At 47.6% G+C, this 57,671-nt stretch carries 55 protein-coding genes and 1 pseudogene (1 of these 56 running past the window's edge); 50 read left to right on the forward strand and 6 right to left on the reverse strand.

The window, feature by feature from the left end; translation table 11 throughout:
- Positions 1 to 406 precede the first annotated feature (406 nt).
- The 29 genes and pseudogenes from AB1L17_RS08290 to AB1L17_RS08430 all read left to right on the forward strand — a co-directional run bounded on the left by AB1L17_RS08290 (position 407) and on the right by AB1L17_RS08430 (position 34,015).
- Positions 407 to 1,105 (forward strand): response regulator transcription factor, encoded by a 699-nt coding sequence (locus AB1L17_RS08290; protein WP_412844129.1) that lies wholly within the window; start codon positions 407 to 409, stop codon positions 1,103 to 1,105.
- The gene (locus AB1L17_RS08295; RefSeq protein WP_412844130.1) at positions 1,102 to 2,118 is read left to right on the forward strand and encodes a sensor histidine kinase; all 1,017 of its coding nucleotides are present in this window, start codon (positions 1,102 to 1,104) and stop codon (positions 2,116 to 2,118) included. Before AB1L17_RS08290 ends, AB1L17_RS08295 begins: the two co-directional genes overlap by 4 nt.
- A gap of 68 nt (positions 2,119 to 2,186) precedes the next feature.
- On the forward strand, positions 2,187 to 2,957 hold the full coding sequence (locus AB1L17_RS08300; RefSeq protein WP_412844131.1) for an ABC transporter ATP-binding protein: 771 nt from the start codon (positions 2,187 to 2,189) through the stop codon (positions 2,955 to 2,957).
- Positions 2,932 to 4,818, forward strand: a complete 1,887-nt coding sequence (locus AB1L17_RS08305) for an FtsX-like permease family protein (protein ID WP_412844132.1) — start codon at positions 2,932 to 2,934, stop codon at positions 4,816 to 4,818. Before AB1L17_RS08300 ends, AB1L17_RS08305 begins: the two co-directional genes overlap by 26 nt.
- Before the next feature lie 70 nt (positions 4,819 to 4,888).
- On the forward strand, positions 4,889 to 5,359 hold the full coding sequence (locus AB1L17_RS08310) for a nucleoside deaminase (RefSeq protein WP_412844133.1): 471 nt from the start codon (positions 4,889 to 4,891) through the stop codon (positions 5,357 to 5,359).
- 243 nt (positions 5,360 to 5,602) lie between these two features.
- Positions 5,603 to 6,079, forward strand: a complete 477-nt coding sequence (locus tag AB1L17_RS08315; RefSeq protein ID WP_412844134.1) for an Lrp/AsnC family transcriptional regulator — start codon at positions 5,603 to 5,605, stop codon at positions 6,077 to 6,079.
- Positions 6,080 to 6,196: 117 nt separating this feature from the next.
- Complete coding sequence (locus AB1L17_RS08320; protein ID WP_412844135.1) at positions 6,197 to 7,759, forward strand: ABC transporter substrate-binding protein; 1,563 nt, start codon at positions 6,197 to 6,199, stop codon at positions 7,757 to 7,759.
- A 41-nt stretch (positions 7,760 to 7,800) separates the two neighbouring features.
- Positions 7,801 to 8,757 carry an ABC transporter permease gene (locus AB1L17_RS08325; protein ID WP_412844136.1) on the forward strand — a complete coding sequence of 319 codons (957 nt, stop codon included), beginning with the start codon at positions 7,801 to 7,803 and terminating at the stop codon, positions 8,755 to 8,757.
- Entirely contained in the window at positions 8,757 to 9,587 is an 831-nt protein-coding gene (locus AB1L17_RS08330) for an ABC transporter permease (RefSeq protein ID WP_106652428.1), read from the forward strand. The genes AB1L17_RS08325 and AB1L17_RS08330 overlap by 1 nt, the downstream gene beginning before the upstream one ends.
- A gap of 35 nt (positions 9,588 to 9,622) precedes the next feature.
- Positions 9,623 to 10,597: an ABC transporter ATP-binding protein gene (locus AB1L17_RS08335; RefSeq protein ID WP_412844137.1), complete on the forward strand. Its 975-nt coding sequence runs from the start codon at positions 9,623 to 9,625 to the stop codon at positions 10,595 to 10,597.
- Positions 10,594 to 11,580, forward strand: a complete 987-nt coding sequence (locus AB1L17_RS08340) for an ABC transporter ATP-binding protein (RefSeq protein WP_412844138.1) — start codon at positions 10,594 to 10,596, stop codon at positions 11,578 to 11,580. Before AB1L17_RS08335 ends, AB1L17_RS08340 begins: the two co-directional genes overlap by 4 nt.
- Before the next feature lie 20 nt (positions 11,581 to 11,600).
- Positions 11,601 to 12,182: a chromate transporter gene (locus AB1L17_RS08345; protein ID WP_412844139.1), complete on the forward strand. Its 582-nt coding sequence runs from the start codon at positions 11,601 to 11,603 to the stop codon at positions 12,180 to 12,182.
- Complete coding sequence (locus AB1L17_RS08350; protein WP_412844140.1) at positions 12,179 to 12,709, forward strand: chromate transporter; 531 nt, start codon at positions 12,179 to 12,181, stop codon at positions 12,707 to 12,709. The genes AB1L17_RS08345 and AB1L17_RS08350 overlap by 4 nt, the downstream gene beginning before the upstream one ends.
- 232 nt (positions 12,710 to 12,941) lie before the next feature.
- Complete coding sequence (gene ggt, locus AB1L17_RS08355; protein WP_412844141.1) at positions 12,942 to 14,552, forward strand: gamma-glutamyltransferase; 1,611 nt, start codon at positions 12,942 to 12,944, stop codon at positions 14,550 to 14,552.
- A gap of 81 nt (positions 14,553 to 14,633) precedes the next feature.
- Positions 14,634 to 14,763: pseudogene (locus AB1L17_RS08360) on the forward strand (response regulator); the annotation flags it as partial.
- Positions 14,764 to 14,925: 162 nt separating this feature from the next.
- Positions 14,926 to 16,065 (forward strand): glycosyl hydrolase family 8, encoded by a 1,140-nt coding sequence (locus AB1L17_RS08365; protein ID WP_412844142.1) that lies wholly within the window; start codon positions 14,926 to 14,928, stop codon positions 16,063 to 16,065.
- Complete coding sequence (locus AB1L17_RS08370; RefSeq protein ID WP_412844143.1) at positions 16,046 to 16,915, forward strand: GGDEF domain-containing protein; 870 nt, start codon at positions 16,046 to 16,048, stop codon at positions 16,913 to 16,915. The genes AB1L17_RS08365 and AB1L17_RS08370 overlap by 20 nt, the downstream gene beginning before the upstream one ends.
- The gene (locus AB1L17_RS08375) at positions 16,881 to 18,668 is read left to right on the forward strand and encodes a DUF2334 domain-containing protein (protein WP_412844144.1); all 1,788 of its coding nucleotides are present in this window, start codon (positions 16,881 to 16,883) and stop codon (positions 18,666 to 18,668) included. The genes AB1L17_RS08370 and AB1L17_RS08375 overlap by 35 nt, the downstream gene beginning before the upstream one ends.
- Positions 18,661 to 19,947: a glycosyltransferase family 2 protein gene (locus AB1L17_RS08380; RefSeq protein WP_412844145.1), complete on the forward strand. Its 1,287-nt coding sequence runs from the start codon at positions 18,661 to 18,663 to the stop codon at positions 19,945 to 19,947. Before AB1L17_RS08375 ends, AB1L17_RS08380 begins: the two co-directional genes overlap by 8 nt.
- Positions 19,948 to 19,950: 3 nt before the next feature.
- A complete protein-coding gene (locus AB1L17_RS08385; protein ID WP_412844146.1) occupies positions 19,951 to 22,203 on the forward strand; it encodes a cellulose biosynthesis cyclic di-GMP-binding regulatory protein BcsB in 2,253 nt (750 codons plus the stop codon).
- A gap of 269 nt (positions 22,204 to 22,472) precedes the next feature.
- Positions 22,473 to 22,892 (forward strand): response regulator, encoded by a 420-nt coding sequence (locus AB1L17_RS08390; protein ID WP_412844147.1) that lies wholly within the window; start codon positions 22,473 to 22,475, stop codon positions 22,890 to 22,892.
- The gene (locus AB1L17_RS08395; protein ID WP_412844148.1) at positions 22,889 to 25,093 is read left to right on the forward strand and encodes an NAD-dependent epimerase/dehydratase family protein; all 2,205 of its coding nucleotides are present in this window, start codon (positions 22,889 to 22,891) and stop codon (positions 25,091 to 25,093) included. The genes AB1L17_RS08390 and AB1L17_RS08395 overlap by 4 nt, the downstream gene beginning before the upstream one ends.
- A complete protein-coding gene (locus AB1L17_RS08400; protein WP_412844149.1) occupies positions 25,086 to 26,096 on the forward strand; it encodes a hypothetical protein in 1,011 nt (336 codons plus the stop codon). The genes AB1L17_RS08395 and AB1L17_RS08400 overlap by 8 nt, the downstream gene beginning before the upstream one ends.
- Positions 26,097 to 26,176: 80 nt before the next feature.
- Positions 26,177 to 28,000 carry a DUF2194 domain-containing protein gene (locus tag AB1L17_RS08405; protein ID WP_412844150.1) on the forward strand — a complete coding sequence of 608 codons (1,824 nt, stop codon included), beginning with the start codon at positions 26,177 to 26,179 and terminating at the stop codon, positions 27,998 to 28,000.
- 3 nt (positions 28,001 to 28,003) lie between these two features.
- Positions 28,004 to 29,413, forward strand: coding sequence for a GT4 family glycosyltransferase PelF (gene pelF, locus AB1L17_RS08410; protein ID WP_412844151.1), 1,410 nt, complete (start codon positions 28,004 to 28,006; stop codon positions 29,411 to 29,413).
- 6 nt (positions 29,414 to 29,419) lie between these two features.
- A complete protein-coding gene (gene pelG, locus AB1L17_RS08415) occupies positions 29,420 to 30,820 on the forward strand; it encodes an exopolysaccharide Pel transporter PelG (RefSeq protein WP_412844152.1) in 1,401 nt (466 codons plus the stop codon).
- Between the two features lie 30 nt (positions 30,821 to 30,850).
- A complete protein-coding gene (locus AB1L17_RS08420; RefSeq protein WP_412844153.1) occupies positions 30,851 to 32,575 on the forward strand; it encodes a CotH kinase family protein in 1,725 nt (574 codons plus the stop codon).
- Positions 32,572 to 33,306 (forward strand): polyphosphate polymerase domain-containing protein, encoded by a 735-nt coding sequence (locus tag AB1L17_RS08425; protein ID WP_412844154.1) that lies wholly within the window; start codon positions 32,572 to 32,574, stop codon positions 33,304 to 33,306. The genes AB1L17_RS08420 and AB1L17_RS08425 overlap by 4 nt, the downstream gene beginning before the upstream one ends.
- A 22-nt stretch (positions 33,307 to 33,328) precedes the next feature.
- On the forward strand, positions 33,329 to 34,015 hold the full coding sequence (locus AB1L17_RS08430; protein WP_412844155.1) for a DUF4956 domain-containing protein: 687 nt from the start codon (positions 33,329 to 33,331) through the stop codon (positions 34,013 to 34,015).
- Positions 34,016 to 34,083: 68 nt separating this feature from the next.
- On the opposite strand, the gene AB1L17_RS08435 is transcribed toward AB1L17_RS08430, so the two are convergent.
- From AB1L17_RS08435 to AB1L17_RS08445, 3 genes are all read right to left on the reverse strand, one after another.
- Positions 34,084 to 35,481 carry a DUF4832 domain-containing protein gene (locus tag AB1L17_RS08435; RefSeq protein ID WP_412844156.1) on the reverse strand — a complete coding sequence of 466 codons (1,398 nt, stop codon included), beginning with the start codon at positions 35,479 to 35,481 and terminating at the stop codon, positions 34,084 to 34,086.
- Between the two features lie 27 nt (positions 35,482 to 35,508).
- The gene (locus AB1L17_RS08440; protein ID WP_412844157.1) at positions 35,509 to 36,666 is read right to left on the reverse strand and encodes a response regulator; all 1,158 of its coding nucleotides are present in this window, start codon (positions 36,664 to 36,666) and stop codon (positions 35,509 to 35,511) included.
- A 520-nt stretch (positions 36,667 to 37,186) separates the two neighbouring features.
- Positions 37,187 to 37,354, reverse strand: a complete 168-nt coding sequence (locus AB1L17_RS08445) for a YbbN family protein (protein ID WP_412844158.1) — start codon at positions 37,352 to 37,354, stop codon at positions 37,187 to 37,189.
- A 262-nt stretch (positions 37,355 to 37,616) separates the two neighbouring features.
- On the opposite strand from AB1L17_RS08445, the gene AB1L17_RS08450 reads away from it, so the two are divergent.
- From AB1L17_RS08450 to AB1L17_RS08520, 15 genes are all read left to right on the forward strand, one after another.
- A complete protein-coding gene (locus AB1L17_RS08450; RefSeq protein WP_412844159.1) occupies positions 37,617 to 38,072 on the forward strand; it encodes a prepilin peptidase in 456 nt (151 codons plus the stop codon).
- A gap of 99 nt (positions 38,073 to 38,171) precedes the next feature.
- Positions 38,172 to 38,972, forward strand: coding sequence for a CpaB family protein (locus tag AB1L17_RS08455; RefSeq protein WP_412844160.1), 801 nt, complete (start codon positions 38,172 to 38,174; stop codon positions 38,970 to 38,972).
- Between the two features lie 3 nt (positions 38,973 to 38,975).
- The gene (locus tag AB1L17_RS08460; protein WP_412844161.1) at positions 38,976 to 40,133 is read left to right on the forward strand and encodes a CpaE/TadZ family protein; all 1,158 of its coding nucleotides are present in this window, start codon (positions 38,976 to 38,978) and stop codon (positions 40,131 to 40,133) included.
- Between the two features lie 13 nt (positions 40,134 to 40,146).
- Positions 40,147 to 41,535, forward strand: a complete 1,389-nt coding sequence (locus AB1L17_RS08465) for a TadA family conjugal transfer-associated ATPase (protein WP_412844162.1) — start codon at positions 40,147 to 40,149, stop codon at positions 41,533 to 41,535.
- Positions 41,519 to 42,439, forward strand: a complete 921-nt coding sequence (locus AB1L17_RS08470) for a type II secretion system F family protein (protein ID WP_412844307.1) — start codon at positions 41,519 to 41,521, stop codon at positions 42,437 to 42,439. The genes AB1L17_RS08465 and AB1L17_RS08470 overlap by 17 nt, the downstream gene beginning before the upstream one ends.
- Positions 42,440 to 42,443: 4 nt before the next feature.
- Positions 42,444 to 43,379: a type II secretion system F family protein gene (locus AB1L17_RS08475; RefSeq protein WP_412844163.1), complete on the forward strand. Its 936-nt coding sequence runs from the start codon at positions 42,444 to 42,446 to the stop codon at positions 43,377 to 43,379.
- A 103-nt stretch (positions 43,380 to 43,482) separates the two neighbouring features.
- On the forward strand, positions 43,483 to 43,710 hold the full coding sequence (locus AB1L17_RS08480) for a hypothetical protein (RefSeq protein ID WP_412844164.1): 228 nt from the start codon (positions 43,483 to 43,485) through the stop codon (positions 43,708 to 43,710).
- A gap of 115 nt (positions 43,711 to 43,825) precedes the next feature.
- Positions 43,826 to 45,241, forward strand: a complete 1,416-nt coding sequence (locus AB1L17_RS08485; RefSeq protein WP_412844165.1) for a vWA domain-containing protein — start codon at positions 43,826 to 43,828, stop codon at positions 45,239 to 45,241.
- 41 nt (positions 45,242 to 45,282) lie between these two features.
- Positions 45,283 to 46,371, forward strand: coding sequence for a hypothetical protein (locus AB1L17_RS08490; protein ID WP_412844166.1), 1,089 nt, complete (start codon positions 45,283 to 45,285; stop codon positions 46,369 to 46,371).
- A 38-nt stretch (positions 46,372 to 46,409) separates the two neighbouring features.
- A complete protein-coding gene (locus tag AB1L17_RS08495; RefSeq protein ID WP_412844167.1) occupies positions 46,410 to 47,174 on the forward strand; it encodes a YciC family protein in 765 nt (254 codons plus the stop codon).
- A 32-nt stretch (positions 47,175 to 47,206) separates the two neighbouring features.
- Positions 47,207 to 47,407, forward strand: coding sequence for a hypothetical protein (locus tag AB1L17_RS08500; protein ID WP_412844168.1), 201 nt, complete (start codon positions 47,207 to 47,209; stop codon positions 47,405 to 47,407).
- Positions 47,408 to 47,439: 32 nt separating this feature from the next.
- Positions 47,440 to 47,640, forward strand: coding sequence for a hypothetical protein (locus tag AB1L17_RS08505; RefSeq protein ID WP_412844169.1), 201 nt, complete (start codon positions 47,440 to 47,442; stop codon positions 47,638 to 47,640).
- Positions 47,641 to 47,687: 47 nt separating this feature from the next.
- On the forward strand, positions 47,688 to 48,110 hold the full coding sequence (locus AB1L17_RS08510) for a TadE/TadG family type IV pilus assembly protein (protein WP_412844170.1): 423 nt from the start codon (positions 47,688 to 47,690) through the stop codon (positions 48,108 to 48,110).
- Positions 48,111 to 48,785, forward strand: coding sequence for a Tad domain-containing protein (locus AB1L17_RS08515; protein ID WP_412844171.1), 675 nt, complete (start codon positions 48,111 to 48,113; stop codon positions 48,783 to 48,785).
- A gap of 38 nt (positions 48,786 to 48,823) precedes the next feature.
- The gene (locus AB1L17_RS08520) at positions 48,824 to 50,137 is read left to right on the forward strand and encodes a vWA domain-containing protein (protein WP_412844172.1); all 1,314 of its coding nucleotides are present in this window, start codon (positions 48,824 to 48,826) and stop codon (positions 50,135 to 50,137) included.
- Positions 50,138 to 50,229: 92 nt separating this feature from the next.
- Here the strand turns inward: AB1L17_RS08520 and AB1L17_RS08525 are convergent, their stop codons facing one another.
- Positions 50,230 to 50,814, reverse strand: coding sequence for a hypothetical protein (locus AB1L17_RS08525; RefSeq protein WP_412844173.1), 585 nt, complete (start codon positions 50,812 to 50,814; stop codon positions 50,230 to 50,232).
- A gap of 153 nt (positions 50,815 to 50,967) precedes the next feature.
- Between AB1L17_RS08525 and AB1L17_RS08530 the strand changes: the two genes are divergently transcribed.
- A complete protein-coding gene (locus AB1L17_RS08530; protein WP_412844174.1) occupies positions 50,968 to 51,822 on the forward strand; it encodes a hypothetical protein in 855 nt (284 codons plus the stop codon).
- 99 nt (positions 51,823 to 51,921) lie between these two features.
- On the forward strand, positions 51,922 to 52,698 hold the full coding sequence (locus AB1L17_RS08535; RefSeq protein ID WP_412844175.1) for a DUF169 domain-containing protein: 777 nt from the start codon (positions 51,922 to 51,924) through the stop codon (positions 52,696 to 52,698).
- On the opposite strand, the gene AB1L17_RS08540 is transcribed toward AB1L17_RS08535, so the two are convergent.
- Both AB1L17_RS08540 and AB1L17_RS08545 read right to left on the reverse strand, forming a co-directional pair.
- A complete protein-coding gene (locus AB1L17_RS08540) occupies positions 52,695 to 53,216 on the reverse strand; it encodes a DinB family protein (protein WP_412844176.1) in 522 nt (173 codons plus the stop codon). The two genes, AB1L17_RS08535 and AB1L17_RS08540, sit on opposite strands and share 4 nt — an antisense overlap.
- A gap of 65 nt (positions 53,217 to 53,281) precedes the next feature.
- Complete coding sequence (locus AB1L17_RS08545) at positions 53,282 to 54,229, reverse strand: helix-turn-helix transcriptional regulator (RefSeq protein WP_412844177.1); 948 nt, start codon at positions 54,227 to 54,229, stop codon at positions 53,282 to 53,284.
- Between the two features lie 135 nt (positions 54,230 to 54,364).
- Between AB1L17_RS08545 and AB1L17_RS08550 the strand changes: the two genes are divergently transcribed.
- The 4 genes in view from AB1L17_RS08550 to vanT are tightly spaced (at most 5 nt apart) and all read left to right on the forward strand, a layout consistent with a single transcriptional unit that may run on beyond the window.
- A complete protein-coding gene (locus tag AB1L17_RS08550) occupies positions 54,365 to 55,225 on the forward strand; it encodes a M15 family metallopeptidase (protein WP_412844178.1) in 861 nt (286 codons plus the stop codon).
- Positions 55,226 to 55,230: 5 nt separating this feature from the next.
- Positions 55,231 to 56,283 (forward strand): D-alanine--D-serine ligase VanG, encoded by a 1,053-nt coding sequence (gene vanG, locus AB1L17_RS08555; protein ID WP_412844179.1) that lies wholly within the window; start codon positions 55,231 to 55,233, stop codon positions 56,281 to 56,283.
- A 3-nt stretch (positions 56,284 to 56,286) separates the two neighbouring features.
- A complete protein-coding gene (locus tag AB1L17_RS08560) occupies positions 56,287 to 57,087 on the forward strand; it encodes a M15 family metallopeptidase (RefSeq protein WP_412844180.1) in 801 nt (266 codons plus the stop codon).
- Positions 57,080 to 57,671: the 5' end (the start) of a serine racemase VanT catalytic subunit gene (gene vanT, locus AB1L17_RS08565; protein ID WP_412844181.1), read on the forward strand. It continues 1,562 nt past the right edge of the window; the window shows 592 of its 2,154 coding nt (coding positions 1-592); its start codon is at positions 57,080 to 57,082; the stop codon falls past the right edge of the window. Before AB1L17_RS08560 ends, vanT begins: the two co-directional genes overlap by 8 nt.

The raw sequence follows: 57,671 nt of genomic DNA on the forward strand, positions 1-57,671 counted from the left end.
CGGCTACTAATAGAGTAAAGCCATTTCCATGAAAAATGGCCAGCCAGTTTTATTCTGGCTGACCTCATAATACGAAAAAGCGAAGATCTTTGGTACACCGACCGAGACGGAATGAAAAAAAGAGAAACAAGCCTTTAGCGTCCACCTCTGAGACACCTCCTGAATGGACCACTTTGGACGCGGGTTTCGCTTTTTTTCATGGAGTCGGGCAGTCAATCCTCCAGCGGGTGGGACAAGAAGCTGAGCGTTTTCTCCTGTTTCCTCCCCACCACAACAGCAACGTACAAGCCGTTTTTTCACTCGACATATAAAGTACGAGAAACGCCAAACCTTGGCGTAGTCTAGTTTTCTAATGGTATAGTAAATAATGTAATGGAGGAGACTCAAGATGAGAGGAGTATGAGTGATGTCCACAATCATGATTGTAGAAGACGACCCGAAAATCAACCAGCTGCTGCAAGAGCAACTGGAAAAATACGGATTCCAAACAGTCAATGTTGAACACTTTGATAGAGTCATGGAGGTATTTACCCAATCGCGCCCTGATCTGGTTCTGTTGGATGTGAATCTACCGAAATTTGACGGGTTTTACTGGTGCCGACAAATGCGACAGGAGTCCAACTGCCCGATCCTGTTCATCTCTGCACGAGAAAGTAAAATGGACCAGGTGATGGCCTTGGAAAATGGGGCCGACGACTATATCACGAAGCCGTTCGACTACGATGTTGTTTTGGCCAAAATCCGCAGTCAGCTACGCCGGGCTTACGGACAATATGCTCCGCAAGATGGAGAGCGAACAGTTGAAGTGGCTGGGCTCAAGCTGTTTTTGGAGCGAATGGAGCTCTCCATGTACGATACCAAGATCGAGCTAAGCAAAAAGGAAGCGTTGCTGCTTGAAGCCTTGATGAATCAACATCCGCGTGTCGTCAGCCGTGAGCGTTTGCTAGAAAAGCTGTGGGATGAGCAGTTTGTCGATGAAAACACCCTGAATGTCTACATCACACGCGTGCGCGGGAAGCTAAAGGATATGGGGTTAGAAGGAGCCGTAGAGACTGTACGCGGTTCTGGTTATCGTCTACGTGCAACATGGGAGGAAGGGCAATGAAGCTGTTCCTTCGAGATCAATGGCCATTCGCAGCACTTTTTCTCATCCAATTGATTCTATTGATTATGATTTTTGCAATGGATGGGTATTGGAATGAATCATTGATGATTTACGTCATGTTTTTATCGGTCTTTTTTGCGGGTGCTTTTCTCGCTTTCCGCTATTTGTCTCATCGTACCATCTATCAGCGTCTGAGCAAGCCTGTAGAGTCATTGGAGGAGCTGACCCAGACGTATGGGAATGCTCCGATTTGTCGTGCGATGGATGAGATCAGCCAGGAGCAATACCGCCTCTACAAAGAACAGCTTCATGCCTATGAAAACAAACAACGTGATCATACGACCTTTATTCAGCAGTGGGTTCATCAGATGAAGACACCGATTTCCGTTATTCATCTGTTGCTGCAAAACGAAGACGATCCAACGGCAGAGAGCGTCCGTGAAGAAGTGGATCGGATCAAGCGTGGGCTGGAAACGGTTTTGTACATAGCTAGACTCGATCGTTTTGAACAGGATTTCCTGATTGAGCCCGTAACCCTGCGTTCCTTGGTGCAGAATGTGTTGGCTGAAAACAAGAGGCTGTTTATTCGCAATCAAGTGTATCCCGAAGTAAAAATCGATGAGAATTGGCGAGTGGAGTCCGACGAAAAGTGGCTCGCTTTTGTACTCAACCAATTGTTAACGAATGCTGTTCGTTATTCAAAAGGAAAAAGCAACAAGGTTAGCATTCGTGTCTATGAACGAGGAGCGCATGCCGTACTGGAAGTGCAGGATTATGGGATCGGAATTCCTGCTGAGGATATCCGCCGCGTATTTAAGCCGTATTTTACGGGAGAAAACGGGCGTAAATACCCTGAGTCGACCGGGATGGGGCTTTACTTGGTGAAGGAGATATGCGGAAGGCTTCATCATGGGGTGGAAATGGAATCCGAAGTGGGAGAGGGGACAACTGTGCGTATCGTTTTGTCTGCCATCGTTCCAACCTTACAAGAAAGTAAGATAGCTGAAAGTTAATTCGATAGTTGGACTATGCGCACTTTTCGTATAGTTGAATTTGGAAGTGCAAGAAAGGGGAATGGCGCATGGAAATGCTTGCTGTAAATAGCTTGAGTAAAATATACGGGGGCAAGGTAACTTACCGCGCGTTGACGGATATTGATTTCTCGATTCGCAAAGGCGAATTTGTCGGGATCATGGGTCCATCTGGCAGTGGTAAGACTACGCTATTAAACATGATCGCCACCATCGATTCACCAACCTCTGGTGCGGTTCTATTGAACGGAACGAATCCGCATCATTTAAAAAAAGATAAACTCGCGCTGTTTCGTCGCCGTGAGCTCGGATTTGTGTTTCAAGATTTTAACCTCTTGGACACGTTGACGATCGGGGAGAACATCGTATTGCCGCTCACTTTGGACAATGAAAATGTATCCGTCATGGAAGAAAAGCTGCAAAGTGTTGCGGAGAAGCTAGGAATCCAGGATATTTTGGAAAAGCGGACTTTCGAGGTATCTGGTGGGCAACGCCAACGGACGGCAATCGCCAGGGCGATCATCCATTCCCCGTCACTGCTTCTGGCAGACGAGCCAACAGGAAATCTCGATTCCAAGTCTTCGCGCAATGTGATGGAGACACTGGAAGCGATCAATAAAAGGGACAATACAACCATGATGATGGTGACGCATGATGCATTGGCAGCTAGTTATTGCCATCGGGTGATCTTTATTAAAGACGGGCAGCTCCATAACGAGATGTATCGTGGTGAGAGTCGACAGGTATTCTTCCAGAAAATTATTGACTCACTGTCGTTTTTGGGAGGGAACACCTATGACCTTTCGACAATTCGCGTGTAATAACGTAGTACGAAATAAACGAATGTACGCTGCGTTTTTCATGAGTAGCGTTTTTTCTGTCTTAATCTTTTTCGTCTATGCGATGTTCATTTTCCATCCGGAAATTATCGGGCAGGAGATTCACGAATCGGTAGCCACAGGAATGATGGCTGCTGAGTACGTCATTTTTTTATTCTCCTTCTTTTTTCTCTTTTATTGTGTCGGTGCTTTTCTGAAAAAGAGGGAAAAGGAGTTCGGTATCCTTTTTATCCAAGGCATGACACCCCGACAGCGGAACACGCTGATTTTTATGGAAAACATGCTGATTGGAATTGTCTCGATAGCCATCGGGATTGGGCTCGGGCTGGTACTCGCCAAGCTGTTTTTTCAATTCGCCGGATTTTTGCTGGATGTGAAAGCACTCGGGTTCTACTTTCCGTGGAAAGCCATCGTTTTGACCGTGGTGGCGTTCCTCATCTTGTATGCGGCGATTTCGCTGTTTACCGTCCTTGTGCTGCGAAGTCGCAGTCTCTTGGATTTGCTGCAAGGAAGTGGTCGTCCCAAGCGTGAGCCGAGGGCATCGTTAGTGCTGTCTCTGGTGGCAGTAGCGCTGTTGGGTATGAGCTATGTCCTTGCCCTCACTGCTGATGGCGTGAATGTGCTCGTGCTGATGCTCCCGGTCATTGCGCTTACGACTGTAGGAACGTATCTCTTGTTTACACAGCTGAGCGTCATCTTCATCGACTTTTTGAAGAAGCGTCGAGCTTTTTATTGGAAAGGTACGAATCTCCTGACGCTCTCTGATCTGGCCTATCGAATGAAGGATAATGCCCGGATGTTCTTTTTGGTAAGCATCGTCTCTACTGTTGCTTTTTGTGCGATTGGTACGCTGGCGGCGTTGGCGGGGTCCATTCAGACTACGGTGATGAAAATCAATCCGTTTGCTTTTGAATACCAGTCCAAACAAAGTGATGTGGAGAGGGCAAAGAATCTGTCATTAATCGAAACGAGCCTGCAGCAAGGCGGCTTTTCCTTCGAAAAGTATCAAGTGGCCATGCGTATTTTGCCAGAGCCAGTCAATGAGGAAAGAATTGGTGTAGTCAAGCTGTCCGACTATAACCGACTGGCCGTCGCATCCCAGTCGCCTGAGCTCCAAATGACGAATAACGAAGCATTCGTCCTGCTCAATTGGATTGGCGATTCGGTAGCGAGTAAGTCCCTGCTGGTGGGAAATGTCCAGCTCGCAGTCAAAACAGACACGAATATGACTCCGTTGATCAGAGGGATCGATTTTGAACGTTTGGTTGTCCTGCCAAATCAGGTGTATGACCAGCTTCCACAAATGAAGGAAGAACAGCGCTTTGTTTACGAGGTGCCGAGGTGGAAGGAAACGCAGGAGCTTAGTCTCAAGCTTCAGGAAGATATTAGCCATGTGCAAGAAGATTACTCTTTTGCAGCTCGTGCCCCTTACTTTCACACCATGAAGCAAATGGCGAACATGGGACTCTTCATCGGGTTGTTCGTGGGAGTTCTGTTCTTTGTAGCAGCAGCAAGCTTCCTCTACTTCCGTCTGTACACGGATCTGGAATACGATAAACGGCATTACGGATCGCTCTCCAAGATCGGACTCACGGATGCGGAGCTCACGCGGATTGTGACGACGCAGGTTGCCTTACTGTTCTTCGTGCCGATTGTGGTGGCAATCATCCACAGTATGGTAGCGTTCGTATCTCTGCAAAGCTTGTTGAAGCTCATCCTGGTCGCTTCTGTCGTCAAGCCGACGGCGATTGTATTATGCAGCTTTGTCATTGTTCAAGGTGTGTACTTCTGGATTATTCGAAACCGTTACTTGTTCCATTTGAAGCAATCGATGAATCGCTAGTGACTTTTCCATCATGTCCAGATGAGCGGGGACATAGGATAAAAGGAGAAGGATGCGAGGGGGCAAGCGGATGGAACGAGAGACATGGATGGGGCAAGCCGTACAGATTGCGTATGATAATGTACGTGAAAAAACAGGCGGTCCGTTTGGCGCGATTGTAGTGAAGGACGGGCAAGTAGTCGGGCGAGGACGCAATGAAGTGACGACGAGCCATGACCCTACTGCCCATGCGGAAATACAAGCGATTCGGGAAGCATGCCGTAATCTCCAAACCTTTCAATTAAACGATTGCGACCTGTATACGAGCTGCGAGCCGTGTCCGATGTGTCTGGGAGCCATCTACTGGGCGAGACCCCGTCATGTTTATTACGCTTGCACGAAAGAAGATGCGGCTCATGTCGGTTTTGATGATCAGTTTATTTATGAGCAGATAGTTCTCCCGCATGAAGTCAGAAGCATTCCCTTTCGGAAAATAGATCTTGAGAATAGACTGACTCCTTTTGAAGCGTGGTCACAATCGGAAGACCGCATCGAATATTGATAAGTAGCCTCTCCTATAATGGAGCAGGCTCTTTTTTTTCGTTTTATTTATAGTGAGAATAGGTGGAAAGAAAAAAATAAAATGAAAATGCTTTCGAAATGAAATTTTCAGATAAAGTATTGCGCTGTGTCGAAAATCGTATTATAGTAACAACAATCATTATGAAATTCGACCAATTTTCCTAAAATTCGACTGTCATAAGGTTAAATTACATTAAAATAAGACGAATAAGGTTGTGGTTATATGGAGGAAACTTTCCGAAGATCACTCTATCCTGATTTAGATGATATCGACTATGGGATCATTCGGGCCTTGCAAGGAAATGCGCGCTTGCCGTTTACCCAGATCGCGAAGGACCTAGGGGTCACGGAAAAGACGATCAGAATGCGTGTCCAACAATTGCAGGATGAAGGTGCCTTGAGTCTGGTCGGTATCGTCAATCCAGTCAAGGCAGGGTTTCACGTACAGGCGATGATTCAAGTGGCTGTAGATGCGGAAAAGCTGGACGATGTGGTTGCCGCGCTAACGGACATCGTGGAAATCAGATTAATCGTACTCACTTCTGGAGAATATCAGCTCTTCACACAGGTACTCGTAACAAGCTACGAAGAATTGTCGCAATTTTTACTTAAAAGACTACACAAGATTCCTGGAATTTCCAAGACAAATGTAATTAATGAATTAAAAATACTGAAGTCCAAGTACAACTTTATCCGTTAGTGCATGAGAGAACTTGGAAGGGGGAATGCCATCGGGCGAAAATCCGCTGGGATTATGAATGTCGAACAATTCTGAGAGTAGAGGCTGAAGAAAAAACTAGAGAGAAGGGGTCATCCTATGTTTTCGACCAAAATGAGCAAAACAATGCTCAGTGCCGTTCTGGGGACGGTTTTATTAGTAACAGGCTGTGGAGGAGGAAATAGCGCGAGTACGGACAACGGAAAAGCCGCAACAACAGTGCCAGCCTCCGGAAAAAAAGTACTGAACATCGGTTTAAAGGCTGATCCGCCGTCGATGGACCCAAACAGCTCGACATCGCTGTACGACCGCCAAGTGTACGCGAGCTTGTATGACAAGCTGTTTGATATCGATTCAGAAGGAAAAATTGTGCCAATGCTGGCGGAATCGTATGAAGTAACGCCAGACGGCAAGACCTATACATTGAAGCTGAAGCAGGGCGTGAAATTTCACGATGGTACCGAGTTTGATGCTGAGGCTGTCAAATTCAACTTCGAGCGCAACATGAACGGTGAGAAGTCCCGGCGGAAAGGCGAATTGAAATTCGTTGATTCCGTTGCCGTGGTGGACAAGCATACGGTGAAAATCCAGATGAAGGAACCTTTCGCTCCATTCCTGTCCGTCTTGACTGACCGTTCTGGCATTATGGTATCGCCAAAAGCGGTGAAGGAGCATGGCGATCAATACCTCAATCATCCAGTAGGAACGGGCCCATATGTTTTTGTTGAGCAAGTAAAAGGCGACCACGTGACGCTGAAGAAAAATGAAAACTACTGGAATGGCCAAGTGAAGATCGATGAAGTGAACTACAAAGTATTCACGAACGGAACCGCGAAGGTACAAAACCTGCGCTCCGGTATGCTGGATATCATCGATGATACGCCTGTAAAGGAAATCCCTGCAATCAAGGGGGATGCGAACCTGCAGCTGGTTGCGGAATCCGGCCTGGGTTACCAAGGTCTTTACTTGAACAATTCCCGCCCACCGTTTGACAACAAGTACCTTCGTCAGGCTGTGGATCGTGCAATTGACCGCGATGCAGTGGTAAAAGTATTGTTTAACGGCTATGCGGCACCAGCTCGTACAGCATTTACAAAAGGCAGCTTGGCATACAACGAAGCATTGAATACACCGAAGCCGCCAGATGCAGCGGAAATCAAGGATTTACTCGCAAAGGGTGGCCAACCGAACGGATTTAACTTCAAGCTGTACATCTCTACTTCTCCAGAAAATGAACAGCTGGGTGCCGTCCTGCAAAACATGCTGAAACAACACAACATCAACGTGACACTGGAAAAATTGGAATACGGACAATTGATTGAAACAGGAGATAAAGGTGAATTCGAAGCGATGCAGCTCGGTTGGTCTGGACGTCAGGACCCTGATCAAAACTTCCATGACTTCGTCGTAACGGATACATCGAACAACGATGGCCGCATTTCCATTCCAAAGCTGGATGAACTGGTCATCAAAGCGCGTGGTGAACTGGACGAAGCAAAGCGCAAGGCGCTGTATGATGAAGCAGCTGCATTGCTGCAAGAAGAAGCGGGTTATGCGTACATGTACCACCAATACGTGTTGCTCGGTATGAACAAGAAAGTAACCGGCTTTACTTATGTTCCAGACGGTTTGATCCGTACAGCGAATTTGGACAAGCAATAGTTCATGCAACACTATAACAGCAAGAGCAAGGAGGAATTGTCATGATGTTCATAGTCAGACGTCTGTTGCTGACAATCCCGATTCTCCTGCTGGTGTCGATCATGACATTCTCTTTGATTCATATGATCCCGGGCGATCCTGCCCGGGTCATTTTAGGAGAGGAAGCGACACCGGAAGCCTATGCGGCACTGCGAACCGAGCTGGGATTGGATCAGCCGATCGTAGTGCAATATTTTTCCTGGCTGGGAAAAGTGGTAACGGGTGATTTGGGGATTTCGATTACGGACCGTGTGCCGGTCGCAGACTTAATCATGCAAAGACTTCCAGCCACCGTGGAATTGACGATCGGAACGTTCCTGGTAGCGATTCTGATTGCGTTTCCTGCGGGAATTCTCGCGGCAGTTCGTCGCGGAACCTGGATTGATTATACAAGTACGTTTACAGCTCTCGGAGGTATGAGCATCCCGAGCTTCTGGCTGGCGATGATGATGATTATTTTCTTTGCTGTTGAAAACCAATGGCTGCCTTCTTCCGGTTATGTACCGTTTTCTGAGAATCCAACACAGAACTTGATGGCCATGATACTGCCCTGTTTGGCAACGGGCTTGCGGGAATCTGCCGTCCTGATGCGTATGCTACGTTCTTCGTTGCTCGATGTCGTAAGCATGGACTTTATTCGGACAGCGAAAGCGAAGGGATTGAATGAGGCTCGCACGATTTTGGGACATGCGCTGCGAAATGCGATGGTCCCGGTGGTAACGACCTCGGGTTTGATGATCGCAGGCTTGTTAGGCGGTCTGGTGATTACCGAGTCGATCTTTTCGATTCCTGGCTTTGGCCGTCTGATTGTGGAATCTGTATTCAAACGTGACTATGTAACGGTTCAAGGAGCGATTCTTGTTTCCGCTGTTCTCGTTGTATTGGTTAACTTGGTTGTCGACATTTTGTACGCTGTCATTGATCCGCGCATCAAGGCTGGGAAAGGAGCAGGTGAGTGATGAAAACCGTGGGCAAATTTCTCCGTAATGGTTTGGGCGTCATCGGAGCGGTGATTATCCTCGGATTGATTTTGGTGGCGATTTTCGCGCCACTGATCGCACCCTTCGACCCCAATGCACAAGACTATAACAAAATTTTGATGCCGCCAGATGGTGAGCATTTGTTTGGAACCGATGATCTCGGTCGGGATATTTTCTCTCGTGTTGTTTACGGGGCGCGCATCTCGATTCAGGCAGCGCTGATCTCTGTCGGCATTGCGATGCTGATCGGTGTGCCGATTGGACTGTTGTCCGGTTACTACCGCGGCTTTTGGGATGAGTGGATTGTCATGCGAAGCGTCGATGCGATGCAGGCCTTTCCGTTTCTCATTTTGGCATTGGCGATTTCAGCGGTGCTTGGTTCAGGCTTCGGGAATGCCATGCTGGCGATTGGGATCGGTTTTGCCCCTGCCTTTATTCGAATTACGCGTGGTCAAGTTCTTTCGCTGCGGAATATGGAGTATATTCAAGCAGCACGTTCGGTTGGGGTAAAGGATGCACGCATTATTTTTCGCCACATTTTGCCGAACGCCATGAACCCGATTGTCATTCAAGCGACTTTGGCAATGGCATCCGGGATTATCGCAGAAGCATCCTTGTCCTATCTGGGATTGGGTGTACAGCCGCCGACTCCATCATGGGGAAGCATGCTAAACCAAGCGCAAACACTTATGTCCGTCGCGCCCTATGCGACATTTTATCCGGGGATTGCCATCTTTTTAGTCGTGCTGGGCTTCAACTTGTTGGGAGATGGTCTGCAGCAGGTTCTGGACCCACGCGCACGTAAATAATGAATGCCCTACACGGGAAAAAAGGAGTGGAGCAGATGACGACCATCTTGGAGGTAGAACAGCTGAGAACCCGTTTTCGCACGGACAGCGGTGTCGTCAGTGTCGTGGACGGCGTCGACTTCTTTATCCGTGCTGGTGAAACGCTTGGCGTCGTGGGCGAATCGGGCTGTGGGAAGAGTGTAACCAGCCTGTCGATCATGCGCTTGCTGCCGCCCAACGGAAGCACGGAAGGATCGATTCGCTTCAATGGGAAGAACGTGCTTGCGCTGTCGGAAAAAGACATGCAAGGTGTACGCGGTAATGAAATCGCGATGATTTTTCAAGAACCGATGACATCCCTCAATCCGCTGCATACCGTAGGCAAACAGATTGAGGAAGCAGTCATGCTGCATCGCAAGGTAACGAAGGCAGAGGCAAAGGAACGGGCGATTGCGATGCTAAAAGCAGTCGGAATGCCTCGTGCAGAAGAGATTTACGGAGAGTTTCCGCATCAGCTGTCAGGAGGGATGCGCCAGCGTGTAATGATTGCGATGGCGATGTCCTGCGATCCGAAGCTGATTATCGCAGACGAACCGACAACGGCACTGGATGTGACGATTCAGGCGCAAATTCTCGATTTGATGCGAGATCTAAAAGAAAAGACCGGAACCTCCATCATGCTGATTACGCATGATTTGGGTGTAGTAGCCGAGATGTGTGACCGCGTAATCGTCATGTATGCCGGGCAAGTCGTTGAGGAGACAGATGTCGATACACTGTTTGACAGTCCGAAGCATCCGTATACGATCGGACTGATGAACTCGATTCCTGAGCTGGACGAAGAGCGCGAGTATCTGGAAACCATTCCGGGAGCGGTACCATTGCCGCATCAAATGCCAGTGGGCTGCCGTTTTGCCCCGCGTTGCTCGCAAGTCAAGCCGATTTGTCACGAGAAGCCACCAGAGCTCTTGCTGCTGGAAAATCAAAAATGTCGCTGCTGGCTGTATGCGAAGGAGGGAGAACAGGCATGACGACACCTCTCTTAGAAGTAAAAGGGCTGCAACAGCATTTTCCCATCAAGGGTGGCTTTTTGAAGCGGACAACAGGGCATGTCAAAGCAGTCGATGGTATTGATCTGACCGTCTATCCTGGTGAAACGCTTGGCATTGTGGGGGAATCGGGCTGCGGTAAGTCTACGACGGGTCGAACGATTTTGCGCCTCTTGGAGCCGACAGCAGGAGAAGTCTGGTTTGATGGCAAAGATTTAGCGAAGCTTCCCAAAGAAGAAATGCGCGTTATGCGCCGTAACCTGCAAATGATTTTTCAGGACCCATACGCTTCACTGAATCCGCGGATGACGATCAAGCAGATTTTGATGGAGTCGCTGATGGTGCACAACATCGGGACAAAAGCAGAGCGGGAAAAAGTCATCGAAGAGATTATTCAGGTCGTTGGCTTGCGAAAAGAACATCTGAACCGCCATCCGCACGATTTTTCCGGCGGACAGAGGCAGCGGATCGGGATTGCTCGCGCACTGGTCGTAAAGCCAAAGCTGATCATTGCCGATGAGCCTGTGTCTGCATTGGACGTATCGATTCAATCACAGGTACTCAATTTGTTAAAGGATTTGAAAAAGGAATTCAATCTGACCTTGATGTTCATTTCGCATGATTTGTCGGTCGTGAAGCACTTGTGCGATCGGATCGCGGTGATGTATTTGGGGCGGATCGTAGAAATTGCTGACAAGCGGACGTTGTTTGAGAACCCGAGCCATCCGTATACACGGGCGCTGCTCTCAGCTGTTCCAGTAGCGAAACCAAGGCAAAAGCGCGAACGGATCTTGTTGACAGGCGATTTGCCGAGTCCAGCAAATCCACCGAGCGGCTGCACGTTTCATCCGCGTTGTCCGTATGCGACTGAGCTTTGCAAGACGCAGGTGCCCAGTCTGTCAGACATTGGCGACGGTCAACTGGTATCCTGTCATTTGGTTCAATCGGGCGAACTTTTCCGCTAGGCAAGGACGGAGGTACAGCTATGATTTACTGGCAATTATTTCTCGCCTTTTTCCGCATCGGAATCTTCGGGTTTGGGGGAGGACCTACGATGGTTCCTCTCTTTTACACCGAATGCGTGAAAAAGTACAAATGGGTGACGGATGAGGACTTTTCCGACAATCTGGCGCTCGGCAATGCTCTTCCAGGTCCAATTGCGACCAAGCTGGCTGCCTTTATTGGCTATCGGGTAAAAGGCTGGAAGGGTGCACTGGTGGCAAACATCGCAGTAGTGATGCCAATCGTGCTTGTGATGATCGGTTTGCTGCAAGTTATTTATCAATGGAAGGATGCGCCGGGTGTATACGGCATGATCCAGGCAATCGGTCCGGTAATCGCAGTCATGACAGGCGTCCTTACATGGGAATTCCTTTCGAAAGGCTGGAAGGGAGCGTCCAGCAAGGCAGGTGTGAGCCTTTCACTCGCCCTCTCACTCGTAGCGTTGCTCTTCCTTGATTGGCATCCTGGCATCGTAGTAGGGATTGCGCTGGCCATTTCATTTGCCTACTCTACTTGGTCTGTCCGCAAGCGCAAGAACAAGGACGGCAAGGAGGGAGTTGCATGATTTACCTGGAATTATTTTGGGCCTTTTTTATCTCCAATATTTTGGGATACGGGGGAGGACCACCGAGTATTCCCTTGATCCAAAACGAAGTGGTCGACCATTACAAGTGGATGACCATTCAGGAATTCGGCGAAGTGCTGGCAGTAGGAAATGCGTTGCCTAGCCCAATCGCGACCAAGCTCGCTGGATACATTGGCTATCAAGTAGCGGGTGTACCGGGAGCAGCAGTCGCGTTATTTGCAACCGTTGCCCCGACAGCGATTGCGATGGTATTGCTAATGGGTTTTATTAATTTATTCCGCAGTGCCCCACAGGTAAAAGCGATGACCCAATCAGTACGCCCGGTAGTTACTGTCTTGCTCGGAACGATGACGTATCAATTCCTGATGGGTGCAGTCGAGGGAATTGGCTGGATGCAAACAGGGATTTTGACAGTAGTATCCTACCTTCTGCTCGAAACATGGAAGGTCCATCCTGCATTTGTCATCCTCGGAGCGATGGCGTACGGGTTTGTTTTCATCGGCTAGGAAAGTTAACGTAAGCTGGTAAGAAGAAAAAGCACAGGGCTCGTAGACCTTGACAACGCCTCCCCTTTTGGAAGTGGAGACGGACAGTCAATCCCCCTGCTGGCGTGTCAGAGTCGAAGAGAACTGTGCTTTTTCTTCTTCTCCACTATGTTGACTCAAACCAAAAGGCCTTTCAGTGCTTCTCTCATGGTCTTTCTTATCGGCTAAACGAACTACTTAGGAGGCATAAATCATGGTAAACTATGACGCAATGGAGTACCCATACGCATCGAAGCGTGTGACGACTTTTGCCAAGAACGGCATGGTAGCGACCTCGCAGCCGCTCGCGGCACAAGCAGGTCTCGATATATTGAAAAAAGGCGGAAATGCTGTTGATGCAGCGATTGCAACGGCTGCATGCTTGACTGTAGTAGAACCAACCTCTAACGGCATCGGGGGAGACGCATTCGCACTCGTGTGGATCAAGGATGAGCTGCATGGACTGAATGCAAGCGGTCCTGCTCCGCAAGGAATCTCCATCGAGGCATTAAAAGCAAAAGGTCTGGAAGAAATGCCGACCTACGGCTGGACACCTGTCACTGTACCAGGCGCGCCTGCTGCGTGGGCTGCCTTGTCCAAGCGTTTTGGTCGTCTGCCGCTGTCAGAGGTCTTACAGCCGGCGATTGATTATGCGGAGAGTGGCTATCCGGTATCACCAACACTGGCGCATTATTGGAATGCGGCGCACAAAAAGTTTTCCCAGCAATGCAAAGGTCAAGAGTTCACACATTGGTTCTCTACCTTTACGCCAGATGGCAAGGTGCCAAAAGCGGGCGACATTTGGAAGTCGCCAGGTCATGCTGAGACGCTGCGTCAAATCGCGGAAACAAATGCAGAGAGCTTCTATCGCGGAGAGCTGGCAGACAAGATCGACGCGTTCTCCCGCGAGTGCAATGGCTACTTGCGAAAAGAAGACTTGGCTGCCTTCGAGCCGGAATGGGTAAAGCCGATCGGTGTCAACTACCGAGGCTATGATGTGTGGGAGATCCCGCCGAACGGGCAAGGGATGATCGGCCTGATGGCGCTGAACATCTTGAAGGGCTTTGATTTTGACGCAAAAGATACAACAGACACGTATCACAAGCAAATCGAGGCGATGAAGCTGGCCTTTGTCGACGGATTGAAATACATCACAGAAGAGAGCAAAATGAAAGTCTCCAAGGAAGCATTGTTGTCAGAGGAATACGCTGCCACTCGCCGTGCACTGATTGGTGATGAAGCCTTGACGCCAGAGCCTGGTCAGCCGAAAACGAGCGGCACGGTCTATTTGGCCACTGCTGACGGTGAGGGCAATATGGTTTCCTTTATCCAAAGCAATTACATGGGCTTTGGTTCCGGGGTGGTTGTGCCGGGGACAGGGATCGCCCTGCAAAACCGAGGTCATAACTTCTCGCTGGACCCTGCTCACGACAATTGTCTGGAGCCAGGCAAAAGAACGTTCCACACCATTATCCCGGGCTTCCTGACGAAGGATGGAAAAGCAGTGGGGCCATTCGGCGTAATGGGCGGCTTCATGCAGCCACAAGGACATGTACAGGTGGTTATGAACACCATCGACTTCCACCTCAACCCGCAAGCTTCGCTCGATGCGCCGCGCTGGCAGTGGATGGAAGGCAAAACAGTAGAGCTGGAGCGTCATTTTCCAGAGCATCTGGCACAAGCCTTGGAGCGTAGAGGCCATACGATCAAATGGGCGCAGCTCGGCAATTACTTCGGGCGTGGTCAAATCATTTGGCGTGATGAAAATGGTGTGCTGAGCGGTGGTACTGATATGCGTACAGATAGTTGTATTGCGGCTTGGTAGGGAAAAGAGAATCGAATAGAAGAGTGAGTAGAGCCGAAGCGGATGCTTCGGCCTTTTTCTATTTCTTTAGAAATTGTTTAGATGCCGGGCATGAACGGTTTGGCTGCTTCCCGCACTGCAATTGCACGACGCGACACTGTCATCAAAGCGATTCAGGCTGGTGCGCGTGATTTTATCGCAAAAGCCCTTACAGTTCGAGAGGATTGAATAGGCTGTTCAAAATTTATTGGAAACAGATACCGGGTGAAACAAATAGCTGAGGTGTTAGAATTGAAGTTTGATCACAGTTGGTTATGGAGTCATCTCCTTATCGCCAGGATACATGGACGAATCTAGTAAAGTAAAAACTTATGTTAAAAAAGGCGTGAACATATTGAAAGATTTTCGCTTGCCCATCATAGCAGGCTCCCTACTCGTCCTCATCTTGAGTGGATGCTTCTTGCCGGGAATGCCACTTGCTATGAAAACTGAACAGATTACCAGTAGCTCCGAATACGTCAGGCTTTTGCCAGGCGAGCTCTTTATCAAGGAGCATTTGACGAATGACGATCTGACCTTGAAAACAAATCTGAAGCCTCCCACATCTAATGACCCGGATGTTGCAAAAGGGACAGAGACCTTATCGGAATCGCTTGGTTTGTGGATGCTGTACGCAGTGGAAAAAGGGGATCAAGCCCTCTTCGCCGAGAGTGTAGCGGTCATGAAAGCCTATGATTATCAGGATGGATGGATCGCCTGGAAAGCGGGTGGAGGGAATGATACTCCAGTCACGACCAACGCTTTGGTGGATGACCTGAGGATCGCTGAAGCTCTTTATTTGGCTGGCGAAAAGTGGGGAGACGAGACCTATATCGAACTGGCCAATGAAATAGGACAAAGCATCAGGGAGAACCAAAGTCGAGAGGGGCTGCTGGTCGATTTTTACGATCGCCATTACAAGGTAGCCAGTGATTACCTGACGCTCTCCTATTTGAATGTTGCAGCCGTTCGATTGATGGAGAAACATCAACAGGCGAGCGAAGAGTTGAATAATCAAGTGCATTCATTTCTGGACAAACTGCCGACGAAAAACGGGTTTTTCCCATTTTCTTATCAGTTGGGTAGCAAGGAGTATGTCTATCATCAGGAAGTGAATTTGATCGACCAGTTGTACATCGGCTACCATCGCGCACAAGTAGGCATGTCATCTCCGGAGTTGTGGGCGTTTCTCAAAGAGGAGTTTGCACGTAATGGCCTATTGTATGGCAGATACGATGCCAGTACCAAGCAGCCGCTGGTACCGTATGAATCTCCAGCTGTATACAGCTTGGCGATCCTGACAGCGAGCGAGCTTAAGGAATACGATTTTGCCCGTGACTTGTATGAACGGATGGTTCGTCAGCAGATTCGGCGTCCAGAAAGCGAGTTCTATGGCGGTTACATGGACATGAGTCAGTTGGACACGCATTCGTTTGACAATCTGCTTCCACTGCTCGCAGAAAGGAGGCTGTTTAATGAGGGAACGCTTCAGTAAAAACGGCAAATTTATCAGTTACCAAGTATTGTTTTTGCTTTTCATTATTCTGCTCGCCCTGTTCGCGGTGGGAATGCCTGCTCTACCGCTGATCTCATCCTTGCTGTTGGGCTGGACACTGGTCATTAGCCTGACAGGTATCATTTTTGGGTTGTTGACTAGTCTGGGGCTCGCCCTGATCAGCTTGTTCGCCTTTGGCAGTCTGTTGATTTGGGGCATGTTTGCCAGCTGGACGATTTCCTTTTCCTTCTCTGGCATCGTCGTCTGGATGGGACTCTTTCTCGGCGCTGCCGTTCTGACAGGCTTGATCCATCGCTTGGTCAGTCAGACGGTGGCCGAGCATCAAGAGATGGTTGGGAAGTTTGACGAGCTGGTGACGATCGACGAAGTGACGGGTTTTTCAAATGAGAAGCGACTGCTCTTTGATTTGGAAGAAGAATGTAGCCGCTCTCGCCGGACAGGCATCCCTTTTTCGCTAATGCTTATTGAAGTCCTGTATCTGGATTCCTTCTATCGCTTGTACGGCCCCAAGGAGGGAGATTATCTGCTCAGCTCTCTCTCATCCCTTATACGCAACAACACGCGATTGACAGACCGCAAGTTTCGTCTCGACCGTGGGGAGCAAGGCTCAGGAACTTTCGCTGTTATTTTGAGCAACAGCCATGAAGAAGGGGCTGAAGTAGTCGTCAAGAAGATCGAAAAGCTCCTATCCGTCCACAATCTAGAAAACGACAAAAAGCAGGTCACACTGACGATCGGGTTTGGAATCAGTCATTACGCTGAAGATGTAAGTGACCATTTGGAGATGGTGCAACGTGCCAAACAAGAGCTGGAACAATACATTCAATAATCGGTGCCGCATAGTCGTGTCTTTGCTTGCGGTGCTCTTGCTGCTGGCAGGAACAGGGGATAAACTGTACGCTGCGGAGGGGCTGGGACAGGAGCCAGAGGTACTGATCGTCTACTCGACGCAGGACGGGGACTTGACGGATGAAGTGCGCATGCTTGATCTGGTGCTGGGACATTACAGCGCAAGGCTCACCTATGTGGCGGACGAGGTATTGACTGCGCGAGATTTGGATGGGGTCACACATCTCGTCTATTACGGTAGCATCTCGAAAGAATTGAGCAGTTCTTCGAGGCAAATCATGCAGCGCTTTCAGGGCACCTGGCTTGCCCTGGGTGAAAACGTGGAGCAGTTGGGAGAGCGGTTTTCCTTTTTCCAGGTGAACGGACAGGTGGATATCCAGAAGGTATCCAAGCCGCAGGGTGTCGACCAAGTCCTGCTGAATGACAACTATTTGGTGGAGCATATCTCGCTGTCTCAAGGCGATGTTCTGCTTGAGGGCTGGAAGGGGATGTATACATATCCCCTGATGGTTCAGCACGGAAAGACAGCGTATTTTGCCAGCTCCAATTTCACTTCGCCCTTCTCCCTCTTCGTGGCAGAAGCACTGCACGAGGTTTTCAAGCAGCCGCATGACCAGGGGCGTTACGCGTTGATCCGTCTGGAGGACGTACACCCCCATTCTGATCCGAAGCTGGTCTGGGAGGCGGGGAGTTATTTGGCAGACAAGGGGATTCCTTTCGTCATTGCGCTTATCCCGGTGTACGAAAACTCCGAGACGAAGCAGATTGTCCATATGAAGGATCGGCCGGAGATGCTCAAGGTGCTGCGGGAATTGCAAAAAAGAGGAGCAAGCATCGTACTGCACGGGTACATGCACCACTATCGGAATTCGGAAACAGGGGAAGGGTCGGAGTTTTGGGACATCGAGAACAACACGCCAGTCTCCAAAGCTCCGGAAGACGAGACTCCCTTGAAGAAAAGGCATGCGTTCGCATCTCAGGCCGAGTATGAGGCTTATCAGCAGTCGCTGAAAGAATATGAAGAGCATTATATACAGTCACGCATGGAGACAGGAATCAAGGAACTGACCGAGCTGGGTCTGGCTCCCGTCGCTTTTGAGGCTCCTCACTACACGATGAGCCAAAAAGGGTACGAGGTCATGGCTCGCTACTTTCCTTATGTCCTTGGCCAGCTTCAGTTTAATGACAGGGACTGGGTACACATGGGAGCACCTCCTTTCGTGTCGAAGCCGGCCTTTTTGCACGGAATGACCCTCCTGCCGGAAACAGTGGGGTATTACGATCCTGTCTCTTCTACCCCGATGCAGGATATCAAGGACAAATACAGAGAGGTCAGCTTTGTACGCGATGGCATGGTCAGCATGTTTTTTCATCCCTATTTAGGAGTAGATCCATTAAAAGAAATGATTGCCTACGTGGAGACCCTGCCTGATGTGAAGTGGATAGACGTCCGCGGGCTGAGCGGACAGGAAATCAGCATAGATAGCGGTCAAGAAACCAGTGAGCCAGCTATCCTCACCGAGTCTTTAAACGAGCAGCGTTCAACGTTGAAGGCTTCGGATATTTACCAAGATCTTCAGGCTTTCCTGGGCGAAAATGGTTGGGTACAGCTCGTACTGTGGGGCATTGCCGGACTTGTGTCTGTCATGGTGATGCTGTTTATGCTGTATACGTGGCGCAATCGGGCTAACCTGCGCAAACAACTATTTATGGAGCGTGATCTCGATGGCTAACACTCTATTTTATCTCTCCCTGTCTGTCATCTGGATTATGCTGCTGTACCATATGTTCTTGATGCAGGGAGGGTATTTTCACTACCTGCGATATAGACGACCCATTCCAGAGTGGGAAAAAAATCAGCAGCCGCTGCCAAAGGTAAGCGTTCTGATCCCCGCTCACAATGAGGAAGTCGTCATCGAACGGACCATCAAGGCGATGCTGAGATTGGATTATCCGAAAGACAAGCTGGAGATTGTCGTCATCAATGACAACTCGCGTGATCGCACGGGTGAAATCGCTGATGAATACGCCAGCAAATACCCGTACGTGAAGGTGGTTCACACCAAGCTTCCTCATGCCGGAAAAGGAAAATCGGGTGCGCTCAACCAGGGCTTGGCTCATTCCACAGGAGAAGTCATCGTGGTCTATGACGCTGATAATACACCGGAGCGTAAAGCTGTTTATTATCTCGTTCTGGCGCTGTTAAACGATCCAAAGGCGGGGGCTGTTGTCGGCAAGTTCAGGGTGGTGAACGCCGCCACGAATTTGCTTACACGTTTTATCAACATCGAGACGATCTGCTTTCAATGGATGGCACAGGCAGGACGATTTTTCTGGTTCCGGGTGACGACGATTCCGGGGACCAACTTCGCCATTCGCCGCAGCTTGGTTGAGGAACTGGGTGGCTGGGATGAAAAAGCTCTCGCGGAAGACACCGAGCTGACGATCCGGGTCTACAATGAAGGCTACTACATCCGTTTCTTCCCGGCGGCGATCACGTGGGAGCAGGAGCCCGAGAACTGGAAGGTGTGGTGGAAGCAGAGAACGCGATGGGCGCGAGGGAATCAGTACGTCGTGCTGAAGTTCATGTGGAGAATCTTCTCTCTGCGCAAGAAAAGCATCATGTTTGATTTGATCTACTTCTTCTTCACTTATTTCCTGTTCTTTATGGGTGTGATCGTATCGGATGTACTGTTTGTGACGAATATGTTCGTCGATTTGCAATTGCAGGTAGGCATTGTCGCCATGATTCTCTGGATTTTGGCTTACTTCCTGTACGTCACTGAAGTCATGATCGCACTTAGTATTGAGCGGACTGAATTGAATGTAAAAAACTTCCTGATTGTATTGTTGATGTATTTTACTTACTCGCAGCTCTGGATCGTGCTGGTGGTCTACGCCTTGTACCTGGAGTTCAAGCGGGTTGTATTTCGACAAGACCTTAAATGGTATAAGACAGAGCGTTTCGCGGCAAATAAGAAGTCCGCACCGCCAGCAGAAAGACAGGTGTAAAACATGAAGAAAAGCAATTGGAAACCGGCGTTTGCGCTATTGACCGTAACCGCCCTCCTTTTTGGGCAAGGAGTGAGCACGATATACGCCGAAGGCACAGCAGCACCGACACAAGCTGGGGCAACTGCGCCATCGGGAAAGGCGATGCGCCCTGCGGTGTTTACCTTTTCAAGCCTGGCCAATCAAGCAAAAACGACGTACGCATCCAATGGACTCGACAAGACACCAGGAACCGTTTTGCGGTTTACGAGTGAACCGGTCACACTGGGTGGAGTAAACGAGTCCTTTGATTACTTTTACAGTGTTCCGCGGGCAACTATCGGTAGCAACAACTATCTGGAAATCTCATTCAGTCACTCCGAGCTGCTGAACGGCACACGTTCCACCTTGACGGTAAGCGTCGACGACAAGCCGTTGAAAAGCGTGTTTTTAACCAAGGAGACTGCCCAGCAAGGGAAAATCAGAATACCGTTGGGAGCGGACGAGACGGCACTCGGCTTCCACAAGATTACCATCACCAAACATAGCCTGCTCACCGACAACATTTGCGACGATCAGAATGATCCTGCGAACTGGGTAAAAATCGACAAAAGCTCCTTTGCTTTTCTGGATACGCAGGCCATAACCTCGTCTGCCGATCTGTTGAGGGAGTACCCGGTGCCGTTCGTGGAGCCAGGCAATTCGACTGAAGTGTTTACCAAGATCGTCGTTCCTGATGCCGCAGATCAAGATGTGGTGGCAGCCGCGCTGAAAGTAGCTACGTCCTTGTCTGCCCAGACAGCTACCAAACGCCCGATCCCGATCATGACAGAGAGTGAGTGGAAAGCAAAGGGAGAATTGGGACACGTCATCGCGATCGGCAATCCGGAAGGGTGGACTGGCCCGCTCAAAACACTGGCTGCTGAACAGGGGATTGCGACCAGGGAACAAAAGCTGGGGCTCGATTACTACCAGATGAGAGTGAATCAATCTGCTGAAGCCAAGCTCTTGCTCTTGGTATCGAGAGGCAAGGAGACAAGCTTTGCCGAGACGATTCACCTGCTGACAGATAAGGATATGAACAAGCAGCTGGCGGGGAATCAACTTGCTGTCAAGCAGGTCCCCAGTGTACAGGCAACAGAGCAAAGTCCGATTTCTCTCTCTTTGGCTTCAGGCGGACATTCGCATGTTATGCTGGAGCACGGAAACAGTCGTACACAGCAGGTGACTATGAAAATTCCGTCTCATTGGAAGATTACCGGGGACGTCACGCTTGATTTGAAACTGAAGATTTCCCCATTGCTCATGCAGAAGTACGAAGGGGAAGATAAGCCGCAGCACCAGTTGACTGTAACGATAAATGGCGTACCTTATACGGTCATGCTCCAGCAGTTGAAAGCAGTGGACGATAACGATAACTACCAAGTGAGCATTCCCATTTCACAATCTGTCATCAAAGAGGCAAATCATACTCTGACAGTCGCTTTCTCGGCTTCGATGGACCTGAAGGGTGATGCGTGTGCGCCTGAGAACAACAAGGGACGCTGGGTTTTTGTGGATAAAGAAAGTAGCTTGAACGTGCCGCACGAGGTACCTGCACAGCGCAGCTTCCGGTACTGGCCTGCTCCTTTTGTGCAGGATGCAGGATTAAAGGACACCGCCTTCCTGCTGCCGGAAAAATGGACAGGTGAATATTTGTCGCAGTTCTCGATGCTGATGAATGACATGCTGTCGGAGGTAAGCAATCGGAAGGGGAGCTCCTTCGTCATTTTCCAGGAGCCTCTGAACGAGAAGGCTTTGCAAGAGATCGCCTCCTACAATGTGGTTGCGATGGGGGATATTCAGCAGTACCCGAGTTTTCAGAAGGTGCAGGGACAGCTTTTGATAAATGAGATCAAGCAGTTGAACCAATACCACGTAATCAACGAGACGAGCCGTTATGTGGCCTGGGTCCAGCCCTCGATCTGGAATCAAGAGCGGACGTTGAGTGTCTTCCAATCCGCAGACGAGAGTAGTGCTGGTCAGGGAGCCTTCCTTCATGCTGATCTGCTTCACTATATGAAGAATTCCAACGAAGATGGGCAAATTGTCGTGATGAGCAAATCGAACGAGGTTTTCACTATTCAGCTCGAAGACCACGAAGAGAAACAGACAAAAGGGATAAACGGGGTAGTGAGCAATATCCCGCTCTGGTTAATCGGAGTAATTGTGGCGTTATTCCTGATTGTACTGGTGATCTTTATTCGCTTGTTGAAAAAAGAGAAGTTGCGAAAATAAGGATAGTGGAAAAATCAACTGAACAGCTAAGAAGAACAGGGATAAGCTGCCGTAACGGTAACTGTCCCTGTTCTTTTTTGTCTTTTGTTCAGAAATTGTTGAGATGCTCCTAGTAGAATAAATAAAGCAATAGGTCAGGGGGCTTTGTGCCTATGAAAAATGACAGTTTAAGAAGAAGTAGCTGTGATTAGTAGTAAGGATAGGAATATATCACTATAATAAAATAATCCAAAAGATATAGAGGATAAGAATGGGAGACAGCGTTTTGGATGAATAGCATTCTGATTGTTGATGATACAGCGTTTACGAGACATGTGCTGCGCAACATGTTTGAGTCGATAGGACTACATGTCGTTGCGGAAGCTGATTCGGGAGAGGCGGCTGTTAGAAATTACTGCTTGTACAAGCCATCACTTGTCATAATGGATATCACCATGCCCGGTATGAACGGTTTGACTGCCTCCCGCAAAATCATGGAGTTGGACAAGGATGCCAAGATCATTATTTGCTCAGCAGTTGCAAGACGCGATACCGTCATCAAGGCGATTCAGGCAGGTGCGCGGGATTTCATAGCGAAGCCCTTGCAGCTGGAGCGAATTGAATGGGCTGTCCAGCATGTGTTGGGTATAGGGGTGGATGTTAGTCGTGGGGATAGACAGGCGAAACAAATAGCTGAGGTGGTAGTATGAAAGTTTTGGTCACAGGTGGCTATGGGTTCATCGGTTCTTTTGTCGCAGAGAGATTTTATAAGGAAGGCTATAAAGTATTCATCCTCGATGATCTTAGTACAGGCAGTCGGCGAAACGTCACATTTCCGCATAAGGCATACTCACTGGATATAGCGGATAAGAAATGCGATGAAGTATTCAAAAGCAACAAGTTCGATGTCGTCGTACATTTGGCAGCTCAGGTGAGTGTTGCTGCATCTATGGAAGACCCCTTGCTGGACTCGAAATCGAATGTACTCGGGCTCGTAAATATGCTGAAGCTATCTAGCACATATGGCGTATCCAAATTCATTTTTGCGTCATCAGCCGCTGTCTACGGCATGAATGAAAATACGCCGTTATCCGAAGAGACAGCGTGTGATCCGGTATCTGTCTATGGAATCAATAAGTACATCGGAGAAGTGTATTGCAGCAAATGGAAGGAAATGTACGGGTTACAAACAGTTGCTTTCCGTTTGGCAAATGTATATGGTCCCAGACAAAGTGCAGTAGGGGAAGGTGGAGTTATCTCTTCCTTTTTAAATCAGATCAATCATGGGAATGAAATTGTCTTGCACGGGGATGGAACGCAAACGAGAGATTTTATTTATGTAGAAGATGTGGCTGATGCTATTTTTCGTTCGGTGACCGCGGATTATCAGGGTGTGATGAATTTGTCCACCAATCAGGAAAGTAGTATTAATGAACTCATTGACATTCTGGGGGAGAATCAGGAGCTGAAGGGCATCTTGCGAGCGGTTAAACGCCCAGGAGATGTTGATAAGTCAGTTTTGGACAATACGCGAGCGAAGAGAAGACTAGACTGGATCCCGATGTATTCTTTAGCGGAGGGGCTGAAAAAAACGGCACAGTGGTATCAAACGACTATTGCCGACAAAGAACAGGAGCAGGAGAGCGAAACGAAAATATCGATCAGTTGGCTCCGCTCGTGGGATGCGAGGCCATATATCGAGAACGTTCTTGCTTTTTTTTTCGTGATTTTCGCCACGCTTAGCACGGTTAACAGCGGCGTATTTGATCTGAAGCTGATTTACATCGTGTTGATTGGTGCTATTTACGGAACGAAGCAATCCATCCTGTCTGTCATCTTGGCTTGTGGACTTTTCATCGGAGAAAGCCTACATAACGGGCGTGATGTCGTTTCGCTTTTGTATGATGCCAATGTTTTGTTCCATGTCGCAGTCTATTTTATTATCGGAATTGCCGTAGGTTATTCGATCGACAAACGAAACAGGGATGTTCTGTCCAAGGAGCTGCAAAAGCAAGCGCTGGAAGAAAAATATGACTTTTTAAAAGACATTTACAACGATGTACTGATGGTAAAGCAAGAATTGCAGCAACAGATCGTGAATTCGGAAGACAGCTTCGGAAAAATCTACAACATTACCAAAGAACTGGACAGTCTTGAGCCTGAACGTGTATTGCAGAAATCTGTCAGGGTGCTGGAAAGAATTATGAAGTCCAACGAGATTGCGATCTATACGATGAACCAAAGTGGCTCTTTTTTGAGATTGATGGCTAAATCGAACAAGGCTGGCTTTGATCTCCCACGCTCGTTGAAAATGAGTGAGCATGCTTACCTTACTGAATTAATGACAACGAAGAAGATCATGGTGAATAAAGAGCTACGCCACGATATGCCTCTTATGGCTGCCCCTATTTTTGACAATGGTAAAATGGTTGCGGTCGTAACGTTGCAACAGCTCGGATTTGAAAATTTTACGATGTACACCCAAAACCTCTTCCAAGTCGCGGTTCAATTGATCTCTTCCGCATTATCTCGTTCGCTTCGTTTCTTAAACTCCACACAAAAGGATCGCTACCTTGAAGAGACCTCCATTCTGATTCCAGCTTACTTTGCAGCTATGCTGAAGAACAAAAGGGACGCTAAGCAACAGTTGAACACGGACTTTACACTCTTGGCAGTGGATTCTGCGCAAATGGATCATCATACGCTCTCTACCTATATCGCCACCTCTCTTCGCGAAGCAGATTATATGGGAATGGACGAAACAGGAGACGTTTATATCATTCTCTCAAATTCCAACGAGCAAGAAGCCAATATCGTGATTGACAGGCTTGGTAGACTCGGCATTGCATCGAGAATTGTGCAGGAAAAAGACCAGGATCGCTTCTCTCTCAAGGATGGCGCCTATGCTTAATCTATTCCTCCTCCATGTCTTGGTGTCTGTTGGTTACAGTTGGATGCAAAGTCGCGGCAATAACAAGCAGGTGCTTATTATGCGAATGCTTATTGCTGGCTTTCTTCCCATTTTTGGTCTTCTGTTATTGGGGATTACTGATGTGTACAAACGAACAGCGAAGAAGAATGTGAATGAACTGATGCTAGAGAGTGATTTGCTTAAACTTGCCGAAGGATCGAATATTTTTCGAAGAGCGGACATGGAAAAGGAAATGAACATTGTGCCCGTTGAGGACATTCTGTTCCTGAATGACACCAGCACTCGACGGAAGATGCTGATCGATGTATTGAAAGAGCAGACGATTTGGCAGATAGGCACATTGGAGACAGCCTTGCAAAACGAGGATTCGGAAACAGTTCACTACGCTGCCGCAGCTTTAACGGAAATGCGGCGCAATCTTCAGCTGCAGCTGCAAGATTTATCTGTGAAATACGAGGAAAACAAGCAGGATCTTGAGGTTTTGCGAGCGTACGCACAGGTTTTGAAGAAGTACATGGACAGTTCACTCATTGATCAGCGAACCAATGTGAAATACAGCTACACCTATTCCTTTGTGCTGGAATCTTTACTGGATATTTATCAGGATGAAGAAGGCTATTTTGTGGACAAGATCAATTGTGAATTGGCTAACCGATCGTATGACAAGGCTGCACAATACTGTCAGATGTTTCGTCGCTTTCATCCAGAAAGTGAACAACCATATGTTATGGAGCTAAAGCGCCTTTTTACGATGAGAGATCATGCAGGATTTATGGCAGAATTGGAGCGGTTAAAAAGCTCATCTGTCAAAATCTCTCATTCTACTCTGATGATGATCCGTTATTGGAACACGCTGGAAAACGATGAGCAAGACAAGAGTACTCAGCAATGGGACGACATTGATCAAGACAATACTTGGCAGGAAGTCGCTGCTGCACACCAAACAGGTTCGAATTCGAAAGAGATGAGCGATACAAAATGAGAATGACAAGGAGTAGGAGAAGGAAAAGAGACAGGGAAAAGGACAGAGAACGAAGCAGGGCGGGGTCCAATAATATTCCTGTGAAAAAAAACATCTATATCATCCTGATCTTTGTGGCGATTCTGGGGATCACCATCGAAACGACACGCTCTCAGTTCATCCTTCAAGTGGGCAATCATTCATCAGGGGGGGCGAGTGAACGGAGTAACGAGCCTAAGGAAAATGCAATCAGCCAAGAGGAGATCAGCCAGCTTGCGAGAGAGAGGTTTCTCATCGTTGTCGATTCAACGGATGAAAGCAGCAAGGAAATTGCGAAAAACGTTGAGCAAGTGTTGCGCTATATGAAGAAAGAGTACGACCTTGCAGATGCGCAGCAATTGACCCGGCTTGACCCGAAATACATGACAGTGATCGTGACGGTAGAAAATCTCAGCAGAATTGCCAATCTGGATGAGATGATGCAATATGCGCACAACGGTGGAAACATGTTCTTTTCGCGTATGCCTGAATACAATGACAGCTTGTATCGCATATACCGAAAGCTTGGCATCAATTCCATGAACATCCCTATCGTGACGAACGGCATTCAGATGACATCGAATCTCTTGATCCATGGGCAGGATGCAAAGATTGCAGCAGAGTCTATCAATAACTCTTCCATCCCCGTAGAGCTGGATAGAAGGACGAAGGTTCACGCTGAATCTGCCGACGGGATGCCGTTGCTATGGGAGACCGAGTATGGACAGGGCAAGGTCATGGTCTATAACGCGACGAATCTGCAATCTGCGATGAACAGAGGCTTGATTGCTGGAAGCATAAGCGTACTGAATGAAGATTTCATGTATCCCATTTTTAATATGAAAATCACGTACATTGACGATTTTCCTGCTCCTTTTCGCCGGGGAATCGAGCCAAGTATTTATCAAGAATACCGCAAAGATATACCCAGCTTCTTCCGGGATATTTGGTGGCCTGACATGATCAAGCTCGCTGCCGATAACGATCTGACCTACACGGGAGCCTTTATCAAAACCTATAACGACCGAGTTGTCGCTCCCTTTACTGATGAGGAAGGGACGAGTTCGAACAACTTGATTACGTATGGCAGGGATTTGTTGAAAGTTAGAGGCGAACTGGGCATTCACGGATACAATCATCAATCACTGGTGACCGATCAAGCGATAGCCAGCCATTACCAATATAATGCTTGGCCCAATGAGGAAAGTATGGCAGAGTCACTTCTGGAATTGGACAAGTATATCAAGAAGGTTTTCTCGTCGTATGACATTCAGGTGTATGTCCCGCCTTCCAACGTAATGGGAGAGGAAGGACGTCGAGCGTTGAAAAAGGCATTCCCTGATATAAAGGTAATTGCCTCCTTGTATGCGGAATCTGACAGCACACACGAGTATATTCAAGAGTTTTCCGTGGCAGACGATGGCATCGTTGAGCTGCCGCGAATTACCTCTGGATATAGCCGCACAGACATTCATGATTGGTACATGACAAATGCGATCACATCGATTGGCGTTTTTTCCCACTTTGTCCATCCAGACGATATTTTGGACAAGGATCGAAGCGGTAACAAACCGTGGCAGGAACTGTCGAAGGAATTTCAATTTATGATGGAAGAGGTGTATCAACAGTATCGATGGTTGCGCAGCCAGACTGCTTCCGAGGCAGCAGCAAGCCTGAGGAGCTATTTGCAGACGGATGTGTATATCGAGCATACGGATAATCGAATAACAGGATACATGAATCATTTTTCTAAAGAAATGTATTACATCTTGCGAACAGACAAAAGGATGACGGACCTAAAGAATTGTACCGTTGAAAAAATCGATGAAGGCGTCTATCTCGTACATGCAACTGGCGCAAAATTTCAAATAGGACTGGAAGAGTAAGCGATGAAAATTTGTTTGATTGCCGAAGGATCATACCCTTATATCACAGGGGGCGTCTCTAGCTGGATTCATTCCTTGATCACGAGTATGCCAGAGCATGAATTCATCATTTATGCGATTGGTGCGCAAGAGAAAAACAGAGGGAAATATGTTTACCAGCTGCCCGGAAATGTCGTGGAAATCAAAGAGGTGTTTCTGGATACCTATCTGAACGAAGAGGCAACACCCGGAAAGCGCCTGGGTCTGACTGAAGACGAACAGCAAGCATTGCTTTCCTTGCTCGACGGCAGCAAGGGAGACTGGCGCTCTCTCTTTTCCGTGTTATCGGGAAACAAGATGCCAGCTGTGGCTGAGTTACTTACCAGCAAGGACTTTTTTGAGGTAATCCAGCGGCTTTGTGAGCAAAAATACCCGCAAATTCCATTTACCGAAATGATTTGGATGATTCGCTCGATGGTACTGCCGCTTTGTCTCGTGATTCAAAACGGCATGCCGCAAGCAGACTTGTATCACAGTGTTTGTACGGGCTATGGCGGTATAGCAGGGAGCTTGGGGAAGTACTTGCATGAAAAGCCCTTTTTGCTGACGGAGCACGGAATCTATACCCGCGAGCGGGAAGAAGAAATTATTAAGGCAAACTGGATCAAGGGTCACTTTAAAGATATTTGGATCGACTATTTTCATAATCTCTCGGCTTGCGCCTACTCCTATGCGGATGAGGTGATCACGTTGTTTGAGAGAAACAAGGAAATACAGATCGAGCTCGGCTGTGACCCTTCCAAAGTATCGGTAATTCCTAACGGTGTAAAAGTGGGTGATTATATCGACATTGCCGTGAAGAAAGAACAGACCGATACGATTACCGTTGGAGCGGTGGTCCGCGTGGTGCCGATTAAGGATATTAAAACGATGCTGCAAAGCTTTGGGCTCGTCAAAGAGCAAGTTCCACAGGCGCGCTTTGTCATCATGGGCCCAACGGATGAAGACGAAGAGTATTACACAGAGTGTCTGCAATTGGTCGACAGCCTGCAGCTGGAGGACATTACGTTTACGGGTGCGGTCAATGTGAAAGAGTTTCTCGGACAAATGGACATGCTTGTTCTGACCAGCATTAGTGAAGGGCAACCGCTCGTTATTTTGGAGGGGATGGCATGCAGCAAGCCCTTCGTGACGACTGACGTGGGGAGTTGCAGGGAGTTGTTGTACGGCAATGGAGACAATTATGGTAATGCAGGAATAACGGTACCGGTCATGCATTTTACCCAAATCGCTCAAGCGATAACGACATTGTGTCATAACGAGCCGTTGCGAAGGCGGATGGGGAAAAGTGGCTTCCAACGAGTTTCAGCATTATATACGCATGAGAAATTCTTGGCGGGATACCGGAATCTGTATCGGAAATACGAGGTGTAAGGAAACATGGCGGGCATTGGCTTTGAGTTGAAGAAAATGTTTCGGAATAAAGGGTATTTGTCCAGTGTGAAGGCGTATGCATTTTCTTCACTGGTAACAGTCGGACCAATGCTGATTTGTATGGTCATGATCACGGTTCTACAGCAAATCCTTCTTCAAATGAATGTCAGCTATTTGGAGCGTATGTCATTTTTAGCTGCCGTCGTTTATGCTTTTGTGTTTTCGCTCTTAATCACATGTGGCTTTTCGATGGTCATTTCTCGCTATATCGCAGACAAAATCTACTTGCAAGAGTATAACGACATCATTGCTTCATTATATGGCGTCATAGCAGTTTGCCTTGGCTTGGGGGGAATTCTCGGAGGTGTTTTTTACTGGATTGCTCCTTTGCCGTCAGGCTTTAAGCTTGTCGCCTATCTGCTTTTTGTAGAACTGATCGTGGTTTGGCTGCAATCGGCCTATTTGTCTGCCTTGAAGGATTACATGCGCATTATTCGGGGATATTTGGCAGCTGTGGCCGTTACGCTTCTGGCTGCGTTTCTTCTGTTGAATCTGACTGAAGTGGAAAAAGGAATCGCGATGCTGATTTCTTTGGATCTTGGCTTTTTTATCATGATCGTCCTGTCGATGGTTCATCTGGAGAGCTATTTCCCGAAGTGGGAGAGGAACTACTTTGATTTTTTGAAGTATGTGAAAAAATACCCGAGTCTGTTGTGTGTGGGTCTTTTTTGCTCTCTCGGTTTTTATGTGCACCATTTTATTTATTGGCTAGCAAGCCCGCTGCAGGAGGTCGTTGCGAATACATACGTGATTGCGCCTTTTTATGACGTGCCTGCATTCTACGCTTCCCTGAGCATCCTGCCTACGATGGTCATGTTTGTCGTATCCGTCGAGACGGCTTTTTACGAGAAATACCGCACGTATTACGGCACGATATTGGGAACGGGCTCGGTGCAGGATATCAAACGGGCAAAAACAGATATGGTTCAAACGCTGATGCAAGAGATCAGCTTCATGATGGAGGTTCAACTATTCTTTTCCTTAGTCGCATTGGCACTGGGAATTACTCTGCTCCCGCATATCGGTTTTTCGTCGGAGCAGATTGAGCGGTACAACATATTGGTTATCGCAGGATATTTATACGCGGTTATGTTCGTGATTGTCCTGATGCTGCTCTATTTTGACGATCGGAAGGGAGCCTTTGTGGTGACGACAATCTTTCTCGTGAGTACGGTTGTCATTACCAGCGCGATGTTGCCCCTTCAGAACTACGGATTCTCATTTTTCATCGCCTCTTTTCTTTCGGCGGTAGCTGCTCTCGGCAGGCTCATCTATTACTTGAAAAATATCGATTATTACACGTACTGCCTACAGCCACTATTTGTGAAAGGAAAGAGAATGCAATAGACGCGTACTTATGGATTGGGAGGACTTAGGGTGAAGAAAAAGCGATTCATACTGAGCCTGCTTGTAGCAGTAGGGATTGTCTTGACTGGTTGTACACAGGATGTTACCGAACAGTCAGTGCCAGACAAAGCACCAAGAGCGAGTCAGGTGGCGCCAACCCAGCAAATGAGCGAGGGTCTGGTTGAGAACAGGAGCGTTTACGACCAGGACGTGGATGGGAGCATCGTTCATTTATATGTGACAGTGGTCAACGAAGAAAATTCCAAGCTAGAGACGACAACCTTTTCACAAATCAATCTTGCTCCCCATGGACGAAACGAAAAAGGAGAAGATTTGAAAGCAAAGGTCATCATGCAGGAAGGAACGGCGGAGGGGCCCGCACAAGGCTACTTTGGTTTTGGAGAAACGAGAGCGAACGGAACGATTGAACTGCGTGGGGAATCGAGCAGAAAAGCCGAACAGAAATCGTACAAGATTCGTTTGTTCAAAAGCGCCGGATACTGGCGGGAACAGCGCAACATCAACTTAAGCAAGCATAAGTCCGACATGACGCGTGTTCGTCAGAAGCTGAGTTTTGATTATTTCGAGCAAATCCCGAATATGACCAGTTTGCGAACACAATTCGTACAAGTAAAAATCAAGGATTTGACCAAAAAAAATCCAGATAAGGATTTTGTTGATTACGGTTTGTTTACTCAAATTGAACAGCCGAATAAAACATTCTTGCAGGCTCACGGATTGGATCGGAATGGGAATCTGTATAAGGCGATTGATTTCGAGTTCCATCGTGAAAAGGACATAATCAAGCTAGCCACTGATCCTACTTATGACAAGAAAGCCTTCGATAAGATTTTGGAGATCAAAGGCAGTGAAAACCATGAAAAGCTCATTGCCATGCTGGATGATCTCCACAATCCTGCGATCCATACCCAAGACTTTTTGGACAAGCATATTGATCGGGAGAACTACTACACATGGCTGGCCTCTAATTTGTTGATGGGGAATCATGATGCGGCCTCGCACAATTTTTACTTGTACAGCCCGAGTAATTCTAACAAGTGGTATTTCCTCCCGTGGGACTACGATGGAACGTGGGGGTATTTTGAGGAAGAGATCAAGAGAAGCCCGGAAGACGGGATAGGTGAATGGCAGCTAGGGATTTCCGACTACTGGGTATCGAGATTGCATCGCCGGATTTTTAAAGATCCGGAAAATATCAAGAGTCTAAACAAAAAGGTAGAGGAGCTCAGCAAAATCATCACGAAGGAGCAAACGGAAAAATACTTGCAGAGCTATTATCCGATTGTGAGCAAATACGTACTGCAACAGCCGGATTTATACAATTTGCCACTAGATGTCTCCTATTTTCATAACGAGTACGCCCTTATCTCTGGTGAGCCTGCGCGCAACAAAAAGGTGTACTATGAACGCCAAGAGCATCCCATGCCATTTTTTATGGGAGAGCCACGAAAAGAAGGAGACAAGCTCGTATTTGCTTGGGATCATTCCTATGACCTGCAAGGCGACGATCTGACCTACGACTTTGCCGTTAGCTATGACCCTGCGTTTACGAAGATACATGCGCAGGCGAAGGGGATTAAAGGGGTTCAATACGCTATCAAAGATCCGGGTAAAGGCCGCTTTTTCTGGCGGGTGATTGTTCGGGACAGCAAAGGGAATGCACAGACCGCATTTGACAGGGTAGAGTACGAGGATGCGTTTTATCATGGGGTGAAGGAGTTCGTGTTGAAATGAAAGGAATCCAGAGTACTGGCATCCAGCTCGGCAACAAGCGATTACGGCATGAATTGAAGTATTATCTTCGGCTGAGTAATTACGAGCCGCTCCGGCAGAAATTGCGTCTGATCGCGACTCCTGACCCCTATTCTGTGAGTGAGGAAGGGTATCATATTCGCAGCTTGTACTTTGATGACTATCACGACACGGCTCTCTATGAAAAAAACTACGGAGTTTTTCAAAGAAAAAAATATCGCATTCGTATCTACAACAAAAGTGATGCGGTCATCAAGATGGAGCGAAAGAGCAAGTTCGGCGGATACATTTGCAAGGAATCAGCGTCGATCACGCGAGATGAGTATGAACTGATTTTGGCAGGCGATGTTGATTTTCTGCGAGAGACGGAAAGCGCTGTGCTGAGGGATTTTTACTTGTCGTGCAAAAACCATCTGTTTCGGCCACGTGTCATAACGGATTACGTACGAGAGGCGTATTTGGTGCGAGAAGGTAATGTCAGGATTACGTTTGATAAGTATTTGAAGGCAAACGTCAATTCACTCGATATTTTTGACGAAAACATTATGATGGTCAGAGCCATTCACCAGCCCATGATGATCATGGAAGTGAAGTACGATCAATTCCTGCCATTCAATATTAGACATTTGCTACAAAACTTGAGTAATCAGCGATCGGCTATCTCCAAATATGTCATTTGCAGAGAGGAGACCAAAAAGTACTATAATCTTTAGCGTGAGGAGAAGTCGGCAAACTATGGATACTACCAATACTATTAATTTTCAAGATATCATCAAAAAAAGTGTCTTAAAAATAGACCAATTCGCCAGCATTTCGATCATCGATACCATCATAGGACTGGTGCTGTCGGGATTGATAGGCTTGTTTATCTACTATATTTACAAAAAAACGTTTCGTGGCGTCGTCTATACGCACACCTTTAACATTACATTGGTAGCGATGGCCATGCTTACTTGCCTGATTATCATGACGATTAGTACGAATATCGTGCTTTCTCTCGGGATGGTCGGCGCGTTGAGCATCGTGCGGTTCCGTACCGCCATCAAAGACCCGTTGGATATTGTCTTCATGTTTTGGTCGATCTCGGTAGGGATTGCGACAGGAGCCGGTGTATACCCTGTTTCGGTATTGGGATCACTGGTCGTAGCCGCTGTGATCGTCGTATTATCCAAACGACAAATGAAAGATGTTGCTTATCTGCTCATTATTAACTATCACGATCAAGCCAATGACGGAGTCAAATATCAGTTGAACAAACTGAAATACTCTCTGAAATCAAAAACAGTCAACAAAGAGATGGTGGAATTGATTGTGGAAGTAAAAATAAAAGGAGATAATACGGCATTTGTCCAAGATATTTCAGAGATAGAAGGTGTGAAAAACGTATCGTTGGTAAGCTACGATGGCGATTATGCACCGTAATGACTGTACGAAAAAATCCCTTTCTGACTCCTTTAGAGGCTGTCAGGAAGGGATTTTTCTTTGATTATTCAGTCTCGTACCTGGACCGTACCCAGCGTGTATCTTCCGTCTGAACGTTTTCCTTCCATGGCAAATTGGATGCCTGGTTCGTCGGTATGAGGATCGAGGATCGCTACACATAGCGTGTATGTTCCTTCTGGAAGATCATCCGGGATTTCCAAGCTTTGCTTAACCGTTTTCTTGCCGGGAAGCCATTTGCGTATGTCTTCGTCCGTCTTTGTCTTGGTCACGATTTCTCCGTTTTCATCCGCGAGTGACAGTTCGAGTATCCACGGGAAGTAAAAGGGAGCGACACCGCGATTTTGCCAATCCATTGTTACCATCAGATTGTCTCCGGGCTCTACTGTTTTTGCATGTGTCTCTTTGGTGATAGAGAAACGATAGCCGATTGTGTTTAAAAAGCGATCCAAATATTGTTGCTGCTCGCCGTCTTGTTCAAATTGGGCTGGAGTATTCGGACCAAGCCAGCTAATGTGGGAAGCTTTGGCTTGCGAGATCACCTCGGTAATCGAGGAGCGTGTAAAATAGCTTGTCAATGAGGCGGATGGAGAGAATTCTCCGCCGCTTGGCGCATACTTCCAAAAGTCGGGCATGGCAGGCATTTTTTCTTTGGTCAGCCAGGAGACATAGCCCTTTTCAATCCAGCTCAGATAGCTGCTCGTATCTTTTTTGTTGCCGAACATGTCGTTAAACAGCCCCAGGTTGTACTCCTTGGCGACTGGGTGTGGTCTTCGCATCAGCAGCATGGAATCAGGGAAGTTTTCCAGATACGGCTGTACGTACTGATCCGTGATTTCTGTTGCAGGGAAAGGAATAGACGTATCGGTGTGCCATTCTCCCCAGTGACCGACGCTTCCCAGTTGTATAAAAGCAATGCGGGGATCGTCCTTGTAGCGCTCTCCCAGAGCGTCAATCAACTGTTTGTGGTACTTGATGATCAATGGATTACTGTAGTTGGGACTATAGCCTTTGCCGTAGTCGTTTCGATACCACTCGCCATCATCAAAGTTGTCATTGTCCCCGCCGATCTCGTTGTATAGCCAATCCGGTATCTCCATGTCCGATTTTTTATGGGGAAGATCCATAACGATACGGAGGATGAACTTCACATCTTTTTCTGTCCATTCTTCAAACCGGATCGCATCTTCGACCTCATCAAAAGCATAATCTCCTTTGTCTGGCTCAAGCATCCTCCAGGTAAGATTGGCATAGACGAGGGTGTGTTCTTGCTCATTATTACTCGTCCGTGAATCGGGAGCCAGTCCCATATACGGGTTTTGCAGTACGTCTTGGATTTGCTTTGGCGAATAGGTAGCCGTTCCATAACTGGATGCGGCGGCAGAAGAAGGGAGAATGCAAAAAGCGGCGAGAAGTACGCTGTATAAGCCGCAAATTCTGATCTTCATAAGTGCCCCCTAGATAGAGAGAGAGTATCATTGCTTTTGTTTTGTCTCTTGCTTCCATATGTGATACCACGAGGTGATATGTTCGTTTGCAGCAGAGCCGAGCTCAAGCTCCCAACGAGAGGTCAAGAGCTGATACTGCTCTTCTACAGCCGCATGATCGTCCAAGGAAGCATACAACTGCATCAGGAACATGTAGCTGTCTTCTTCAAGGGGGTGTAGGTGCTGGATGCGTTGATTAACGTTGATCGCTTCTCGCATTCTCCCGTGTCCCAAATAAAAGCTGCTCATTGTTTTGGCGAGCTGTAACCACATTCTGCGGAGTCGTTCTCGCTCATACTCTGCCCACAAATAGTCGTAATCTCCGAAGTAATCGCCTGTATACGCTGCGAGCACTTGTTCATGCTCTGCCATACTGGCAAGCGAGAGAGTGGGTAATTGTTTGAGGCGATTTTCCCATTCTTCTACATCAATCGTGGCCGAATCAATCGTCAGCTTATAGCCCCCCTCCAAATTGCCTTTGTTGATTGATATGGTTTGGAGGCCATAGCGCTTCAAGGTTTGCCGGATGAGGTAAATCGTCGTATAAAGCTGAGTGACTCCTTTGCTTCCATCATAATCTGGCCACAACAGCTCGATGAGAGAGTTCTTGTCGATCATCTTGTTACGGTGATGCAATAAATACGCGAAGAGCTCACGGGCTTTATTCGTGCGCCACTTGATCTCTTGCGGCTCCTGATTCGGCAGGTGAAACAATATACTATTGAAGCATTGGATGGAAACGACTGATTCTACTCTAACGGGCGCGGCTTCTTCTTGCGCGGACTTGATTCTCTCGTGAAGGCGGTCCATGGTCTTTTGCAAGCGCTGAAGCTGTACGGGCTTCATGATGTAATCGAGGGCGCACAGCTCAAAAGCATCAACGGCGTACTTGTCGTACCCTGTCACAAAAACGATCTCGGGGGAGTTATCGATTCCTTGCAGACGCTCGCCGATCTCCAAACCACTGATGCGCGGCATATTTATATCTAAAAATACGACATCTGGCTGAAGGGATATCGCTTGTTCGATCGCTTCGAGAGGATTAGTGTAGGCTCCGACTACCTTAACGCCACTTACATCTTTTTCTAGCAAACGTTGTAGATGCTTCAATGACAGCTGCTCGTCGTCTACCAGTAAGGCTCTCATACACTGTCTCTCCTTTTCAAAACGATAAGATGTATCCGTGTCCATACTCTCTACTCTATCATCAATAGAGAGGTTATCCAAACCTTTACAGTGGAAGGAAATGTGAAATTTTTAGCGAATTACGATGAAATTATGAATAGGATATGGAAAGGGAGTCTTGCATAGCTTGGCGTATTTCACTTCAGTAGAGTTGACTACCCAAGAATCCCGACCTCCAGGCATAAGCGTAGGTGGAGGGAGTGGTTAAAAAGGAGGAGAGAAGAATGCCGTTTGGTCTTTACATATTTCTGATTGTTTTTAACGTGGTTCTGACAATTTTGATATGTCCAAGATATTTTCAACGGTTGAAACAATTAAGAAACACAATGCTCTTTTACCGGCTCGTCGCATCGGGAATTGCGGTCGTCTGGTTTTGGATCGTCATTATATACCAAACCGTTGTTTATATCAGTTAAGGCAAATGAAAGCATGACGATTGACTACGAAATGTAGGAATCGGCATGCTTTTTATTTTTGGGGGCTAGGTCGCCTCTATTGCTATCTTCAAAACACGTTCCAACTCGTCAAACGAGATAAACCGCGCTTGCCGAAATACTTCTTTTCCATCTGCAAACAGCAAAATGGTGGGAGCTGTGAATACGAGAAATTCACCGGAGATAAAGGGTGCTTTTTCAATGGACGTGACCATACTTTTCACTTGGGGATGTTTTTTCAACAGTTCTACTGTTTTTGCATAGGTGACGTCGCAAACGCCGCAGTTCTACATATTCCTGCATGTTTCTCCACCTCTTGTTTCATTGTCCTCACATACTTCCATCAGCTTATTCTACGATTCGAGAGCTTGGAAAGGAAAAACGTCCTGCAAAAAAAATTGGGTATTTATGCAACAATCTGCCAAAATCCACCGTCTGTAATGGTGAAATTTTCCTAAAAAGCAGGAAGGAGGACATATGTTGTTATCTTTGTATGTCATCATTCCCATTCTTTTCGTAATGGCAGTTGCTATGTATACCGACCTACGCAGTCGTCTCATTTACGACTGGCTGACGCTTCCGGGAATCGTTTATTTTCTCGTTTTGCATGCGTACCTGCATCCAGAAAAGTGGCTAACCTATGCAATGGGCGTTATTGTGCTGGGGGGAATCTCACTGATCATGGCGGTGATCAGCAATGGGCAGATGGGCGGAGGAGATATTAAGCTGCTTGCTCTGGTTGGAGCAGCAGTTGGATGGCAAGCGGGCTTGGTCGTGCTCGTGCTCACCTATTTGCTCGCGGGAGTCAGTGTACTTCCGATGTGGGTCGTAGCCAAAATGACAGGCAGGATGAAACTTGGAAGAGAGATACCGTTGGCGCCATTCGTTGCAGGTGGAACGAGTATTATGCTGGTTATGGTTATGTATTACTAGTCTTTTTCTCATAAGGCTGTATCTTCTTAATATTGGCAATAAATCGACGTATTATGACACACTTGAATGGATTTTGTGAAAAAGAGAGGGAATCATCGGATGTTGGAATCAAAACGTAGGGCAATCATTTTTCTTGTATTATCGTTTTTGCTTGCTGCTATTGCGGGCTTTCTGTTTCTGCAAAAAATCAAGGAAATTAATGCGCAGCTTGGAGAAATGGTGGAAATATACGAGGCAAATGCAGATATTCCGTCTCGTGCACTGATAAACCCGGACCAATTGACGGTAAGGGAAATTCCCAAAAAGTTTGCGGATGATTCGTACGTGATGGATAAGGCTAGTTTGAAAAATCAGGTAACGATTGTTCCTTTGTCGAAGGGGGACATCATTACGAAAAATATTATGAAACCAGCTAATATTGTCCGGGATCAAAACAACAGACTTGTTACGGTTTTTCAATCGGGCAATGTCGTCTTCGATCAGGAGCTGGAGGCGCTCGACCGTGTGGACATCATCATTTCGCATCAGATGAACGGAAAGGCAGCGACGGAAGTGTTCATGAAAGACGTGCCAGTGGCCATGGTTGCCAAATCAGAGAACAAGTTCAAGGGAGTGGCGCTGGAACTGCCATTTGAGGAGGTTCCTAAATTCATCCACCAGCAGCATTATGCCCAGATGGTTCGTATCTTGAAATCGAATGTGGGCAAAGGTGAACTGGGTATTCCTGATCCGTTTGTTGATCCCGCGAAGGACCAGACGAAGGCACCTGCAACACCGGCAACACCTCCGACCGCACAGCCAGCAGGACAGACATCACCGACGGCTCCAGCACAGCCTCCAAGCAAGCCGGCTTCGGTACAACAGCAATCAACTAATCAAGCACCGAAAACCGGAGGGTAAATCATGAACAAGGATATGAAGATTCTCGTTGTGGCGGATTACGATTCAGTAAAAAGCATGTTGAGTGATGTACTTGCTTCGTACGAACAAGTACGATACACCACTTCGACGGAAGTGAAAAAAGAGATTGACCGGATTGGTCCCGATGTTGTTTTGCTCGTACAACCGGAAGATGGGGCAGGAGTAGAGTTGGTGCAGTACGTACAAGGCGAGCTTCCAGAGGGGATCGTCATTTATCTCACGGAAAAGCAGGATTTCATTCTGTTGCGAGATGTCGTCCGAGCGGGCGCTGTTGAATACATCGTAATGCCTGATGAACTCAATCTCTTGTCAGATCGTCTCGAAAAGATTTCGGACCTGTCCAAAATCCAGCAGCGAAAAAAGGGCGCCGATGCATCTGGTAAAGCATTCGTACGGGGACGGGGAAAGGTGTACTCCTTCTACAGTGGAAAAGGAGGAAGCGGACGCACGCAACTCGCCACAGGCTACGCGCAAGCATTGAAGCTGGAGTCTACGGCAAGTGTCTTGTTAATCGATCTCAATCTCCAATACGGTGGAGTGGAAACCTTTTTGTCGTTTGATAACAATCGCACATTAGGCGATTTGATACCGGTTATGGACGAAATGAATGAATTTCATATTCGCAACGTGGCGCAAAGAGAAAATCACTCCAAGCTGGAGGTGCTGGTGAGCCCGCGTGATGCCGAGACGGCGGAGAACATGTCAGAAGCATTTATCACCAAGTTGATCCGCGCAAGTCGTCGCAGCTATGACTTTGTCATTATTGACCTGCCTACGAATATGAACGAGCTTACTTATGCTGCTTTGTCAGAGTCAGACATGATTTACTACGTGATGAATCTGGATACACCGTCGGTTCAAATTTTCCGACTAGTGGAAGACCTGTTCAGACGTCTGCGGATTGATACTGCCGGCAGGCTAGAAGTAGTCGTCAACCAGGTAGGCAGGGATAACGAACTGAACGTATCTGATTTGAAAGGGCTGTTTAACGCTCCGATTACCGCCGAGATCGCGAGAGATCATCAAGGAGTACAGGCGGCTGTCAATCAAGGGCGACCGTTGCAAAAGGAAGCGAATGAGAAAAAGCTCTCCCCTGCTGCGAAAGACATCCGAAAATGGGTACTCAAGAAACTGTCTTAAAGGTGGGAGTTAGATGGCTTTATTCCGACGCAAAGAAGACCAGACACCGTCAAGGGAAGAGACCACGCGTACGAAACTTGCAGCCACACTAGCAGCTCCTTCTTTCAATCCGTACATTGACGAGCTTGCTGAGCATTACAAGACCAGACTCTTGCGGGAGACCAATTTGGAACGATTGACCAGCCTTCGTTCAGATGAGATGCGACTTGCGATCGAACGTCTCGTATCTCAGTACATGTCGGAAGAGAAAGTGGTCATCCCGCGAAACGAAAAAGAATTGCTGCTCACTCGTCTGATCAATGAATCGGTGGGGCTTGGGCCACTTGAACCATTGCTCGCCGATCCGGAAATCACGGAAATTTCGATTAACGGGCACAACCTCGTATACATTGAGAAGCGTGGAAGGCTCGAGTTGACCGATTTGAAATTTCGTGACGAGGAACATTTACGGCACATTGTCGACAGGATTGTGGCACCGCTAGGCAGACGAATCGATGAAAGCTCGCCGATGGTCGACGCCCGACTAAAAGATGGAAGCCGCGTGAATGCCGTAATCCCTCCGATCAGTCTCAATGGCACGCTGGTCTCTATCCGTAAATTTCGCAAAGAGCCGTATTTGATGGATGACCTGATGCAATTCGGCTCGTTCAGTGAGGCGATGTCCCAGTTCATACAAGCAGTAGTCGAGGCAAAAATGAATGTGTTGATCTCAGGAGGTACTGGTAGTGGAAAGACGACGTTGCTCAATGCTACAGCCAAAGCAATCCCTCACTATGAGCGCGTCATCACAATCGAGGATTCTGCGGAGCTGAAGCTTACTCACCCCAACTGTATTGGTTTGGAGGCACGCCCCCCCAACATGGAGGGAAAAGGGGAAATCACAATCCGCCAGCTCGTAAGAAACTCCCTGCGGATGAGGCCAGACAGGATCATTGTCGGAGAGGTACGTGGCGCTGAGGCGTTCGACATGCTGCAAGCAATGAATACGGGGCACGAAGGATCGCTAACCACGGTCCACGCCAATTCTCCACACGATGCGTTTAACCGGTTGGAAGGGATGGTCGTCATGGCGGGAATGGATTTGCCCTCGACGATTGTCCGTGAATACATCGTCAGCGCTCTGGATATCATCGTGCAGGTCACGCGTCTGTCAGACGGGACACGCAAAATTGTCTCGATCTCGGAAGTAGCAAAGACGGAGGATAAACGAGTGGAAGTGAACGAGATCTTTCGTTTCCAGCGTACTGGAATGGGCGGCAAAGGTGAAGTGCTTGGTTACTTTACAGCAACAGGGCTCATTCCGCGGAGCCTGGAGCGCCTCAACGTCTTCGGAATTAATTTGGACGAATCGATATTCAAGGAGGAGGGAGGGAAGCAGCGTGACTATGTCTATTCTGTTTAGTCTTGCGGTGCTGTTCGGTATCTGGGGCATGTACGAGTACCTCGGATACCGTACGAAAAAAAGCGAATGGAAGAAAAAAGCGGAAGAGTGGTATGAGGTCAAGACACAGCGCAAAAGTTTTGTCGTTGTATGGGGAGACCGATTTGACCAGAAGCCTCATGCCAAAGAACTGGGCAAGAAGCTGAAAAAGGCAAACATTCCGCTGGCTCCTTCCGAATTTTACGCAGGTATGGTTGTAGGTGCTCTTATTCTCGCTTTTTTCCTGAATAAACTCGCCTCCATCCCTACACCGTACAATATCGGCGCTGGTCTGGCTACGATGTATATTATCCAGAAAGCTGTGTTTTTTGCCCGACGCAACAAATATATGGAGAGATTGAACGATCAGCTCTCTGAAGTGTGCCGCTTACTGGCCAATTCCTTGCGAGCGGGATTGACGCTGACACAGGGTATTGCGATTGTGGCAAAAGAATTGAATGCACCAGCTGGAGAAGAGTTCAAGCGGATGTCTCGGGAACTGCAGCTTGGTGTCAATTTTGATCGGGCACTGCTGGAGATGGAAAAGCGCATACCGACAAGGGATTTCCGCATATTCACAGCTACGCTTCTCATCCAGCGAAGAGCAGGTGGGAACTTGAGCGAGGTACTTCAAGAAATGGGGAACACGCTGGAGGAGCGCCGTATCGTCTCGCAGGAAATCAAAACGATGACGGCAGAGCAGCGCTATGTGTCTTATCTTGTCCCGATTATGCCGATTGCGCTGGTGTTGATGATGAACATGATCAACAAAGGATTTATCGATCCGTTGTTTACGCCGGTTGGCCTGATCTTGCTAGGCTTGTTCGCGATAGGGACACTGCTGTCCTACGTACTGGTTAAAAAAGTGACAAACATAAAGGTGTGAAATCATGGATGCACTGATCATTACCTGTCTGTTTCTGTTTTTACTCTTCTTTGCCATTTTTTTAAAGGAATGGTATTTATTTTCTGTTAAAAAACGGGAATTGATCGCGCACATGTACGAAGTCACCGGTTTCCGTACGTTCGATGTGCGGAAACCGGAAACCCCGTCGCAGCGATTGATCAAACGCTTGCTTCGATACGGTGATGACTATTCAGTGATGGGCCAGCGCTTCAACTTTTTCAGTGAATCGCATGAAGTAGAAGACTGGCTGCTAAAGGCTGGCCGTCCGCACGATTTGACAGTCGCCCGCTTTCAAGGGATAAAGATCGTTTTTGCGTTACTCGGAATCATTGCGGGTGCATTGTTCTTCGTGCTGGGCCTTCCCTTTTCCCAGTTTGGTCTGATCCTGTGGCCGCTCTCTGGATATTTCTTACCGATTCTGTGGTTGAAGAAAAAAGCGAAAGATCGCCAGCAGCAGATTCGCTATGATTTGCCAGAATTTCTCGATACGGTCAGTGTCACACTTCAAGCCGGGGTCAGTTTGGACCAAGCATTGCGGGAGGTCATCCGGTTTTACGGAGGTCCAATTCGTGAAGAGTTCGCCCGATTTAATCAGGAGATCGATTTGGGTGTACCGCGTGAAAAAGCGTATGAGCAATTGCTGCGGCGCAATGACAACCCAGAATTTCAGATGCTGATCAAAGCGCTGATCCAAGGGATGCGATTGGGGGTACCAATATCCGTCACGTTCAAGGCGCAGGCAGAAAATATGCGTAGAATGCGCAAAGAGCTCATCAAGGAACAAGCTGCAAAAGCATCACCAAAAGTGACGTTAATTACAACGCTTGTCGTCGCGCCGACAGCCATGTTGATGATTGGTGGGCTCATGGTGCTGAACATTCTGGATGACGCTCAAAAGTTTACAGGAATCTTGAAGTAGTTTTAGGAGGTGATGCCGACAGTAGTCGGGGAAAACAGCACTCATGTATGTAGGCAAATTTTTTGTGAAAATCCAACAATGATGATGTGGAGGAATGTTTATCATGACAAAATTTATCCAAAAAATGTATGCGAAAATGTCCGTATCTTTGAACAATCAAAAGGGTGCGCAGTCTATAGAGTGGATCGCCCTGGCAGCAGTTGTGCTGGCTGTATTGGGGGGGATCGCAGGCGTTATGGGCGATGATGAAGGTGTGGGTGAATCAGTTTCCACCGCACTATCGGATATCATTGAGCACATTGGCGAAAAGATTTCATCCGGCGGTGAATAATACAATTTATGCATCATTTTCCGTCAGTTAGTGGTGGGTACTGCTTCCACCACTAACTGATCAAACGAGAACAACCAGAGAACATGCAGCTTTGAAATAACGGAGGTACAAGCCGATGAAGTTTATGAAGGTACTTCTCCTGGCTCTTTCGCTGATCGTTTTGCTAAATGCTTGTTCGAGCGACGAGCCGGCAAACACACAGTCAACGAATGTCCCACCGCAAGCAGGAGAGAACAAACCGCCTGAGGGACCGATACAAGATCCAGTGAAGCAAGAGCCATCTCGGGAAGAACAAATCGGGGCATTAAAAGCAACGATTCCTGCTGAAGTAACGAAAATTCCCGAGTCGGCAGCAGAAATTGCGAGCTTTTCAATTGGCCGCTATGCAGGGACGCATCACTCCGATCATGAAGGCGAGCTGCAAGAGTTCATCAAACAACTGCCCGCGATTGACAATCCAGATCAGGAACTGCTGAGCGCGTATTACCTTAGTTTATTAAGCATGTTCGCCGAGGATTATCCAGACCCACAACAAATAATCGATGACATGAAAATGGCTTCTTTCGGAAGTCCTGAGATTGAGGACCCTCGCTTCCAGTTCAAGGAACAGTACAATGTCGAGATTATTCTCGATGCGAGCGGCAGCATGGCTGGGAAAATGGACGGCAAGTCCAAAATGGATGCAGCAAAGGAAGCGATCAAAGCATTTGCAGAGACACTGCCGCAAGAAGCCAACGTAGCACTCCGTGTCTATGGGAACAAAGGCAGCGGCAAGGATTCTGACAAGGCACTCTCTTGTGGAAGCAGTGAATTGGTGTATCCTCTGCAAAAATTCGATAGTCAAAAGCTTGCCAACAGCCTGGATCAGTTCAAACCGACAGGCTGGACTCCGATTGCCCATGCACTGCAAGAAGCCCAAAAAGACTTGAACGGTTTAGCTGGAGAGCAAAATACGAACATCATTTTTCTTGTCAGCGATGGTATCGAGACATGCAATGGTGATCCTGTGAAAGCAGCAAAGCAATTGGCGGACTCCAATATTACACCTGTCCTAAATGTAATCGGCTTTGATGTGGATGGAGAGGGACAAAAGCAATTGAAGGCAGTTGCCGAGGCAGCTCGTGGCCGTTACGTGTCTATCCGAGATCAAAAAGCGTTAGAGAAAGAGCTTGATAAAGCAAAAGAGATCGCAGATGCATGGTACAAGTGGAAGAGTAAGGAATCCAGACAGGCTTATTCGAAAAAAGTAGACTTTTTGGTAAACAATACCGGATTCAAATTGGAGTGGAAGTCCCTGGCAGATGATGAAGACAGAAATATAGACTGGATGATTCGCCAAATGGATAGGGATGAGCGGTTTTCTGAGGAACTCATTTCCGGGTTAAAGAAAATGCAAAAAGAACATAAGCAAACGGTAGATAAACGGGCAGATGAGTTGGAAGATTTCCTCGATTCTCTAGCCAAGAAGTCGTACAAGGAAACAGTCGAGGCTATTTCACAGCAGTACAAAGCCAATCAAAGCGGGAATTAAGCGCACCACATACGTATTTTTTCAGGTGACAAAAAATCGGGGTGAAAACCGTGTATCGTCTAACCAGACGTTCGAAGTGGGCAAGTATCATTGCCCTTCTGATTTTGGTGATGAACCTCTTGCCATTCGCAACTCTCGTGCATGCGGAGTCTTTGGCGCCTGGTGCTATTAATCCAGGAGACGTGAACCCTGGTCAGGTCGATTCAGGTGATATACGACCAAATTTTCAGCACGGAAATTACCAGTGGGACACGGGAGGAATTGTTCCGGGAGAAATTCAGCCGGAAGCGATAGATCCAGGCAGCCTGAATTCAGGTGAGGTCCAGCCAGGGAGTGTCAACCCAGGAGAATTCCAGTCAGGCGAAGTAGACCCAGGCAATGTCAATCCAGGTAAAGTGGGACCAGGGAGTGTCAACCCGGGGAATACCCAGCCGGGAAGCGTAACGACGGATGTGACGACTGGAAATCCCCAACCAGGCCAGGTGACTACTGGTGATCCGAATCCAGGTAATATCGGGCCCGGAAGCCCGGAAGGTGGAAAAGATAACGACACAGCATACGACTATATCAACTGGACATTTAAATCTGTCTTTGGCGGGACTCTCAATTATACAGCTGGATTGTTAGAGACTAATGTAAATAGTGTTCCCAATCTTCTTCAGAGTAAGGGAATGTTTTTGGGTGAACTTGGCACCAAAATGCTAGATATCCATTTAAAAGACACGCCATTAGCATGGATATCAGCATTCCCAGTAGACGGGTTCGATGCATTCGCAGCAGCGGCAAACTTCAAGTTTGTGAAAGACATGGGTAGCGGCGTACCGGTGACGGGTCTGATCAAGGGATTGAATGTTGCGACAGCGGGGATCAGTCTCGTGTTTGACGGATATGATACATTTACCAATTTCCGAGATGCGTTCGATTCAGGTAAAAGCGGCGATGAGCGATTTGACTCGTTTGTGAAAGGGACGGGGAGCTTTGGTAGCACACTCATCGATGCAGCGGTGATTTCCGCTATTGTTCCTGGCGGACAAACGGTTGCCATTGTTTTGCTCTCGGTCGGAGCAGGTCTTTGGGTAGCCAGTAAGCTGACAGAATGGGCCAAGAGGCTCTATAAATTATTTGCGTAACAAAATACCCTGTCGTGAAATTTTTGGGATGGGAATGAATGAGAGTGAGACATCCGATCAAAGAGAGCTTCCTGTTTTATACACGAAATATCGAAGCCATGCTACTTATCTCGGCTGTAGTTGTACTGCCCTTTTTGATTATTCACAACTATGCCATCAATTACATCCATTTCATGGCTTCGTTCACAGGGGCAACGATCGTGTCAGGATTCTTTAACATGTTTTTACTGCTTATCTTTTTAACGATCGTTCAAATTCCGTTTGCCCAGTTTGTGCAAAGTCATTTGGATGGAGATGAGCGGCCGGTTAGAGAAGCATTGCGAGCATTTTGCAAGAATGGTTTTTCGGTGTTTGTGTTTGCATTGGTCTATGTTATGGCTGTAACCACCGGCATGCTATTGTTTTTTGTGCCGGGACTGATCATCCTGGTTTTGTTTTATTTGACTCCGTACCTGGTGGTCATTAAGAAGCAATCCGTCAAGAAATGCTGGAAGAAGGCATTTGATATGGGGAAGAAGCATTTTTTCTCCATTTTCCGTGTGATCTTGTTAGCGAGTCTGATTGAATGGGTCATCAGCGTGATCGGATTGTATTCCGTTACGTATATTACGACCAGCTTTGGAGCGGTATTTTTTACGCAAATACTGCTGAACGTGATTTTCTTTCCGTTTATTGCGGTGCTTTTTACGATGTATACCCATAAATGGATCAATGAGTCTGCAGGGATTGAGCAGATTGAATCAACCGAATCAGCTGAGTCGACCGAGCTACATCGGGCGGTTGAGGCGGTTTTCACAGAGTAGAGGAAGGAAACACACGAATGGAGGGGATCGGATTGACAGCAAAAGTAGAAAAAATGCAGCGGTTCTGGAACAGGGCAGCGGTCTTCGTGTATGGTGTTATCCTGCCGCTTGCCTGCCTGTTTATGGCTCTTGGTGACTCGATTCCGTATGCCCTGTTCGTATTTTGGTTTGGATTCCCGTACATCGAGCAGATGGGTATGGACCATACTCGCCAAAAGGAACTAAGACGTTAACACGCTACTATTACGGATGGATGGTGGGGAAAATGTCCAAGCAGGAACGTAACTGGCAACGTTTTTGGAAGTATATGCTGATTTACTATTACGCGCTGATTGTACCGGTTTCCATTATTAGCGCCATATATCGGGAGGTTATCCCTTATCAAATGGTTATTCTTGCAATCGGTTTACCCTTTATCAAAAAAAATCATCTTGCTTTCATCCGAAAGAAAAATGCGTCTGCCTAGCCTTTCGTCGAGTGAGTCATTGATGGGAGCGAATCGGAGGGAAAGAGATGAAAGTCACGCGATTAACACGACAACTGTCCAACGAAAAAGGTTCCGTGACCATTGAGTTTATTGGGATTCTACCGTTGATCTTTCTGTTCATGCTCATCTGTTGGCAGTTTCTCCTCGGAATATACGGGATTATTGCTGCGCAGTCTGCCGCCAATGAAGCCGCAAAAGTATTTGCGATCACAGGCAATCAAGACAGCGCGCTGAACGCAGCCAAGAAAGTACTGAACGGAGCAGGAGGCGGCATCGGATACAACGGAGGGGAGTCCTATATCGAGTACAAGGACGAAGGTTATTTCAAAGTAATCGTGGGTGCGAATCTGGAGATTGCTTTTTTGCCGGACATTTTGACAGATAACATGAAGCCCGAAGACAAGGTCATTTCCTTTCAGAGAGAGATCACGAGTCGGGTGGTTCGATAGATGAGAAGATTGTCAGTTATTTTGGGTAACGAACGAGGGAATGTTACGGTATTTACTCTCAGTGTCTTTTTTGTTATGTTGCTGATCTTGTTCACGGCGTTGTTTAACTTCTCCACAGTATTTGTCGTCAAGGAGCAGGCTTCCAATAGTGCGCAGCAAGCAGCGCTGGCCGCAATCAAACCGATTTACGATGAGATGGAGGATGCGATAGAAGAGTACGATAGATCGCCGAACCGCTTAAAGGACAGTATTTTACTCGGGCCAATCGTAGATCAGACCGAGGATGCTATACGAGCGAGTCATCCGGACTGGGCAAAAAGCGAGGTCAGGTATGAGGCCATCGATCAGGTATTTAGCAGTTGGCTGCCCGCCAATATTGAGCTGCTAGGCTATGTCCAGTCAGGCCTTGCTAAAGCGAACGCAAAAGTCAATGGTGTCGTCATTAGAATCCTGGAAGCGAATCACGCTACATTGGCAGGGTCGAAAGTTGTGTTCACTTCGGATGATCGTATTGAGGTACAGACTTCTGTCCGTTTTCGCTCGACTACGTTTGACTTCGATTTTATGCCTGAGATCAAACACGAGGAGGAAGTATACCAAACCGGACAGAGCAGACAGATCGGATTTTTGGATGCGGTACCGGGCTGGAGTCTGCCACCCATCATACTGCTATAAGGGTGGGAAGCTCCACATTGCAAGGAGGCTATGACACAATGCGTACCACATACATGAGGAAGCTTATTTGGGTAAATTGTTGCTTGATCATGTTATTAATCACGGGTTGCTCTCTGGGAGCAGCCGGAGCTGGACCAGGAATCGGGAAGTCTCAATGGCCGCAATCAGCCCAGGAATTGATTGCTTCAGAGCCGGGGCCGCTGGCTGGTACGCAATTTTACCACGCCAACTATCCTCATCGAGCTGAGATCGGAAAAATTTTGGATAAAATGCCAACCATGGTTGACGGAATGAATGAAGAGTATATGGATTTGTATTGGAATCAGCTGCTCACCTTGTTTTCCGAGGATTACCTCAGTCCTCAGATGGTAGTCGACCGTTGGAGAATGGCTTCATACGGGAGTCCTGACATTGAAGACGCCCGCTTTCAGTTTCGGGAAAACTTCAATGTAGAAATCATTTTGGATGCAAGCGGCAGCATGGCTGGGAAGATTGGAGACAAGACCAAGATGCAACTAGCCAAGGAGGCGATCAAGGAATTCGCTGAAGCACTGCCGAAAGAAGCGAAAATCTCGCTGCGTGTCTATGGACATAAAGGCAGCAATGCCGACGAGCACAAACAGCTCTCATGCAGCAGCAGTGATTTGATCTTTCCCTTGCAATCTGTTGATTCCAAAGGCCTTAAGCAAGCGCTAGAGTTGGTTGAGCCGACTGGCTGGACTTCCATTGCGCATTCCTTGCGTCTCGCACAACAGGATTTGGCGGCGTTCGAAGCGGATAAAAACACGAACATCATCTATCTGGTCAGTGACGGAATCGAGACTTGCGATGGCGATCCTGTGGCAGTAGCCAAAGAGTTGTCGCAGTCCAAAATCATGCCATTGTTAAACGTAATCGGGTTTGACGTGAATACAGAGGGACAGAAGCAACTAAAGGAGATTGCGCATGCGTCAGAAGGGCTATATGCTAACGTGACGAATCGCGAGCAGTTCAAACAAGAGCTGGAACGAGCAAGAGAAATTGCCGAGAAGTGGGAACAGTGGAAACGGGACGCCTTGACGGAAGCTGACGCAGTCCTTATCGATCGCAAAAAGTGGATTGATGCCTACGACCGTGACTGGTACGAAAAAAATTGGCGAGAGAGCCTGAATATTGGCTTGGCAATCGAGTATTTGTCTGCTAACGGCAAGATTGGAAGTCAGGCCAGGGAATATCTTACGGGGAAACGGCAAGAAAGAGAGGCGTTAGCTACACAATCCAAAGAGGAGCTTACGAATTACTTGGTGAGTCTCACAACCGAGACTTATCAGGAAATGCGAGAAGAAATTGAGGAAAAGTATAGCGGGAACTAACAGTAGTGGGTAATCCGTTGCCAAAGCTTTTGCTCCCGCAACGGATCTTTATTTACAGGAAAGAGAACATTCCAGATTCGAAGCACGTCAGATCAATCATACGTGAATGTAACAACCTTATGCAGGGTTGGGTCTACTCCGATTGCGACGTCGTTTTGACCATCTGTGTAATAAAAGTAGCGCTTGGTGTCAGTGGAATGAGCGTCAGAAGATTTGACCAGTTGAAAGTCGTTTGTCGCAAGCAGGTTTTTTGAGCGGATAAAATCTGAGGCCGTCTTTTCCAACTCTGCTTCCGTCATCGTTTTTGTCGCTTTTTCTCCGTTCATTCCGATTACATCAATGGACAGGGAGAGAATTTGCTTGGACTTGGGTTCGATAATGGCGTGAAAGCCTTGCACATCACCATTTACAGGTTCGCGTTTCAGTACAGCATGAACGGGTACTCCTCTATAGATCGAATCACCGGTAGCGGCATCCACCAGCTTGGCCGGGTCCTCCAATGTAATCTGTCGACCAGTCGTATCTACATCCAACTGATAATATTGTCTGACAGCGGCTGCAGCGATTTGTGCAGCTTCTTCTTTTCCGAGCCCCTGCACTTCTTCAGGGGAGTTGGAAGAGCACCCTATTAACAGAAAAACGAGGAGTACAGTACTGAACCATGCGAGCTTTTTCATTGCGAACCCTCCAGCCAATCCTTGTAGTCAACTCCTATCCTAACAGGAATGGTTACGACTCCCTATCGATTAACCTTTCCATTACCTTACGATCTTGTAAGCTTTGGTGAAAATGGCAGGATCATGTTCTTTATAAAGAGGAGGAATTTCTTTGTGAAAGTCGTGAGTTCAGCACAAGTACAAGCTCAAATCGAGCGGAACAAGCGCTTTTTGGAGAGGACGGAGCTGTATAATTACCCTGCCTATCTAAACGGGCAGTATTACTACAACGTTGCGTACTGGCGATGGGGGAAAAAAGACGCTGTCGGGTTCCTGATCCTGCGGCCGAATGGTGAAATGGTGCACCACAAAGAAGCGGAGCCGGTAGTGAAATTATTTTTAGTGCATGCTCATGCCGGGCGCAAGATCAAAAACAATCTGGCCATTGATAAAGAAAAGCCGATTGAAATGTACGAGCAAAAACGGGAGTACCTGAAATCTTTGTTGCCCTGCTACCAAGGAAAAATGGATGAGATCATTCGGCAAGATGCAGAAAAGCTCATTGATGTTTGCGATACCATGATAGAAAGCCGGGAGCAATTGCGCTCTATTTACGACAGGGGAATGGAACAACTCAGTCAGTTCTTTGCTCGTAACTGTGTGAGGGAAGGGGAAGACGCAGCGTTGGTCGAGGTTTTGTACGAGTCTGATTACATTTTGTATGAACGCATCCGTAAGCAGGTCATGATCAGGGATTCAGTGGACCGGCTTTACCAATTTTTTCGTACTAGTAGAGTAGAGCTGGACAAAGTACAGGAACAGAAACGGAAAAAGCTGAACGACTTGCTCTTTACTTACAAAGACAAAGCGTTGGGAAATACGGCGGAGAAATCAATCAAAAGCTTTGAGACTCATACGACAGGCAAGCCTGAATCGTTTCAATCGGCAGAGCAGTTGCGAGAAGCACACGGAAAGCTGAACAAATTCATTTTGGAAAACGGGCTTGTGGATAAAATAAGAAACCCCTGAGAGGACTTCGGATGTAAAAAGACGAAACATTCGGAGTACGAGATTGTTCTTATCTTGCAGTGAATAAGCTGCGTACGTATAGAACGAGGGGGCAAACGAATGAACGCCATGGAACTGAACCAAGCGCTTCAAACATATGTGAGGACAGAAACATTTCCCGTTGGAGTCACCATAATAAAAGAAGAAACCGCACTGCCGACAAAGGCAAAGCGGCCTGTCCGTGATCTCGGTTATCCGATTACGATTTGCCAAGCTGTCGGTTTTTCGCGGCGTTATGGCTGGAGTATTGCGATGAATGGAGCCGATCTGTCCTGTCCGATCGCGCAGGTGGCTTTTGGCTATGAAGAGCAGCCGGCGTTTTATACGGAGGGGCATCTCGCCTGTGGAATGTACACGGATTCATTGGAAAACGGGGCGAAGAGCGAGCTGGATGTCCCGAAATTTTCAACAGAAGAAAGCGGGTACTACGTCTCGTTTCCGCTGGAGCGGGCGCAGATCGATCCGGATGTCGTCGTGATATACGGCAATGCGGCACAGATCATGCGATTGGTGGCGGGGATGCTGTACAAGCGCGGTGGATCGATTCCTTCCACCTTTTCCAGTCGGGCAGATTGTGCGGACATCGCAATCAAGCCGATCCAGACGGGACAGCCGCAAGTGATCGTACCATGTTATGGAGATCGACTGTTTGCCCAGACCCAGGATCACGAGATGGCCTTCAGCTTTCATTTTCGCGATGCTGTCGAGCTCGTGGAGGGATTGGTGGGCACGCAAAAAGGCGGAATCCGCTACCCGATCCCGTCCTTCCTGCGCTATCAGGCAGAGTTTCCGCCTACCTATCAAAAGCTTGCGGGTATGTTTGGAGAAAAAAGCTAGCCCTTCAGTCGGTTCAGCTGGAGCAGATGATGGCGATAGTGCATTTCTACGATGGCAAACCATTCCTTCGCAGTAAGATCGCCAAAAGCCGGGTGAGGAGCGGTATGTTGCGCAGGAATATCGTCCAGGGTCGGCTCCAGCTCTTTCATTTGGGCAAGCACGCCGTTCAGTCCATCGCGTAATTGCTCCTTGCTGTCCGGTTGGGCAGGCGTGTACGCCGGAGACGCGGGGACTTTCACGCGAACAGGAGGCAAAGAGCCTTGAGCAAAGATTGCCTGCCCGATTTCGGTTTTACAGCTACCCGCTTCAGCGACAGCAGGCCCACCTTGTCTACACTTCTCAACACTCCCCAGCTGCATATAACGAGCAGATTGGATCAAGTGAAGGTACATTTGTCCGATCGACCATTCGTCTTCACTTGGTTTTTGCAAAAGCTGCTCCATGCTGAAGCCTTCTAGTTCATGCAAGTAATGGTTCGTTACGTCTTCAAATTTGTTCAGGATTTCCACTGTATTCATGGGTGAATCAGCTCCTCTTGGTTTACTTGCTTTTATCTTATAGAAACGCTACTGACAGCAGTATGTCAGTAGCGTTCGAGTAATTTTTTTGTTTCTTCACGAATTCGATTACGCAAGGATTCAGGCGTAAGAACAACCGCATCTGCCCCCAAGCCAAGTACCCAGGACAATATTTCTTCGATTTGTCTGACGCGCAGTCTGACGAGAAAACCTTCTGAATGCTCCTCAATTTCTTCAATAAAAAAATAGCCCGATTCTTTTACCCGATCAGCGATAGCTGCACGAATCACGATCTGCACCTCCAGAAACCGATCGTCAGCTGGCTTGTAATCTTCTAGCTTGAAATGGTCAGGGAGGAGAAAGCTGTCTTCCAGTTCGATCAGTCCGCTCATGCGGGACAAGCGGAATCGGCGAATATCCTGTCGCAGGTCGCAATGAGCGAGAAGAATCCAGGAGCCACGAACCAGTATCAGACCATATGGGGCAACGTCACGTACCGTTTCACGATTTTCATCGAGCCTAGCCGTGCCCTTCTGATAGCGGAAGCGTACCTTGCGCTGATTGAGGATCGCTTGGTGGAGGACTTGTGCGTGTAATTTTTCCTGCTCGTGCAGATTGTTCACCCCGGCGCTTACGAGGCGAAAGGTCGAGCGGATACGGCTCGCTTGTTCCCCTACATCTGCAGACAGGATGGCTTCGACTTTGCGCTGTACAGCTCGTGCGCTGTTACCGAAATTTTGGTCAAATATTTGCTCAACCATGTCTGCTCCGATCAAGAGTGCGACGGCTTCTTCTACTGAAAAACTGACGGGGGGCAGGAAATACCCTTCCATTAACGAGTAGCCCTGACCAGGTGCCCCAACGATGGGGACGCCTGCCTCGCTCAGTGCCTGCATATCACGGTAGATCGTCCGGACACTCGTCTCGAAGGTCGCTGCCAAATCCTCAGCACGTAACGTACCTTTGCTTTGCAGCTCCAAAACGATTGCCAATAAACGGTCTGTTTTGTTCATGCTGCTGCCCCCTCTCTATCCAGCTAGCAACTTCATAAAAATGAATGGACAACTTTAAAAAAATTTTATGTTTACCCTACTTTTTATTTTAACAGTTTTCCCTATCCTACATGTGTAGTGAAGGAGGAGCTGTGAATGAAAAAGAGGGTTTTTTGGCTTGTCATTCTCTTGCTGTTTGGATATTTGGTTTTTCAAAAAATAGCAGATAGAGAACGTCCTTATGGGGCAACCAAGGTGGATTACCAAACGATAGAAATAGAAATAGCAAGAGATCAAATCTATCAGGGAGATCTTCTCTTGGTCAATAAAGAGAACCCGGTTCATGAAGCAGGGGTAAAAAACGATGTGGTCAGGCTATCTCAGAATGAAGAGCTGGTAAAAGGATATCGTTTGCTAGATCCCACAATCGCAGTGTCAGAGAGTGTAGCCAAAGTGTTTTTGGAGATGGTAGATGCTGCGCAGCAAGATAACGTGAGCCACTTTATCCTGAACAGCGGTTATCGAGACATGGAAGAACAAGAGCAGCTGTATGAAGAGATGGGACCAGAATACGCGATGCCTGGCGGCTACAGCGAGCATAATGTGGGGTCGGCTCTTGATATTGGGTCGACGATGATGAAAATGGAGCATGCTCCTGAAGGAAAATGGCTGGAAGACAACTCGTGGAAATACGGTTTTATTTTACGCTATCCCAAGGACAAAGCAGCCATCACAGGAACGGCATACGAGCCCTGGCATTTCCGTTATGTAGGCTTGCCGCATAGCGCGATCATGAAGAACCATAACTTTTCGCTGGAAGAATATTTGAATTACGTGAAAGAACAAAGACATCTCTCCGTGCCAGTCGATGGGAAGACCTATGAAATTACCTATTACGCTGTTGAGCAAGACATGACGATCGAAGTACCAATCGATAGCAGCTATATGATTTCTGGAGACAATATGGGCGGTGTGATTGTAACCACCAGCCACTTTGACAAGGAAGAAAAGGAGTGAATGGTATGAAGAAAATAACTGTCGCGATATTGTTTGGGGGTTGTTCCTCGGAGTATGAAGTATCTCTGAAATCTACGAGCGCGGTGCTGGAAAGCTTGTGCCTGGAAAAATACGAGGTCATTTTGCTAGGGATCACGAGGGAAGGGCAATGGCTGCGCTATACCGGCAGTATCGAAAGCATTCGGGATGACAGTTGGCATCAAAGTGAGGAGTGCGTACCTGCCTTTCTCTCTCCTTGCCGAGAGGTTCGGGGAATTGTTGCACAAGAGAACGGTGTTATGACGATCACCAAGGTTGATGTGGCGTTTCCCATCCTGCATGGCAAAAACGGAGAGGATGGAACGGTGCAAGGGTTGTTGGAGCTTGCCGGAATTCCTTTTGTAGGCTGTCATACCCTGTCCTCTGCGATTTGTATGGATAAGGATATTGCCCATACGCTGGCTGAAAGCTCCGGGATCAAAACACCAAGATCCATTACCGTTTATAAAAATACCAGTTTTGCAACGGTTCAATCTGCTATCGAAGGACTGGGCTTCCCTTTGTATATCAAACCGGCAAAGGCAGGGTCGTCCATTGGGATTACGAAAGCATACAGTCATTCCGAATTGATTTTCGGAATTGAAAATGCCTTTTCGCATGATGACAAAGTAGTCATCGAGGAAAATATCACGGGTTTTGAGGTAGGGTGTGCGATTCTGGGAAATCGTGACGTAATCGTAGGAGAAGTGGATGAAATCGAATTGCTCCAAGGCTTCTTCAATTATACAGAAAAGTATTCATTGGCAACGGCCCACATCCATGTCCCAGCAAGAATTGATGAAGAACTCGCTGAAAAAATTAAGAGAACTGCCGTCCATCTCTATCAGGTTCTGGGGTGTCGTGGTTTCGCACGCGTGGATATGTTTGTCACACCTGAAGAAGACATTGTGTTTAACGAAGTAAATACGATACCTGGCTTTACCGCGAAAAGCAGATATCCAAGCATGCTGCGTGCAGCGGGAATCTCCTACAAGGAGCTTCTCGATACGTTGATTATGCTAGCGATGGAGGAGGACTAATCGATGACACCAACAGGACAATATCACGTCTCTACGGTTTCTTTGAACAGCAACAATCTACATCACGGCCATCTGATTTTGGTGAATCGCCAGTACCCGATTCGCTGGCAAACAGACGATAGTATCTTACTGAACCGCATGCGGCTGATCGATGGAACACACAACAACATTATGCTGGAAAACACGGCTGCGAAGATGTTTACCAAGCTGCTGAAAGCCTGCAACGCAAAGCGTTCAATCGTACCTGTCAGTGGCTTTCGCAGCAAGGCCGAACAAACGGATATCTATGATCAATCTCTGCTTGAAAATGGACAGGCGTTTACCAGTCAATTTGTAGCGCGACCGAATGAAAGTGAGCATCAGACAGGGCTTGCGATTGACGTAGGGGAAAAGAAGGAAGAGATCGATTTTATTTGCCCTTCTTTTCCTGATCATGGCGTATGCCAACTGTTTCGACAACGTGCCAGCCACTATGGGTTTATCAAACGCTACGACAAAGACAAGGAACAGCTGACTGGGATCTCGGATGAGCCGTGGCATTTTCGGTATGTTGGCTATCCGCATTCTGTTCTGATGGAAAAGCTACAGCTATGCCTGGAAGAGTATATCGATTATGTGAAAAACTACGAATATCATCAGGAGCATTTGCTAGTGGATGATGAGACGATTGAAATCTACTATGTAAAGGCTGCCGATTCGGTTACGCACATCCCGGTTGTAGCTGGTGAGAGGTACGAAATATCGGGCAACAATATGGATGGATTTATCGTTACGGTGTTTCATCAGGAGTCTCGTAATGAGTAGTAGTAATGAAAAGCAGTACGGCGGGCTGGATCGATTCAGAATCGTTGCTGCTATCCTTGTCGTCGCTATCCATACGTCACCACTGCTGTCTTTTGACGAGTTGGCTGATTTTACACTGACACGAACAATAGCGAGAGTTGCAGTTCCGTTTTTCTTTATGTGCACAGGGTTCTTCTTCTTGCAAAAGCTTGGCACAGATGCAAACAGGAATGCGTATTTATTGAAGCAGTTTTTATGGAAAGTAGGAAAGCTGTATGTGCTTTCCATCCTTCTCTATCTTCCGGTGAATGTGTACGCAGGGTATTTTACCAGTGGACTCAGTGTGTTTTCAGTGGTGAAAGACATCTTGTTTAACGGGACGCTGTATCATCTGTGGTACTTTCCTGGCATCATGCTGGGTGTTGGTATCAGTTCCTTTTTGCATACAAGGCTTTCTGCATGGAAAACGTTTTGGGTGACACTGGTGTTGTATGGCATCGGGCTATTGGGAGACAGCTATTTTGGATTGGCGCAGATGAATCCGTATGTAGACAGCATCTATCAATCGATGTTTACCCTGTTTGATTACACGAGGAACGGGATAT

Source organism: Brevibacillus jepli, from assembly GCF_047229145.1.
GTDB lineage: Bacteria > Bacillota > Bacilli > Brevibacillales > Brevibacillaceae > Brevibacillus.

Bases quoted from the DNA above. Each gene is read 5' to 3' on its own strand.
- AB1L17_RS08290 (WP_412844129.1), top strand. From the start codon at position 407: ATGTCCACAATCATGATTGTAGAAGACGACCCGAAAATCAACCAGCTG.
- AB1L17_RS08295 (WP_412844130.1), top strand. From the start codon at position 1,102: ATGAAGCTGTTCCTTCGAGATCAATGGCCATTCGCAGCACTTTTTCTC.
- AB1L17_RS08300 (WP_412844131.1), top strand. From the start codon at position 2,187: ATGGAAATGCTTGCTGTAAATAGCTTGAGTAAAATATACGGGGGCAAG.
- AB1L17_RS08305 (WP_412844132.1), top strand. From the start codon at position 2,932: ATGACCTTTCGACAATTCGCGTGTAATAACGTAGTACGAAATAAACGA.
- AB1L17_RS08310 (WP_412844133.1), top strand. From the start codon at position 4,889: ATGGAACGAGAGACATGGATGGGGCAAGCCGTACAGATTGCGTATGAT.
- AB1L17_RS08315 (WP_412844134.1), top strand. From the start codon at position 5,603: ATGGAGGAAACTTTCCGAAGATCACTCTATCCTGATTTAGATGATATC.
- AB1L17_RS08320 (WP_412844135.1), top strand. From the start codon at position 6,197: ATGTTTTCGACCAAAATGAGCAAAACAATGCTCAGTGCCGTTCTGGGG.
- AB1L17_RS08325 (WP_412844136.1), top strand. From the start codon at position 7,801: ATGATGTTCATAGTCAGACGTCTGTTGCTGACAATCCCGATTCTCCTG.
- AB1L17_RS08330 (WP_106652428.1), top strand. From the start codon at position 8,757: ATGAAAACCGTGGGCAAATTTCTCCGTAATGGTTTGGGCGTCATCGGA.
- AB1L17_RS08335 (WP_412844137.1), top strand. From the start codon at position 9,623: ATGACGACCATCTTGGAGGTAGAACAGCTGAGAACCCGTTTTCGCACG.
- AB1L17_RS08340 (WP_412844138.1), top strand. From the start codon at position 10,594: ATGACGACACCTCTCTTAGAAGTAAAAGGGCTGCAACAGCATTTTCCC.
- AB1L17_RS08345 (WP_412844139.1), top strand. From the start codon at position 11,601: ATGATTTACTGGCAATTATTTCTCGCCTTTTTCCGCATCGGAATCTTC.
- AB1L17_RS08350 (WP_412844140.1), top strand. From the start codon at position 12,179: ATGATTTACCTGGAATTATTTTGGGCCTTTTTTATCTCCAATATTTTG.
- ggt (WP_412844141.1), top strand. From the start codon at position 12,942: ATGGTAAACTATGACGCAATGGAGTACCCATACGCATCGAAGCGTGTG.
- AB1L17_RS08370 (WP_412844143.1), top strand. From the start codon at position 16,046: ATGAGGGAACGCTTCAGTAAAAACGGCAAATTTATCAGTTACCAAGTA.
- AB1L17_RS08380 (WP_412844145.1), top strand. From the start codon at position 18,661: ATGGCTAACACTCTATTTTATCTCTCCCTGTCTGTCATCTGGATTATG.
- AB1L17_RS08385 (WP_412844146.1), top strand. From the start codon at position 19,951: ATGAAGAAAAGCAATTGGAAACCGGCGTTTGCGCTATTGACCGTAACC.
- AB1L17_RS08390 (WP_412844147.1), top strand. From the start codon at position 22,473: ATGAATAGCATTCTGATTGTTGATGATACAGCGTTTACGAGACATGTG.
- AB1L17_RS08395 (WP_412844148.1), top strand. From the start codon at position 22,889: ATGAAAGTTTTGGTCACAGGTGGCTATGGGTTCATCGGTTCTTTTGTC.
- AB1L17_RS08400 (WP_412844149.1), top strand. From the start codon at position 25,086: ATGCTTAATCTATTCCTCCTCCATGTCTTGGTGTCTGTTGGTTACAGT.
- pelF (WP_412844151.1), top strand. From the start codon at position 28,004: ATGAAAATTTGTTTGATTGCCGAAGGATCATACCCTTATATCACAGGG.
- pelG (WP_412844152.1), top strand. From the start codon at position 29,420: ATGGCGGGCATTGGCTTTGAGTTGAAGAAAATGTTTCGGAATAAAGGG.
- AB1L17_RS08425 (WP_412844154.1), top strand. From the start codon at position 32,572: ATGAAAGGAATCCAGAGTACTGGCATCCAGCTCGGCAACAAGCGATTA.
- AB1L17_RS08430 (WP_412844155.1), top strand. From the start codon at position 33,329: ATGGATACTACCAATACTATTAATTTTCAAGATATCATCAAAAAAAGT.
- AB1L17_RS08435 (WP_412844156.1), bottom strand. From the start codon at position 35,481: ATGAAGATCAGAATTTGCGGCTTATACAGCGTACTTCTCGCCGCTTTT.
- AB1L17_RS08440 (WP_412844157.1), bottom strand. From the start codon at position 36,666: ATGAGAGCCTTACTGGTAGACGACGAGCAGCTGTCATTGAAGCATCTA.
- AB1L17_RS08445 (WP_412844158.1), bottom strand. From the start codon at position 37,354: ATGGTCACGTCCATTGAAAAAGCACCCTTTATCTCCGGTGAATTTCTC.
- AB1L17_RS08450 (WP_412844159.1), top strand. From the start codon at position 37,617: ATGTTGTTATCTTTGTATGTCATCATTCCCATTCTTTTCGTAATGGCA.
- AB1L17_RS08455 (WP_412844160.1), top strand. From the start codon at position 38,172: ATGTTGGAATCAAAACGTAGGGCAATCATTTTTCTTGTATTATCGTTT.
- AB1L17_RS08460 (WP_412844161.1), top strand. From the start codon at position 38,976: ATGAACAAGGATATGAAGATTCTCGTTGTGGCGGATTACGATTCAGTA.
- AB1L17_RS08465 (WP_412844162.1), top strand. From the start codon at position 40,147: ATGGCTTTATTCCGACGCAAAGAAGACCAGACACCGTCAAGGGAAGAG.
- AB1L17_RS08470 (WP_412844307.1), top strand. From the start codon at position 41,519: ATGTCTATTCTGTTTAGTCTTGCGGTGCTGTTCGGTATCTGGGGCATG.
- AB1L17_RS08475 (WP_412844163.1), top strand. From the start codon at position 42,444: ATGGATGCACTGATCATTACCTGTCTGTTTCTGTTTTTACTCTTCTTT.
- AB1L17_RS08480 (WP_412844164.1), top strand. From the start codon at position 43,483: ATGACAAAATTTATCCAAAAAATGTATGCGAAAATGTCCGTATCTTTG.
- AB1L17_RS08485 (WP_412844165.1), top strand. From the start codon at position 43,826: ATGAAGTTTATGAAGGTACTTCTCCTGGCTCTTTCGCTGATCGTTTTG.
- AB1L17_RS08495 (WP_412844167.1), top strand. From the start codon at position 46,410: ATGAGAGTGAGACATCCGATCAAAGAGAGCTTCCTGTTTTATACACGA.
- AB1L17_RS08505 (WP_412844169.1), top strand. From the start codon at position 47,440: ATGTCCAAGCAGGAACGTAACTGGCAACGTTTTTGGAAGTATATGCTG.
- AB1L17_RS08510 (WP_412844170.1), top strand. From the start codon at position 47,688: ATGAAAGTCACGCGATTAACACGACAACTGTCCAACGAAAAAGGTTCC.
- AB1L17_RS08515 (WP_412844171.1), top strand. From the start codon at position 48,111: ATGAGAAGATTGTCAGTTATTTTGGGTAACGAACGAGGGAATGTTACG.
- AB1L17_RS08520 (WP_412844172.1), top strand. From the start codon at position 48,824: ATGCGTACCACATACATGAGGAAGCTTATTTGGGTAAATTGTTGCTTG.
- AB1L17_RS08525 (WP_412844173.1), bottom strand. From the start codon at position 50,814: ATGAAAAAGCTCGCATGGTTCAGTACTGTACTCCTCGTTTTTCTGTTA.
- AB1L17_RS08535 (WP_412844175.1), top strand. From the start codon at position 51,922: ATGAACGCCATGGAACTGAACCAAGCGCTTCAAACATATGTGAGGACA.
- AB1L17_RS08540 (WP_412844176.1), bottom strand. From the start codon at position 53,216: ATGAATACAGTGGAAATCCTGAACAAATTTGAAGACGTAACGAACCAT.
- AB1L17_RS08545 (WP_412844177.1), bottom strand. From the start codon at position 54,229: ATGAACAAAACAGACCGTTTATTGGCAATCGTTTTGGAGCTGCAAAGC.
- AB1L17_RS08550 (WP_412844178.1), top strand. From the start codon at position 54,365: ATGAAAAAGAGGGTTTTTTGGCTTGTCATTCTCTTGCTGTTTGGATAT.
- vanG (WP_412844179.1), top strand. From the start codon at position 55,231: ATGAAGAAAATAACTGTCGCGATATTGTTTGGGGGTTGTTCCTCGGAG.
- AB1L17_RS08560 (WP_412844180.1), top strand. From the start codon at position 56,287: ATGACACCAACAGGACAATATCACGTCTCTACGGTTTCTTTGAACAGC.